The sequence below is a fragment of the Aquabacterium sp. A3 genome, from assembly GCF_038069945.1.
Classification (GTDB): domain Bacteria; phylum Pseudomonadota; class Gammaproteobacteria; order Burkholderiales; family Burkholderiaceae_C; genus Aquabacterium.
The window spans coordinates 114,987-172,202 of record NZ_JBBPEV010000001.1 but is presented as its reverse complement, the minus strand read 5'-3'; the positions used below and the strand labels follow the sequence as shown (position 1 = coordinate 172,202).

The window sequence follows — 57,216 nt, the reverse complement described above, 5'->3', positions numbered from 1 at the left end:
CTGATGGGCCGCAGCGATGTGCTGCGCACCCTCAAGCCCGAGGCCTTCGCCGACGAGCGTTTTGGGGCCATCACGGTCAAGGACATCCTGGCCGAGCTGGAAAAACCCGGCCGCGACCCGCGCCCTGACTTCAAGGTGGCCCGCTTCAACGATGGCGTGGAAGACATCAAGGACCTGAAGGAAGGCATGGTGCTGGAGGGCACGGTGAGCAACGTGGCCCAGTTTGGCGCCTTCGTGGACCTGGGCGTGCACCAGGATGGCCTGGTGCACGTGAGCCAGTTGGCCAACAAGTTCGTCAGCGACGCCCGCGAGGTGGTCAAGACCGGCGACATCGTCAAGGTGAAGGTGCTGGAGGTGGACCTGGCCCGCAAGCGCATCTCGCTGACCATGAAGATGGACGCGCCCACCGGCGCCAAGGCACCCGGGGCAGGGCGGGACAACAGCTTCAAGCCTGCGGCGCGCAACGAACGCATGGGTGGTGGTGGGCGTGGCGCTGCTGCGCAACCTGCGCAAGGGCAGTCTGCGATGGCAGCGGCGTTTGCCAAGCTGCAGACCAAGCGCTGAGTGGTTCAACCCGGTGCGTCACGCGCGGGCTGGCGTCGACCCTCGCGCAACAAGCGCATGCCATTGGCCACCACCAGCAGGCTGGCCCCCACATCCGCAAACACCGCCATCCACAGCGTGGCCAGCCCCGCCAGCGACAGGGCCAGAAACACTGCCTTGATGCCCAGGGCCAATGCGATGTTTTGCACCAGCACGCGGTGGGTGGCCTGGCTGAGTCGGATGAAGCGGGCGATCCTGCGTGGGTCGTCATCCATGATGGCCACGTCGGCGGTCTCAATGGCGGTGGCCGTGCCCGCAGCACCCATGGCCAGGCCGATGTCCGCACGCGCCAAGGCCGGGCCGTCGTTCACGCCATCGCCCACCATGGCCACCGGGCCGTGGGTGGATTGAAGTGATTCCACCGCGCGCAGCTTGTCTTCGGGCATCAGGGGGCCACGTGCGTCCTTGATGCCCAGTTGCGCCGCGATGTGGCGCGCCGTCTGGGCGTTGTCGCCCGTGAGCATGACCGGTGTCACACCCATGGCTTGGAGCTGCGTCACCGCCTCGCGGCTGTCGGGCCGAAGCGCATCCGACACGGCCAGCACCCCCAGCACCGCGTGATCGTCCATCAGCGCGAACACCGTTTTGCCTTGGTCCGCCAGCTCGGTCATCTGTGCCTGGGTGGTGTCGTCCGCCAGGCCTCGGGCGCTCAGCAAGCCCAGGTTGCCCAAGGCCACCAGGCGGGGGCCAGCGTCGGTGTGCACCACGGCGGTCACGCCCTGGCCGGGTAAGTTTTTGAAGGCCTCCACGCGCCACAAGGCCTGCTGGGCGGCTTGGGGCTGACTGCGCCAGGCTGCCACCACGGCGCGGGCCACGGGGTGGGTGCTTTGCGCATCCAGCGACGCCGCCAGGCGCAAGACCTCGTCAACCGGGGTGCCGGGTCGGCCCTCCACATCGCTGAGCATGGGGCGACCTTGGGTGAGCGTGCCCGTCTTGTCGAGCGCCACGGCGCGAATCAGGCGCCCACCTTCCAGAAACACCCCGCCCTTGATGAGGATGCCCTGACGCGCCGCAGCCGCCAGGCCCGACACCACGGTCACCGGCGTGGACACCACCAGGGCACAGGGGCAGGCAATCACCAGCATCACCAGGGCCTGGTACAGCCAGCTTTGCCACGGGTCACCCGTCACCACGGGCCCCAGCAGCACCACCATCAACGCCAGCAACACCACCGCAGGGGTGTACACCCGGGCAAAACGGTCCACGAAGCGTTGGGTGGGGGCCCGTTGTGATTGAGCCTGCTGGATGGCGTCGGCCATGCGCGCCATGGTGCTGCGTGCCGCCGTGGCCGTCACCTGGGCCTCCATCAGACCATCTGACACCACGGTGCCGGCGTACAGCACGTCGCCAGCGCGCTTGTCCACCGGCAGGCTTTCGCCCGTGATGGGCGATTGGTCTACCGCCGCCTGGCCAGACACCACCCGGGCGTCCAGCGGCACCCGTTCGCCCGCACGGATGCGGATGGTCTGTCCCGCCTGCACGTCAGCGGCGGGCGTGAGCGTCCAGTCGTCCGCCACCGCGTGGCCATGGCTGTGGTCATGATCATGTCCGTGGCCCGCAACCGCCGATGACGGCTTCACCCACGCGGTGTCGGGCGCGTAGGCGGCCAGCGACTGCACCGCCTTGCGTGCGCGCTCCAGCGAGAGGGCTTCAATGGCCTCGGCCAAGGCGAAGAGAAAGACCACCATGGCGGCCTCGCCCCATTGACCAAGCACCATGGCGCCAGCCACCGCCAAGGTCATCAGGAAGTAGATGTTCAACGTGAAATGGCGCAACGCAATCCAGCCCTTGCGCAGGGTGGGCAGCCCGGCCAAGGCCAGCGACAGCAGTGCCAACGCCACCACGGGCGCACCACCTTCGTGGCCGGTGGCCCACGCCATGCCCTCTGCCCCTGCCGCGCACAGGCCCGCCGCACCCAAGGCCATCTTGGTGCGCAGCGGCAAGGCGGGCGGGGGAGGGGTGGGGCGGGCCCCCGCCTCCAGCAGACGTGGCGCCATGCCCAATTCGGTCAGGGCCAACTCCAGCGCGCCGGTGTCATGCAGCCGGTGGTGGATGGTGAGTTCGCGGTCCAGCAGGTTGAAGTCCAGTTGCACCACCCCGGCCATGGGCTCGATCTTCTGGCGGATCAGGCGCTCCTCGGTGGGGCAATCCATCTGATCGATGCGGTAGCGTACCGACGCGCAATCGAGTGGGGTGCCGCGTGATGCCGGCTGGGGCTGGCTCAAGCCCTCCGGGACGCAGCAGTCGTCATGGTGCCCATGCGCGTGGCTGTGTGGCGCTTCCGCGTTGGCCGTGGGCGCCGGCGATGGGGTCTGTCCCATCGGGCCCACGGCCCGAATGGGAATGATCTTGCGGGTGGGGCGGGGTTCGGTCGTCACAGCACTGATTTGACACCATCGCGTCGGCTCTTGGCGAGAGCAGGCTGCGCTATCCTCACCGCATGAAGGCTTTGCACATCCACGCGGGCGAACGCGCGCGCCAGCACATCGAGCAGCACGGGCTTCAGCCTGACGACATCCGTCTGGTGCCTGCGGCCGCAGGTGGCCCCAAGGGATTGATGCTGACGCATCTGGATCAGCACCTGTTTGGGCACTGGCTGCCACAGTCTCGACACGACGTGCATCTGGTGGGCGCGTCGATTGGCGCGTGGCGCATGGCCACAGCGGCCATGCCCGACGCGGCGGCCGCTTTTGAAGCGCTGGCGCATGGCTACATCCACCAGCACATCGAGCCCGAAGCTGGCCGGCGCTTTCCCTCGGCAGCACGCATCACGGCCGGTTTCACCGAAACGTTGCAGGCTTTTTTTGGCGTGTCGGTGCCTGGTCTGCTCGGCCATCCACGCTTCAGGCTGCATGTGCTCACCGCCAGGGGGCGGCAGGTTCTGCACCGCGGCACACCCGCCCGCACGGCCTTGGGTTTCGCCGGCCTGGCACTCAGCAATGCACTGAGCCGCAAGGCAGTGGGTGCCTTTCTGGAGCGCACGGTGTTTTCATCTCAGGGGGTGCGGCCGCCCGTGCCCCTGAACGATTTGCCCACCCGGCATGTGCCGCTCACCGCCAGCAATTTCATGCCCGCCATGCTGGCATCTTGCAGCATTCCCTTCATGCTGGAGGCGGTGCACGACATCCCCGGTGCCCCGGCTGGTGCCCACTGGGATGGTGGCCTGGTGGATTACCACTTCCATTGGCCCTTTGCCCACATGAAAGACGGCCTGGTGCTGTATCCACACTTTCAGCGACAGGTGGTGCCCGGATGGCTGGACAAGGGCTTGCGCTGGCGACACCGGGCCACCCCTTGGCTGAGCAACCTGATCGTGCTGGCGCCCAATCCGGAATGGGTGCGCACCTTGCCCGGGGGCAAACTGCCCGATCGCACTGATTTCAAGGCCCTGCCGCCCACTCAGCGCATGAAAGTCTGGGCCGAGGCGGTGGGCCGCTCACGCCAACTGGCCGAGGAATGGCAGCAATGGCTGGCACAAGGTTGTCCGCCTTCAGCCCTGAGTGCCCTCTGAGCTGTCTGCCCTGCGCGCCTTGGCTACACTGTGATCATGGATCCTGCCAGCAGCCTGCTCTTGATCGCCGCCTTGATCGCGGCCAGTGCTTTTTTCTCGCTCACCGAGTTGTCGATCGCGGCCGCGCGACGCATCCGGCTCAAGCAGATGGCCGATCAGGGCGACACCAGGGCGGTTCACGTCATGGCCGTTCAGGATGAACCCGGAGACTTTTTCACGGGCATTCAGATCGGCATGAACGTTGTGGCCATCCTGGGTGGTGTGGTGGGTGAGGGCGCATTCGCACCGCTCATTGAGCCGGTGTTGCGAGGTTGGTTGGGCGCTGAACAGGTGTCCACGGTCAGCAGCGTGGTGTCGTTTGTGCTGGTCACCAGCCTCTTCGTGCTCCTGGCCGACCTGTTTCCCAAACGCCTGGGCATGACCGCCCCCGAGCAGATCGCCGTGCGTGTGGTGGGCCCCATGCACGGCTTGCTGGCGCTGGCCAAGCCCGTGGTCTGGCTCTTCAAGCGCATGACCGATGGCCTGTTCAAGCTCCTGGGCTTGCCTGATCGGCGTGACGACGCCATCACGCCCGACGACATCCTGGCCATGGCGCAGGCCGGGGCCGAGGCGGGCGTGATCAGGGCGCCGGAGCACCTGGTGATTGAAAACGTGATGGAGTTGGACAGCCGCCACGTGCCCATGGCCATGACGCCGCGCGATCGCGTGGTGCACTTGCTGCTGGACGACAGCGAGGCATTGATCAGGGCCAAGATCATCGAGCACCCGCACTCCACCTACCTGGTGTGCGATGGCGACATCGACCACGTGGTGGGCTACCTCGATTCGAAAGACCTGCTCAACAGCATCCTCAAGCAGCAACCGATCAACCTTCACGCTGAAGGTCTGATCAAGAAGGTGCTGATCGTGCCCGACCGGCTCAACCTGTCGGAAATGTTGGGCCAGTTCAGGCAGGCCTTTGAAGACTTTGCAGTCGTGGTCAACGAATACGCGCTGGTGGTGGGCATCATCACCCTCAACGACGTGATGAACACGGTGATGGGCAGCCTGATGGCCCCGGTGGACGAAGACCTGATCGTGCAGCGCGACGCGGACTCATGGCTGATCGATGGCGTGACGCCCATTCCGGACGTGCTCAAGGCCCTGCACATCGACAGCCTGCCTCAGCAAGAAGAGTATGAGACGCTGGCGGGGTTCTTGATGGTGATGCTGCGCCGCATCCCTCGACGCACCGACAGCGTCAGCCATGGCGGCTACCGCTTCGAGGTGATGGATGTGGACAGCCACAAGATCGACCAGGTGATGGTGACGCGCCAGGCCGCCACCATCCCCGCCACGGGCGATCAGCCCATCGATCACATCGACGCAGACAGCAGCGCTCGATAATCCTCCGGGGTGGCGATGCGTGGATTTGTCTTGTGGCAGTGGTCTGCCATCGCACCGGCGATGACCTTGTCAAACCAAGCCTCCTGAACACCCATGTCGGCCAGCCCGCGGGGCAGCCCCAGGCGAGCGTTCAGGTCGCGCAATGCTTCAGGAATGTCGGCGCCAGAGCCCAGCCCCATGACACGGGCCATGCGGTCCAGGCGTCGCTCAGCCTGGATGGACGCTGCCTGGGCATTGAAGCTCACCACCGCTGGCAAGAACATGGCGTTGAGCGTGCCATGGTGCAGCTTGGGGTTGACCCCGCCCAGGCTGTGGCTCAGGCTGTGCACGGCGCCCAGCCCTTTCTGAAACGCCATGGCCCCTTGCATCGACGCGCTCATCATGTTCAGCCGCGCTTCGCGATCACTGCCGTCTCGCGTGGCGCGTTCGATGTGGTGCCAGGCACGCTCCAGACCGTCCAGGGCGATGCCGTCAGCAGGCGGATTGAACGCCGGCGCCATGAACGTTTCCATGCAATGGGCGATGGCGTCCATGCCGGTCGCAGCGGTCAGGGCTGGAGGCAGGCCAAGGGTCAATTCCGGGTCGCAAATGGCGGCCTTGGGCATCAGATTCCACGAGTGGAAGCCCAGCTTGCGTCCGTCATCCACGATCACGATCGCACCGCGCGCCACCTCACTGCCCGTGCCGGAGGTGGTTGGCACGGCGATGAGCGGCGCCACACTGGCACTGATCTTGGGCGATCCACCCTCGATCGTGGCGTAGGTCTTGAGCGGCCCTTCATGGGTGGCCATGATCGCCAGGCCCTTGGCCAGGTCGATGCTGGAGCCCCCGCCCACGGCGATCAAACCGTCACAGTGTCCGGATTCCCAAGCCGCCAAGGCGGCGCGCACCGATGCCTCGGTGGGGTTGGGAGGGGTCTGGTCGAACACCGTCACTGGCAAATCGCCCAGGGCATCCAGCGCTTTTTGCAGCACCCCGGCCGCCTTGACCCCCGCATCCGTGACAACCAGTGGGCGAGAAATGCCCACGCGCGCGCACTCGGCGGCCAATTGCTGGATGGCGCCGAAATCGAACTGGATCTGGGTGAGGTACAGGATGGTGGCCATGAGGGTGCTCTGTGAGAACTTTTGACGTTGAAAACACTGTACCAATCCTTGCTGTGCACAGGCGCCCCCCCTTGATTGAGGGATTACCCAGGTTTGAAGAAGGTCTGTCGCGCCAAAGGGCGTTCTCTGACATACCATACGCACCCAATACATGAAACGAGCGTTTGAAACGTTCGTACCGAGGAGAACAGACCCCCATGGCCAGCGCCGGCGCACGCCTGTCACCTGCAGACACCAAGACCCGCATCCTGGATGCGGCGGAGGCGCTGTTTGTGCAGGGCGGGTTCGAATCCATGTCCATGCGGCAGATCACCAGCGCTGCGGGGGTCAATCTGGCTGCGGCCAACTACCACTTTGGCAGCAAGGACGCCCTGATCCAGGCCGTGCTGGCCCGTCAACTGGACCCGCTCAACGATCACCGCCTGGCCATGCTGGACACGATGGAGCAGCACCTGGGTGATCGCATGCGGTGCGAGCACGTGCTGGTGGCCATGTTCTTGCCAGCCGTGCGGATGGGTCGGGGTCGCTCCGACGCTGCTCGCCGCTACTTGCACTTTCTGGGCCGTGCTTACACCGACCCTTCTCCGGTGGTGCGTGAGTTCATCGACACCCACTATGTGCAGTCACTGGCCAGGTTCTTTTTTGCCTTCCAGCGCACCTTGCCCGACCTCACGCGAGAAGACCTGGGCTTTCGCCTGAACTTTGCCATGGGCGCCCTGGCAGGCGTGCTGGCAGGTGGCAACACCCAGCGTCTCATCCGCGAGTTCACGCAAGGGCAGGGCGACCACGAGGCCATGATCCTGTCGCGCCTGGTGGCGCTGATGGTGGCCGCCTTGCGCGCGCCCTTGCCGGGACCTCAAGAAACCAACCTGATTGATGAGATCGTGCGTCTGCCCGGTCTTGCCACGCTGGGCATGAGGCCCGAAGACCTCCAGCCTTCGGCGCAGGAGCCCGCCGCAACCACCTGATTCCCCCCGTGTGACCCTGGTCAGGGTCACGTTCATCCCAACCGGCCGATCGACACTGTTCACGTTCACGGCCTTGCACCTTTGAGAGACACGCATGAAAGACGGTTACCTGGACTTTGCCAACTCGCCGATGGGCGCCAAGCTCGTCAATGCGCTGGGTTTGCCCAAGCCCATGACCCTGGAGCGTTACAAGGCCGGGCAACCCGCGATCAAGGGCGCCGTGCTGGTTGGGGGTGGTGGAGAGCCTCAGTTGCTGCCCACGCTGGCCGGCATCTTCCAGCGCATGGGTGCACAAACCCTCACCCATGAGCGGCTGCCTCAGTGGGTGGCGGTGGCCAACCAGGCCGGTCTGACCACCGGTCGCTGGGGCGGCAATGGCCAGCCTGGCGAGAAAGTCAAGGCGCTGGTGTTCGACGCCACCGGCCTGGAAGACAGCACCCAGTCCGATGCCTTGTACTGGTTCTTCCACGACGCGGCTCGCTCGCTGCTGCCTTGCGCCCGCGTGGTGGTGATCGGTCGTCCGCCCGAAGGCTGCGCCTCGCATCGCAAGGCCACCGTGCAACGTTCGCTGGAAGGCTTGACCCGCTCGCTGGGCAAAGAGCTCAAAAAAGGCAGCAACGCGCAACTGGTGTACGTGGCTGAAGGCGCCGAAGGCAACCTGGAGTCCACCCTGCGCTTCCTGTTGAGCCCGAAGTCGGCTTATGTCTCGGCCCAGGTGATTCGCGTGGGTCAGCCCGTGGGCGATGTGGTGGTGCCCGCCGACTGGAACCAGCCCCTGGCAGGCAAGAAAGTGCTGGTGACGGGCGCCTCGCGCGGCATCGGTGAAGCCATTGCCGAAGTCATGGCCCGTGACGGCGCTCAGGTGATCTGCCTGGACGTGCCTCAGGCTCAGGCCCCGCTGGAAGCCGTGGCCAAGAAGCTCAACGGCAAGGCCATCGCGCTGGACATCGGTGCCGCTGATGCACCCGCCAAGCTGGTCGAGGCCGCCAAGGCCGATGGCGGCTGGGATGTCATCGTGCACAACGCCGGCATCACCCGCGACAAGACCATCGCCAACATGAAAGAGCACCTGTGGCAGTTGACGGTCAATGTGAACCTGTCCACCCAGGAGCGCATCAATGAAGCGATGGTTGAAAGCGGCGCGCTGAAGCCCGGTGGCCGCATCGTCTGCGTGTCGTCGATTTCTGGTATCGCTGGCAACATGGGTCAGACCAACTACGCCGTCTCCAAGGCAGGCGTGATTGGCATGGTGCAATCCACCGCGCCGATCTTTGCCGCCAAGGGCATCACCATCAATGGCGTGGCACCTGGCTTCATCGAAACTCAGATGACGGCCGCGATCCCCTTCGCCATCCGCGAAGCTGGTCGCCGCATGAACTCCATGAGCCAGGGTGGCCAGCCCGTGGACGTGGCAGAGGCCATCGCCTGGTTTGCCAGCCCGGCATCCAGCGGCCTGACGTCCAACGTCATCCGCGTGTGTGGTCAGAGCCTGATTGGCGCCTGAGCGAGGCATCGCCCCCATGAAGACGATCACCGTCAACAAGTTGCCCAGCTCGATCTCGCTGAGCCTGGGCGCCTTGCGCTCAAGCAGCAAGAAGAATGTGGCCGTGGATGCCATGCCGGCCGTCACGTATGTGCGTCCGCGTGTGGTGGTCAATGGCCGCCATGTCGCGGCGTATGCCAAGGTGTGCGGGTTCACGCAAGCGCACGGCGTGCCCATCACCTACCTGTTCACACAGGCATTTCCGCTGGCAATGATGCTGTTTGGCAGCAAGGCATGCCCTTGGCCCGCCATGGGCATCGTTCACTTGTCCAACCGCATCGAGCAGATGGCACGCATCAATGCCGGCGATCAGCTGCGCATTGAGCTGAGCACCGGCGCCTTGTATGCGCATGACAAGGGTCAGGTGTTCATGCTGCATTTCCGTGCTTACCGGGGTGATGCGCTGGTCTGGCAAAACGACATGACCGCCTTGCGCATGGGGGTCAAAAACCCGCGCGGCCCCAAGTACGAAAGCCAGTTGTCCGACACAGTCGTGCTGTCTCATCAGGCCGATTTCTTTGCTGCAGCAGGGATTGGCCGACGTTATGGCCGCGTCTCAGGCGACATCAACCCCATCCACCTGACCGCCCTGACCGCCAAGCTCCTGGGTTTTCGCAAAGCGATCGCCCATGGCATGTGGACCAAGGCCCGCGCCCTGGCCACCCTCATGCCGCGTGAGGAGGTGACCAAGGCCGAAGTGCTGGTGGACTTCAAGACCCCTCTGTTCCTGCCTGCCAAGGCCTCTCTCTGGAGCAGCCGCCATGAGCGTGGCGCCACCTTCGAGGTGCGCAACGCCAAGGGCGACAAACCCCATTTGCGCGGTCGCATCACGTGCTGAGCACACCCGACCACCCCCGATTTCACTGAATACCGTAAGGACTCACCATGAACACCGTTCGTCGCGTCGCCATCATCGGCGGCAACCGCATCCCGTTTGCCCGCTCCAACACCGTCTACTCCCATGTGTCGAACCAGGAGATGCTGACGGCCACCCTGCAAGGCCTGGTGGACCGTTTCAACCTGCACGGCAAGCGCCTGGGCGATGTCGCCGCCGGCGCCGTCATGAAGCACTCGCGTGACTTCAACCTGGTGCGTGAATCCGTGCTGTCCACCACCTTGTCGCCGCAAACGCCGGCCTACGACCTGCAACAAGCCTGCGGCACCGGTCTGGAAGCCATCATGCTGGTGGCCAACAAGATCGCCCTGGGCCACATCGAGTGCGGCATTGGCGGCGGCGTGGACACCACCTCGGACGCCCCCATCGGCGTGAACGAGAAAATGCGCAAGATCCTGCTGGAAGCCAACCGTGGCAAGTCCACCGGTGAGCAGCTCAAGACCCTGTCGAAGATCCGTCCTTCGATGCTGGTCAAGCCGGCCATCCCGAAGAACGGCGAGCCCCGCACCGGCTTCTCGATGGGTGAGCACGCCGAGTTGATGGCGCGCGAATGGGGCATCCCCCGTGAAGAGCAGGACCAACTGGCGTTCTTGTCGCACCAGAACTTGGCGCGCGCCTACAAGGACGGTTTCTTCGCCGACCTGATGACCCCCTTCAAGGGCGTGAGCAAGGACAACAACCTGCGCGAAGGCCTGACCGTCGAGAAGCTTCGCTCGCTCAAGCCCTGCTTCGACAAGAAAATCGCCCCGGGTCAAGGCACGCTGACCCCGGGCAACTCGACCCCGCTGACCGACGGCGCCTCGGCCGTGTTGCTGGGCTCGGAAGAGTGGGCCAAGGCCAACAACCTGCCGGTGCTGGCCTACATCACCTTCAGCGAAGTGGCTGCCGTGGACTTCTTCGGCCCCGAGAAGGAAGGCCTGCTGATGGCCCCTGCCTATGCCGTGCCGCGCATGCTGGCCCGCGCCGGCATCAGCCTGCAAGACTTCGATTTCTATGAAATCCACGAAGCTTTTGCCGCGCAGGTGCTGTGCACCCTGAAAGCCTGGGAAGACGCCAAGTACTGCAAGGACAAGCTGGGCCTGGACAAGCCGCTGGGCTCGATCGATCGCAGCAAGCTCAACATCAACGGCTCGTCGCTGGCTGCGGGTCACCCGTTTGCCGCCACCGGTGGCCGCATCGTGGCCTCGCTGGCCAAGATGCTGTCGCAAAAGGGCTCGGGTCGTGGCCTGATCTCCATCTGCGCGGCCGGCGGTCAGGGCGTGGTGGCCATCCTCGAACGCTGATGACCTGACAGGGCTGTCAGATTAATTTCTCTGTCAGCCTTGTTAAAATAAACATTTTGTAGCACCGGGCAGGCGCAACTGCGTGAGCCCGGTATCAGGAATTGGGCCGCCAGCCGCCCCCGCGCCACCAGGCATTGCCGGTGGCGCCGGTACATGAGGAGATCAGATGAGCCAATCCGCCGCCGCCCAAGTTCAGTCGGGTGTGTCGATCGTCAACCCTGACGGCACGACCAACCGCATCTGGCTGTCCTCCTATGTCAAGGGCGTGCCTCACGACATTGACGTCAACAAATACCAGTCCCTGGGACAGTATTTTGACGAATGCATCAACAAGTTCCGGCAGCGCCCGGGCTTCGTGAGCATCGGCACCGAGATGAGCAACGATCGCCTGGATCGGCTGGTCAGCGCCTTTGCCGGTTGGCTGCAGAGCCAGGGCGTGAAAAAGGGCGACCGGGTGGCGATCATGCTGCCCAACACCTTCCAGTATCCGGTGTGCCTGTTTGCGGTGCTGAAGCTGGGGGCGGTGGTGGTCAACATCAACCCGCTGTACACGGCTCGTGAATTGGCCCACGCCCTGAACGACAGTGGCGCCGAAACCATCATCGTGATGGAAACCTTTGCCAAGACGCTGCAAGACGCGATGACGGGCACCAAGCTCAAGCGCATCGTGCTGACGCAGATCGGTGACCTGTTGTCGGATGGGTTCATCAACGCCAAAGGCCGCTTGTTGAACTTCGTGCTGCGCAAGGTGCAGAAGATGGTGCCCGCGTACAGCCTGCCGGGGGCTCGCTGGATTCGCGATGTGCTCAAGGAAGGCGCTCAGCTCAAGTTCAAGCCTGCCGAGGTCAAGGCGGATGACCTGGCGTTTTTGCAATACACCGGCGGTACCACCGGCGTGTCCAAGGGCGCGATGCTCACGCACCGCAACGTGCTGGCCAACTGCCAGCAGGCGCTGGCATTTGCCGAAGGCCAGTTGACGGATGAAACCGAGACCGTGGTCACGCTCATCCCGATGTACCACATCTTCTCGCTGACGGTGAATGGCCTGATCTTCATGGCCCTGGGCGGTCGCAACATCCTGGTGGCCAACCCGCGCGACACCAAACGCGTGATGATGATCCTGAAGAACGAACGGTTCTCGGGCATCACAGGCGTGAACACGCTGTTCGCCTCGTTTCTGGAAGATCCCGCCTTTGCCAAGCTCGACTTCTCCAAACTGAAGTTGCCCATTGCCGGCGGCATGGCCCTGATGCGCAGCACCGCCGAGCGCTGGAATCAGGTCACCGGTTGCCCCATCGTGGAAGGCTATGGCCTGACCGAGTGCTCGCCCATCGTGACGCAAGCCCCGGTGGACCTGAGCAAGCCCCGCGAAGTCTTCACGGGTTCGATTGGCGTGCCCGTGCCCTCCACCGAAGTGCGCTGCCGCCGTGACGACGGCAGCTGGGCCAACATCGGCGAGCCTGGCGAGCTGTGCGTGCGAGGCCCTCAGGTCATGAAGGGTTACTGGAACCGCCCCGAAGAAACGGCCAAGGTCATCGACAGCGAAGGCTGGCTGGCCACCGGCGACATCGCTGTGATGGACGAGCGGGGATTCCTGAAGATCGTGGACCGCAAGAAGGACATGATCCTGGTGTCCGGCTTCAACGTGTACCCCAACGAAATCGAAGACGTGGTGGCGATGCACCCCGACGTCAAGGAAGTCGCCGCGGTGGGCGTGCCCGATGAAACCGCTGGCGAGCGCGTCAAGGTGATCATCGTGCCCCGCAATCCTGGGCTGACCAAGGAAGCGATCATCGACCATTGCCGCAAGAACCTCACGGGCTACAAAATTCCCCGCGTGGTCGAGTTCCGCAATGAAGAGCTGCCCAAGACCCCGGTGGGCAAGATCCTGCGGCGCGAGCTGCGCTGATTGCGACCTTCCGGGGCCAGGCCGGGTCAGGCATGAGCACGTTTCGCTTTCAACATCGCCTGCGCGTGCGCTGGGTGGAGGTTGATGCGCAACAGGTGGTCTTCAACGGCCACTACCTGACCTACCTGGATGTGGCGGTGTCTGAATACTGGCGCCAGGTGGGCTTGCCATACCCTGGCGCCTGGCAGGCCATGGGTGCCGACATCTATGTTCGCCGCAATGCGCTGGACTACCACGCCCCCGCGCGTCTGGACGACTGGCTCACGGTCGGTGTCAGGGCCCATCGTGTGGGCGGCAGCTCACTGACCCTGGCCTGGGAAGCTCGTCGTGGCGGGCAACTGCTGGTGGATGGTGAGGTGGTTTATGTCTGTGTTGGCCTGCACGACGGTCGCCCCATGCGCCTGCCAGAAGAGGCGCGTCTCCAGTTGGAGGCCTTTGAAGCAGGCGGCGCTGCCTGGATTCAGCATTGGGGTGCCTGGGCTGAGGTGCAAGAGGCCGCAGCCGCCGTGCGACGGGCAGTTTTCATCGAAGAGCAGGGCATCTCGGACGCCGACGAGTGGGATGAAGACGACGCGCGTGCCACCCACCTGGTGGTGAGCAACCTCTCTGGTTGGCCCGCCGCCACGGGCCGGCTGATACCGGGGCCGCAGGCCCTTGAAGCGCGAATCGGTCGGTTGGCGGTGCAGCGCAGCGCGCGTGGCGCTGGCCTTGGACGAGAGGTCTTGTTGGCCCTGGTGGACGACGCGCGTGCCAGAGGGTTCGAACGGGTGACCTTGCATGCGCAATGCACAGCGCAAGCCCTCTATGCCTCTGCGGGCTTCCAGCCTGTCGGCGAGGTGTTTGACGAGGTTGGCATACCCCATCAAAAAATGCAGCTCACGCTTTGAGCAGCTTGAGCACGGGCGCCTTGATCAGGTTGCGGGCACGGGTGCGTTTCATGGGCGGCAGGACATGGTTGTCCAGCTCCGACACTTCCGAAGTCTCGAAAACGTCCTCTGTCTTGTCTGCACGCGGCTTGGCGACCTGTGGCAGCGTGGCCTGCAATCTGGCGACATCAGCGTCCGCTGCGGTGTGGCGGGGGGGCCAGTTCTTGAGCGTCACCTGACGCAAAAGCGCCACCCCTCGGGGGGTGAATGTGCGCTCGAACACGTGGGTGACCAGGCGTTTGTGCTGCCGCTCGGTGATGACGATCGTTGAGCAGCGGGTGCCATAACTGCCATCGGCAGAGCGGATGAAGCACGACGACAGCAGCCGCTCCCAGGGCAGGGGCACGCCGGTGTGGGGGAGGTGGGCGTCAGCGGCCTGTTCCGGGTTGGCCAAGGCATCCATGAGGCGATGGGCCAGCGCGTCAACTTCTGGCTCTGCGGCCAGCGCCAGTTTGAGTTGTGCCTTGAGTTGCTGCACTTTGGGCCACGGCGTGTTGAGCTGCGCGTTGGACAAGCCGAAGATGCCTTTTTGAAGCCGCTCCGGATACAAACGCCGGTTGTTCAGCCAAAAGCACTCGGCCTGCGCAAAATCCAGCGCGATCATGTTGAAGCCGTTGTAGCCCGACATGGCCAATCGCGGCCACAGCGTGGCCATGTCCACGTCACCCTTCAGCCATTGGGGCACGATGTCGCCACGCGACGGGGCCGACGGGTCGTTGTCCTCAGGGTTGCGGATGTTGGTGACCAGGCCCAATCGACCATACGCGGTGAGGCCCAGCCAGGTTCCGCCCGCCGACAGATCTCGTCCACCCAGGATGGCCGGCCCGTCGCCATCAGGCTGCCACCAGCCCAGCCGGGCGGCTTGCCGATCAAAAAACTCGTCCCGGTTGGCTGCCAGCACAAACGGAAAGCGAGAGTGCTGGTCGAGGGCAAAAGCAACAAGGCACATGAGGGCTCCAATCTTCAGGTGGAGATGTCGGTGGCCACGTCCGTGAAACGCTCCACATGCAATTCACCCGAGCGCCAGTCATCGAGTTCTTCCAGGGCGTCGATGACCGACTGTTGCAGTTCAGCATGCAGGCCCGCCGGGTGCTCGAACACCTCCATCCAGGTGCTGCTGCCATCAGCACGAGACTCATCACGACGCTGCATCAGCCGGCAATGCAATCCCTGCCATTGGCCGCACAGGCGGCGGTGTACGGCCGCCACCCGCACGGGCCAGTCGGGCACGCTGGACGGGGGCAGACGGTAATACACGAACAGGGCGGACAGGTCATTGCACTCCGGCATGACCTGAAGCCTAGCTGAATTTGTGCCCTGCAGCACTGCGCAGCACGGCACCAGGGCAGGGTGGCGGTCTAATTCCCGTTAAGGAATGAACGCCTGGCCGCAATGGATCAATCCGCAGCGCCTGTGCTGGCCGTGGCGGTGGGCACGTCGTAGGGCAGGGGGAGGACACTCAGCGATGGCCCCGAAGCATGCCCCAGGCACAGCGGCGCGGCCTGAGCCGACAATTTGAGTTCTGCCAATGCATGCCAGCGCTGGGGCAGCACCGGACAGGCCGCCGCATTGACCACCATGCCCACTGGCTGTTCAGGCTCTTGCGGCGTGAAGATCTCCTGCCCGGCTTGCATGGGCTGCACACCCTCCAGCAAAAACAGGCGCCGTTTGGTGGTGCCGCGGTACTGGCTTCTGGCCACAACCTCCTGCCCTGGGTAACACCCTTTCTGGAAGTTGACGCCCCCGATCAACTCCATGTTCACCATCTGGGGCACGAACTGATCGATGGTGTTGGCGGTGATCCGAGGCACGCCGGTCAGCACGGACAACCACGCCCAGTGCGCGCCAGACACCCACATGACAGCCGGGTCGGCGGTGTCTGGCGATGAGGTCAGCGCGTCAGCGTCTGCCTCGGGCACGATGGCCCAGCCCAGTCGGCTGCCCGTGCCTGTCAGGCTCTGGCCCGGTGTGTCGGCCCACGGTGCAGCGAACGTGTGGTGCACAGGGACCACGGTGCCCAGCACGCGCCAGTCCGCGCTGGCGTCTCGCAGCTTGCACTGAGCCCTGAGCACGAACATGCTCAGGCGCTTGAGCGTGGCGGGCAAGATGGCCTGGTCCATGACCAGCGCGAAACGCTCGGCGTCCAGGCGCTGCACCCACAAACTGGCCAGCATGCGCCCTTTGGCTGAGCAATAGGCGGCCAAAGCAGAATGCCCCACGGCCAGCGACAGCATGTCCTGACTGAGTTGGCCGTGAAGGAACGCGGCGGCGTCCCGCCCTGTCGCCTCCACCACCCCCACATCGGGCAGCGTGCACGCACCCGTCCAATTCGAGGTATCCACGAGATCTGAGAAGTTCATCTGCTGATTATGATCACGCCTGTGATCCAAGACCCCCACCCCTCATTCAAATCCTCAGAAACTGCTCGACAAACCGGCGGTGTGCTCCTGGTGCTGGGGCTGCTGATGGCCGCCGGCCTGCTGACCATCGTGGCGGCAGGGTGGTTGTGGCTCAATCAGCCGCTGCCCTTGCGCGATGGCCAGCCCGTTGACTACGCCGTGGAGCAGGGCAGTTCCCCCCGGGCCATTGCCCGTGGCTGGGTGGACGCTGGCGTCGAAACCGACGACTGGCTGCTGTACCAGTGGTTCAGATGGTCTGGACAGTCCCGCCAGATGCGCGCCGGCAGCTACGAGCTCAGCCCGGGCTCATCGGCCAGAGACCTGCTGCGCATGATGGTGCGGGGTGACGAGCGCCTGGCCACCGTGCGCCTGATCGAGGGTTGGACGTTCTCGCAATGGCGCATGGAGCTGGCCCGCGCAGAAGGGCTCAAACCCACCACCGCGGGCCTGTCATCGGCAGACATCATGTCCTTGCTGGGGCGTCCGGGGCTGGCCGCAGAGGGCCGCTTTTTTCCAGACACGTATGCCTACGCCAAGGGCTCGACCGATCTGGCCGTGATGCGCCGTGCCTTGCAAGCGATGGATCAGCGGCTGACCGACGCCTGGTCGCAACGCACACCGGGCGTGCCACTGCGCTCGATGGACGAAGCCCTGATCCTGGCGTCCATCGTCGAAAAGGAAACGGGCACGGATGCCGACCGCGCGATGGTGGCCGGTGTGTTCAGCAACCGATTGCGCATCGGCATGAGGTTACAGACCGACCCCACCGTCATTTACGGCCTGGGCGACCGGTTTGATGGTAATTTGCGCAAAGTTCATTTGCTCACCGACACGCCCTACAACACCTACACGCGCGCTGGCCTGCCGCCCACACCCATTGCCATGCCGGGCAAGGCCTCCCTGCTGGCGGCCGTCCGGCCGGCCCCGACCCGGGCCATGTACTTTGTGGCACGAGGCGATGGCACCAGCGTTTTCAGTCAGACATTGGCCGAGCACAACCAGGCGGTGAACCGCTATCAACGCCAACAGGCCCGGCGGACCCCATGAATCAGACACCTCCACAGCGCGCTGGCCGGTTCATCACCGTCGAAGGCATTGATGGCGCAGGCAAGACCACCCATGTCCAGGCTGTGGAAGACGCCTGGCGATCGGCAGGGCGCGACGTGGTGCGCACGCGTGAGCCAGGGGGCACCCCACTGGCCGAGCGCCTCAGAGACATGGTGCTGCATGAGCCCATGGATGCGCTGACCGAGTCGCTGCTGGTGTTTGCTGCGCGTCGTGACCACCTCCATACCGTGATCGAGCCGGCACTGGCAAGAGGCGCCTGGGTGCTGTGTGACCGGTTCACTGATGCAACCTTCGCCTACCAGGGCGGAGGACGTGGTTTTGACATGACCGTGCTGTCCCAGTTGGAAGCGTGGGTGCAGCAGGGCCGTCAGCCCGACCTGACCTTGTTGTTCGATCTGCCACCGGTGGTGGCGGCCGAGCGTTTGAGACAGGCTCGACAGCCAGATCGTTTTGAGGCCCAGGACGGTCATTTTTTTGAGCGAGTGCGTCAGGCTTATCTGCAGCGCATGGCTGAGCAGCCCCACCGCTTTGCGCTGATCGATGCGCAGCAATCGCCTGATCAGGTACGCGAAGCCGTGCTGCAAACGTTGACGGCGCGGGGGTTGCTGTGACGACGCCCACCACATCGCTGCCAGCATGGCTGCAACCCGCGCTGGCGCAAGCCCTGACACAGGCCAGAGGCCACGCCTTGCTGGTGCATGGCGCCCCAGGCAGTGGCCAGTTCGAGCTGGCGCTGGCACTGGCGCGCTCATGGTTGTGCGAATCCACACCAGCCGATGCGCCCCCCCATCAGCCGGCCTGTGGCCGCTGTGTGTCATGTCATTTGGTGGACGCCCGCGCCCACCCGGACCTGATGGTGCTGTTGCCTGAAGCGCTGGAGTTGTCTCTGGGCTGGCGGCATGCCCCCGACGACGACGGAGACAAGGCCTCAAAGTCTCGCAAACCCAGTCAGGAGCTCAAGGTTGAAGCCATCCGGCAAGCGGTGAACTTCGCACAGCACACCTCGTCCAGAGGCCGCTGCAAGGTGGTCCTGGTGCATCCCGCAGAGCGCATGAACACGGTGTCGGCCAACACACTGCTCAAAACGCTGGAAGAGCCTCCAGGCGTGGTGCGTTTTGTCTTGTCGGCGCAAGGATCGGTCGACAGCCTGCTGCCCACCATCCGCAGCCGGTGCCAGCTTTGGCATCTTGGCATGCCACCAAGCCAGGACGCTCTGCGGTGGTTGCAGTCTCAGCAGGAAGGCTTGTCGGACGACGAGGCCACCACCCTGCTGGCAGCCGCTGGAGGGCAGCCCTGGACGGCGCTGGACCTGGCGCAGCAAGGCTTGCGCGCCTCCGCCTGGCGACAGCTGCCTTCACAACTCTCCAAGGGCGACAGCAGCGGGCTGGCGGGCTGGCCTGTGTCGTGGGTGGTTGAGACGCTGCTGAAGCTGTGTCAGGACATGAGCGCTCACGCCGTGGGAGGCACTCCACGGTTTTTTGCTGCCGCAGAGCTGCCGGCGCCACCTGATTTGGCGGTGCTGGGGCAGTGGCACAAGCAGCTCATGCTCGTGGCCCGCCACGCCGATCATCCCTGGCATGCCAACTTGCGGCTGGAGAGTCTGGTGGAACAGGCTGCGGCTGTGCTGCGGCGCGGCAAACCATCCCGCCAGGGTTGACCCGCGTCGGCTCACGCCTGGTGACGGGCATGGCGCGTGTGAGCGAATGTAAAGCCCCCCTGGAATGAGGGCTAGTTCACACTCACTCACCCCCGTATGGGGGTTAAGCGAGCTACACTGATTTCACGATGAGTGAGTTCCAGACGACCGCGATGCCCTCTGCCTTTGTCGGCATAGCCCCAGGCAAGCTGTCTCCCGGCCTGAGCGGGAGCGGTGGTGCTGGCGCGTCCTCATCCAGTGCCTCTCGGCCCAGCGTCATCCAGCTGGTGTTCCGCGAGAAGGGGGCGCTGTACGCAGCCTACATTCCGGCCTTCACCGACGGTGGTTTGTTCGTGCCCACCACGCGTGAATACCGTCTGGGCGATGACATTTACCTGCTCTTGTCCTTGCCCGAGGATGCACAACGTCATCCGGTGGCCGGCAAGATTGCGTGGATCACCCCGGCCAACGCCTCGTCGGGTCGCACGCAGGGGGTTGGCGTTCGCTTTCCCGCCGACGAAAAAACCCGGCTGCTGCGGATCAAGATCGAGCAGATTCTGGGCACCAACATCTCCTCCAGCAAGCCAACCCAGACGCTTTGAGGCAAGATGGCGCCTCGCCATTTTTTGCACTGAAGCGTCGTCCGGTTCTTGCCATGTTTGTTGATTCCCATTGCCACCTCAACTTTCCCGAGTACACCGCCTGTTTGCCGCAGGTGCGGGCCGACATGGCCGCCGCCGGGGTGAGCAGCGCCTTGTGCATCAGCACGCAACTGGAAACCTTCGAGGCCGTGCATGCACTGGCCTTGGCCCATGACAACTTCTGGGCCACGGTGGGCGTGCATCCAGACAATGAAGACGTGCTGGAGCCCACGCTGGACGACCTGATTCAGCGCGCCGCGCTTCCCAAGGTGGTGGGCATTGGCGAAACCGGGCTGGATTACTACCGGCTTGAGGGCCGCACCGTGGCCGACATGGCATGGCAGCGTGAGCGCTTTCGGGTGCACATTCGCGCTGCGCGGCAGACGAATCTGCCCCTGGTGATTCACACCCGCTCATCGGCTGCTGACACGCTGGCGGTGTTGAAGGACGAAGGACAGGGGCACGTCAGGGGCGTGTTTCATTGCTTCACCGAGTCGGAGGCCGTGGCCCGCGAGGCGCTGGACATGGGCTTCTACATCTCGTTTTCCGGCATCCTGACCTTCAAGAACGCGCAGGACTTGCGCGATGTGGCGGCGTTCGTCCCACTGGATCGGTGCCTGATCGAAACCGACAGCCCGTACCTGGCGCCCGTCCCGCATCGGGGCAAGACCAACTCTCCGGCCTACGTCTCGCATGTTGGCGCGCAACTGGCGGCCATCAAGGGCGTGGCGGTGGAAGAGGTAGGGCGCATCACGACGCGCAACTTCGAGGATTTGTTCTCGTTGGTCCGCGCAAACTGAGGGTTTGCACACCCCATGCAAGAAGCCTCTGTCAGAAAATTTCTGACAGGCGGTTTGGTTGTTCGGTGACTATCACCGGCCAGCGATGAAGCCTAGAGTCAGGTCCATCGATTGGATGCAACGCACACCGGAGGTCTTCATGCAAAAGCAAAGTCTGTACGCCAACCCGTTTGCCCTGATGATGGATCCGCAAGCGGTTCTGCAGGCCATGGAGCGCTCCGAGCGCCTGAACCGCTTGCAAAGCCGCGTGTGCCGCCCGCTGGACAAGCCACTGATCCCGCTGGTCAATGGCGAGCGTGAGGCCTTTGACGAGGCGGTGGACGCCGCCGATGAAGAGGTAGAGAGCGCTGAAGAATGACAGCCAGCGCTCGGCTGTAGAGATTCAACGTCTTTTGCTTGCGGCAAGAGCGTGTTGTTCAAGCCCGCCTCAGGCGGGCTTTTTTTCGTCCAGCCAACGCCGCTCCAGCCGGCGCCCCCCCAGGGACAAGCCCAGGCAGAGCAGTGCATAGATCAGGCCCACGAACAGGTAAGCCTCGAAATGATGCGGGCGCCAGACCGGATCGCCTGACATCACCAGAGACAGCCCCCCCGTGAGTTCGTGCACGCCCACCACCACGACCAGCGACGTGTCCTTGAGCAGGCCAATGGCATGGCCCGTCAAGCCAGGCAGCACACTGCGCAAGGCCTGCGGCAGCACGATGCGCCGCTGGATGCCCCAGTAGCCCAAACCCAGCACCTTGCCTGCTTCGGCCTGCTCGGGTGGCACGGTCTGCAGACCACCCCGAACCACCTCGGCCAGATAAACGGCCGAAAACAGCACCAAGGCCAGGGCGGCGCGCAGGACCAGGGGAGGGGTGTGATCGGTGGGCAAAAGCAAGGGCAGGGCAAAGACCGAGGCAAACAACAGCGTGATGAGCGGAACACCCCGGATCAACTCGATGGCACCGGTGGCCAGCCAGCCGGCAAGCCCGCCCTGGTGACGGGCCACGGCCAACATGATGCCCAGCGGAACGGACAGCCACCAACTGCCCAGGAACAGCATCAAGGTCAGGGGCAGGCCGCCCCAGTCTGTGGGGGGCACCAGGCTCAAGGGCCCCCAGCCCCCCCTCAACAGCAGGATCGCCACGGGCAGCCAGACCGCGCCGCACAGCAGCCACCATCCGAGCCGACGATCTGCGCGCGCCCTTGCAAAAGCCGACAGGCACGCCATGGACGCGAGCATGAACAGCAGCGGTCGCCAGCGCTGATCTTCGGGATAGTGCCCCAGGAGAATGGGCAAGGCCTTGGCAGGCACCACGCCCCAGCAAGCCCCGTGAGGGCTGTTCTGACACGCGGTGGCATCGGGTTGCCAGACGGCGTGCACCACCGCCCACTGAAGCAAGTGCCAGCACAGCACCGCCACCAGGCCCCAGCCCAGCAAGGCCATCACGGGTGCCCAGGCGCGCCTCATGAGGCCACCCCCTTCAGCGCCTGGCGCCGGTTGAAGAGGTTCATGCCCGCAGCCGTCAACAGCGACAAGGTCAGGTAGACCCCCATCATGATCAACAGACAAGACAGCACCTGGCCCGTCTGGTTGATCGTGGTGTTGCTGATGGAGACCAGGTCGGGGTAACCAATGGCCACAGCCAGGGTGGAGTTTTTGACCAGATTGAGGTACTGGTTGGTGGCGCCCGGCACGATGGTGCGCAAGGCCTGAGGCAACAAGACCTGCGCGACCTGTTGCCATCGCGTGGCGCCCAGGGTGTCTGCGGCCTCCAGCAGGGACACGGGCACGGCATCAAAACCTGCCCGGATGATCTCGGCCAGAAAAGCGCTGGTGTAGACGGACAGCGCCATCAACAAGGCCAGGTATTCAGGGCTGAGAGACGCCCCGCCAGTGACGTTGAACGGGCCTTGTTCTGGCACCGACCAGTGCCAGCCGACCGCCTGAACCATGTCTGCCGCGGCGGCCCCGTCCATGGAAGACGACGGCACTGGCCACGGAAATGCCAGGCCCCCTTTGCTGAGCCACCACCCGGGCAAAAGCTCCAGCGCGTCGGTCGTGTCGGGCAGGGCTTCGACCACCAGAAAGTACCAGATGAGCAACTGCAGCAACAACGGCACGTTGCGCACCAGCTCCACATAGGCGCGCGCGATGCCGCGCCACACCCCGACGCCGTGTCGTTGCAGCAGCGCCACCACCAGCGCCAGCGCGGTGCACAAGATCAAGCCTGGCAGCGCCACCCGCAAGGTGTTGCCCAAGCCCACCAAGAAGGCCCACCACAGCGGATGGTCTGGTGAATAAGTCAGCAGGCCGGTTTCGCCAATGTCAAAACCAGCCGGTTGAAATAAAAAATCCCACATCAGCGGAAAGGCGGAGCAAACATCAGGCCACCGTCACGCCACAGGCGATTGAGCCCTCGCTGCAGGCCCAGCGCAGAACGGGGGCCCACATGGCGATCAAAGACCTCGCCGTAGTGCCCGACGGCCTGGATGGACCGTTGGGCCCAGGCGGCATCCAGCCCCAGGTGGCGCCCGAGGTCTTCGCCACGGCCCAGCAAACGCAGCACGGCCGGGTCGTCACTGCGCATGTTGGCCGCCTTGGCCTGGGTGATGCCCAGTTCTTCGGCCTCCAGCAGCGCAAAGACCGTCCACTTCACGATGGACAACCACTGATCATCGCCCCGACGCACCATGGGGCCCAGAGGCTCTTTGGAGATCAGCTCGGGCAAGATGACGTAGTCATCCGGCTTGGGGGCCTCACGGTTGCGCACGCTGGCCAGGCCGGAGGCGTCACCGGTGTAGGCTTGGCATCGCCCCGAAAACAGCGCCTTGAACGCGGCCTCGTAACTTTCAAACACCACGGGTTTGATGTTGAGTTTGTGCTGGCGTGAGAAGTCGCTCAGGTTGCGCTCGGTGGTGGTGCCGGACTGTACGCACACCTGGGCGCCCTTGAGGTCGGTGGCACGCTGCACCTTGAAGCGCTTGGCCACCAAAAATCCCTGGCCATCGTGGTACGTGACGGCGGCAAAGTGAAAACCCAGTGATGCGTCGCGGCTCAAGGTCCATGAGGTGTTTCGCGACAACACATCGATCTGGCCGTTTTGCAAGGCCACGAAGCGCTGTTGGGCATTGAGCGGCACAAAGCGCACCTTGTCGGGGTCTTTGAGCACGGCGGCGGCCACCGCACGGCAAATGTCCACATCCAGGCCGTGCCAGACGCCTTTGGTGTCCGGCGCAGAAAAACCAGCCACGCCAGTGCTGACGCCACATTTCAGGTGGCCACGCTGGCGCACGGTGTCGAGGGTGGACGCGGCCGCAGCCTGGTGACACAGCGCCATGGCCAGGGCCGCCAGACAGAATGAGGGATTGCGAAACTTCATCATGAGGAACATTGTGCCTGCTGCTGGGGTGATGCACCAGCATACAAAGTTTCTACGATGTATATTGCGCGCCCTGCTTTTGATGATGAGCTAAGTGCGCGCCAGCATTGGCTTTTTCAGGCGTTGCCATCGTTCCCAGAATCAGAACCGCGCCGGCGGCCACCCCTGCCGCTTTTAGCTTTCCCAGAGCACTTCGCCACACAGCGGCATACCTTTCGTCTAGCTGCGCTTCTATTTCTGCGACCGTCTCCAATACGGGCAGTCCGGCCAGCTCCGCCATGAACGCGACCTCATGAGCGTCTGGCTTTTGCTTCCCTTTTTTCCACTCACTCAGCCTTGTTTGGTGCCTATCGAGCAGCTTTGCCAGCTCTCCGTGTGACCCTGCGCGGGCTGCCGCCTGCTCGATGAGTTCTGTCAACGTCATGGTGTGCCCTTAGCGAAAAAGCGTGAAACAGGTGTACATTCGCGAAAAACCGTGAATAGCGATTTTCCGCAACGTCAGCACTGTACACGCCATGACGACACTCAGGGTCCAGACCACTTGCCGGCAATTTGCCTTTGAAGCGCCTTCGGTGGAAGAGCGTGCGTTAGGGATCGTTACCCGCATGGGCCAAGACCCGCAGGGGCTTGGTGCCGAAGGCATAGAGCCCGGTCCCGAAGGGAAACGCCAAAGTAAGCGTGACAGTCACGCAAAAGACCTGCACAAGCGAGCAGATCTGATGTTTGCAGCTGGCTACCAGGCATCAGCCTGGGCGCTGCGCCAACGCGCCTGGCGGCTGGAGGCCTGACCATGGATCGCCTGGCCCCGAACGTTCACCGACTCGAACCACACCTGAAGGGTGCTCGGCCGCCGGACGGCGCGCTTGCGCGCCGGCCGGCGGACGAGGGCCCTTCAGGGCGGGACGATCTAGTAACACGTCCCGTTTGTCTCACCGGTGATACTTTTTTTGGAATTTCGGACAAAACCGAGGCCAAGCAAGAACCCTTTTTTGTGGACTGGTTGACCATCAGCCAAGAGCACACCGGCGGTGGTTTGCCCGTCGTTGATGCTGGCTGTGTCATCGGTTGTGACGACACCGGGGCCATCGAGTGGAAGACCACCAAAGCCGTCAAGCATGCAGGCAGCTTTGAGACATCCATCAACGTCAAGTGCGATGGTTTCCGCGTCACTGTCTCAGGGAACGTCAGCCGCTTCGGCCGTCGTGAAAACCTGTTTGGTTTTGGCTTTTTCCGGTGCATTGATCGAGTTAACACGATCCTGGGTCATTACGGCTTGCCGCCTATGACCGCTGGCGTCAAGCGTGAGCAGATCGCGAAGGGTGCCATCCGCTACGTCTGGACAGGCGCCAGAGTCAGCCGCATCGACGTCACGGCTAACTACGAAACCGGCTCGGCCGACAACGCCCACGCCTTCATGCAGTACATCGGCAGCCAACATGCCGGCCGCCATGAGGGCAGGGTGCTTGGTGCCGGTGAAACGGTCGCCTGGGGTGTTGGCAGTCGTCGCCAGTACTGGAAGGCCTACATCAAGCACCTGGAGCTCAAGCGTCGCGGGTGTGCTGATCCACGAGTTACAGAGCACTGCGAGCAGCGCGGCGTGGTGCGTTTTGAGGGCACGCTCCGGTCGAACGCCCTGACCGATATGGGCTGCGCATTCCTGGGCGACTACGAAAGCGGCTGGGCGATGAAACAGCTAACCCTTTGCTTTGAGCAGCACACCGAAGTGCTGAGCCGTGCAGAAAAGACCACCGATGACCTGGACGAGTTGCCCAAGCACCTCCGGTCCACAGCCCGCGACTACCTGGCCGGCATGGACATGTCCCGGCAGCTTTCACGGGCGAGTTACTACCGGCACCGGCGCGAGCTGCTGCCCTACGGCATCGACATTGCCGTGCGAAACGTCACCCCTTTCCGGCCCCGCGTGCGTGTGATTGAGCTGAAGCCCGCGTCGGTCCCTTCCTGGTATCAGCTCGCAGCATGAGGTAATTCAAATGGCACGGTTTTATGTGGTTGGCATCAAGCGTTTTCAAGGCACCGTCGATGGCAAGCAGATCAACAGCGGCAAGCTGTTCGTCAACTGCCGGCTCGATGAGTCGCGCAACAGTCCCGAACAGTACGCCTCGGGCCACTTCACCGAAACGATCGAGCGAGTTGACCCCGAGCTGATCAAGCGCATCGAGCATGTTCCCTTGCCTGCCTGGTTTGACATTGAAACCGAACGGGTGGGCAACGGCAAAGAGAGCCGGGAAATGGTGCTTGATATCCGCCCGGCCGAGCATCAGAACCTCAAGGCTGCAGCACAGCCCGTCAAGGCTGCCTGATGCCCGCTGGCTACCTGTCCAACGGCCAGTGCGTCACGAGCCTCCAGCTCGCCGCTCAGCACTTCTGTGCGCAGTTCCCCCGCACGGTCAGCACTGGCGCCGAGCCCGTGACGTATTCGTGCGCGGTCATGGGCAACGCAGGCCAGGTACTGGTGGCAGCCCAAGTTGGCACTCAGACGGGCGGCTATTCGCAGTTCACACCGTATTACGGCACCTGCGACACATCGACCTTCAGAGCCCGGACAGGCCCATGGGACCTGTCAATCCAAGATGCATCCCTGATCGCGGCCGCCATCCTCGGCGTTTGGGGAATTGCAGTCGTCTGGCGCGAGCTGGCGGCATTCGTTCGAGGTGGCACACATGGAGAGGATCCAAGATGATCAAGACCTTCAAGCACTACGCCGGCCGCGCTGCCGGTGCCGTGGCCGTCCTGGCCGCAACCACCAGCCTGGCCCATGCCGAAGTCGACACGACCTCGGTGACTGGCGCCATCACTGAAGCCGGCACGGCGCTCGCCGTCGTCGGTGCCGCGTACGTGGCCATGCGCTACGGCGCGGCCGTGTGGAAGTGGCTGACCAAGTTCTCGAGCTGATCGAGCACGACACCCGGGGGGCTTCGGCCCCCCTTTTGATTTGGGGGCACAAATGGACGATCTTGGAATCTGGTTGCTGATCGCTGTATTGGGGGGCGCATGGCTCATATTCCGCGCTTAATTGCGCTGTTACTCTGCGCGTCTGTCTTGCCGTCATGGGCCTCTCCGTATGAGGTCAAGTACACGCACCACGGCAATCACGTCATTCGTGGAACCGGCAGCACGCCGCAAGCTGCTTGTGATAACTACCGTGGGGGTTTTGCGGCTGGGCAACCTGTGGCGTGCTACGACGTGAACACTGGCGGTGTTTATACCCGTTGGTCAGTTGGGCCCACTGCTACCGCTAGCGGTGGTTCCTGTTCTATGCAGATCACACGAGGTGGTCATCCTAATTGCCCAAACTATCCGGCCACTACCATGACCTGGACGGTGCCAATTGTGAATCTCGGCCCTTCCGAGTGCCTTGCTGGTGAGCAGCTGGCGACCATTACCGACGGTAAGGCTCAGTACGTATGCACGCTCGGTTGTAAATATGAAGCCGGGTTTGATACAAGGGGCGGAGGTTCGTATTTCCTGGTAAATACCGGACAGGCGTGCGATGGTAGTGAAACCGAGTCGCGGGAAAATCCAGAGGATCAGCCAAACCCTGAAGCTGATCAACAGTGCCAAAAAGGCACTTGTCGGGCCAGAGGCGAAATTAATGGCACACCGGTCGATAAATGTGTACCTTGCAACACTGTCACCACCGGCACCGATAAGACCGGAACCACCGAGACTACGAATGAAAACGGCGAGACCACCACAACGTCGACCGCTGGCACTCAGTCGACAAGTCAGACAACATGCACCGGTGGCACCTGCACCACGACCACGACCACCACGACGACAAATGACGATGGCGACGAGGTAACAACCACGGAAACCACCGAGCAGGACAAGGGCTCGTTCTGTGAAGAAAACCCAAACAGCCAGCTGTGCAAAACCACGGCTTGGGGCGGTGCTTGTGGCAATTACTCGTGTGACGGTGATGCTGTTCAATGCGCGCAGGCCAGGGCTGCGGCCGAGCTGCTATGTAAGTTCGACACACCGGCGGACAGTGCCCAGGTGGCCACTGCGCAGCAGGCCATCGCAGGCACGCTCAGCGGCTCAACGCCCGATGTGATCAGCGGCGCTGTCGGGGACTTCAACACCACCAACCCATACACCGCCAGTTGCCCCGGTGACATCGAGGTCAACGTTGGCGGCGTGGCCACGTTCACGATCCCCATTAGCACAGCGTGCCCATACATCGAGCTGATCGGCTGGATGCTGGTTGCTGGCGCCACCCTGGCCGGTGCGCGCATTGCGTTCACTTGAGGAAGTTCAAATGCCTTTATTCATTGCTGCACTGATCGGCGGGCTTGTCCAGGCTGCTTCTACGATGGCCGGTCGCGTCCTGGTCGGCCTCGGCATAGGCGTTGCTGTTTTCAGTGGCGTGTCGACGCTCATCAACACGGCCAGGACAACAGCGTTTAGCTACCTGGACAGCGCCGCCACCTTTGCCCAAATTGCGCAATATATGGGCCTCCTGCAAATTGGCACCTGCGTCAATATATTGTTTAGCGCTCTGATAATCCGCCTGACACTTCGAGGCCTCCAGGGCGACACCATCAAACGGTGGGTGACACGATGAGCGCACCAGTCACACTCATGACGGGTTTGCCTCGTAACGGCAAAACCTTGCACGCTATCTGCATGCTCAAAGAGCGTTCAGAAAAAGAAAAGCGCCAAGTCTATTACCACGGAATAGAAATACTCGATAAAGTTGCTTTGCCGTGGCAAGAACTTGTTGATGCTACAAAGTGGTATGAATTGCCAATTGGCTCCCTTATCGTCATCGATGAGGCCCATAAGGTTTTTCCTGTTCGGCCTGTCGGATCTAAAGTCCCCCCCCACGTTGAGGCTATAGCAGAACTTGGTCACTACGGCCATGACATTGTCATCATCACTCAACACCCGATGGAACTCGACAGCGCGATCAGGCGCCGCGTCGGCCGTCACATTCACCACGTGCGTCGCTTCGGCCTCGAGGCCTGCGCCATGTTCGAGTGGTCCCGTTGTGTTGAAAACTGCGACAAGACCCGCAAGGACGCGATCCAGCATGAATGGCGCTACAACAAGGCCGCTTATGCCTGGTACAAGTCCAGCGAGCTGCACACCATCAAGCGCAACATCCCCAAGAAGCTCCTCATCTTGCCCCTGGCCCTGCTGCTCATCATTGCGGCCATCTGGTACGTTGTGCACGTCTTCACCAAGCAGCGCGACGGCGGCGGCGAACAACCCCAGCCACAGCAGGCCCCTATCACGTCAACTGGTGACATTGGTGCGCGTCCTGCAGGCCCTGCAAACCCCGTCGAGTGGTTCGAGGCTCATCAGCCCCGCATTCGTGGCTTGGCCTACACCGCGCCGGTGTATGACCAGGTCACACAGCCGGTGAGGGCGCCATATCCGGCCGCGTGCATCCAGTCCGCCACAAAGTGCCAGTGCTACACACAGCAAGGCACGCGCCTCGATGTGCCCAAGCCGCTGTGCCAGGACATAGCGGCGGGCGGCTTCTTCGTGGCGTGGCAACTGGAGGGGCAGCCTGGCCAGGGTTCACGAACCGTGAACGCTCACACGCCGTGAACGTTCACGGTCTGTGAACAGCGCCTGGCCGTGCCCTGCCTGGCCTGGGCTTTTTCTCGTCTAGACCGGGCAGTCGGGGGAGAGGGGTCCCGCGCCGAAGGCAGCGGGGAGAAGGGGCAGGGCCCCGTCTCCGGGGGGGCGACCGCGCAGCCCGCAGGGCTGGACGGGGGGGCAGCGCCCCCGCGCGGTGGGCCTTTGAAGTCGCGAGTAGAGAGGGTTCACCGCTGACTGGTGATGGTCGCGCTCAGCGTGTAAGAGCCTGGCCGGCCTTGAGGTTCTGATGCTCGGCCGGGCGGATATCAAGCACCATTTCCCGGCTCTCTTTGCCGTTGCCCACCCGTTCGGTTTCAATGTCAAACCAGGCAGGCAAGGCCACATGCTCGATGCGCTTGATCAGCTCGGGGTCCACTCGCTCGATCGTTTCGGTGAAGTGGCTCAAGCGCATGGCCAACAACTGGCTTTCCAGTTCACGCACACGCCGTTGCAGTGCGTCAGCATGCCCGGCGTGCACCTGGTGCAGATTGAACAGCTCGGCATCGACCTGGGATAAACCCCAGCGAGTGAGCCAAAAAAGCGACAGGCACGCCATGCGGGGTGCCTGATCGTTTTGCAGCCACCTGTAGGCCGTTGACAGGCCCACGTCGAGCGATCGCGCAATGTCCCTGGGGGTGGCGCCTAGATCCTCGGTGATCGCTCTGAAGCCCGGGATCTGGCGCGGCATTTTGTGTAGCGCCATGCGGCCAATTTCAGCAAGGCACGCACGACCAGGAACGCCGGAAAAGACCGGTCATTGCCGCCAGCATTCGACGTGCTGCACGATAAAGTTTCCACGATGTATATTATGTCAACTCAAGAACACGTCAGCAAAAGCAGAAAAGCGCCAAGTCCTCGCTCAAGCCGGACATGCCCGCTCTGCGCCAACAGCGTCTTCGAGGTGTGGCCCCAGGATGGGCGCCATCGAACGCAGGATCTGCACCGGCAAGCCGGAGGTGAATCGGTGACGTGAGGCCTGCGGGCCCACCACGTACGCGGTGATGGTGCCAAAGTGTCGGTCGCCCAGGTAGAACACAAAGGTGGCGGTGCGGTTCAATGAGGCCACCGGTTTGCCTTTCACCACAATGCGGTTGTCGCCGGTACCGGTTTTGCCGCCCATGGCCAGTACACGCTCATTGGCCAGCACGAAGGCCCCCGACAAACGGCGTGCCGTGCCTCGCTCGACCACCTCGGACAGTGCCTTCTTCAGCGCGTGAGCCACGGCAGGCTGAAGCACCTGCTCGGCGTCTGAAGCCTGTTGCTCGAAGGCCGTTTCATAAGGCGTGCCTTGCGCAAAGCGCACGGTCTGGATGCGTCGTGTGCCTTTGCGCACGCCATCGTTGACGATGATGCCCATCAGTTCGGCCAGTGCGGCGGGCCGGTCGCCCGAACTGCCCAGGGCCGTGGCCAGGGATGGCACCAGGCTGCCGAACGGATAGCCCAGGCGCGCCCAGCGCCGGTGGATTTCCAGAAACGCCTCGACCTCCAGCATGGTGTAGATGCGCGTGTCACGTGCTTCTTTGGCACGGGTCTGAAACAACCAGCCGTACACCTCCTGGCGTTGCTGCGCACTGTCACGCAAGGCCTCGGACAAGGTGGCCTGTGGCCGAGCCAGCCGGTAGCTCACCACCCACAACTCCAGCGGGTGCACCCGGGCCATGTAGCCACGGTCAGGCAGGCTGTAGGCATCGGGGGCATAACGCGCATACAAGGCAGCCGCTTGTGATGCGTTGACGGCGCGGTTCAGCCGCTTGTCAAGAAAGCGCCGCAGGTCGTCCACCGAGGCGTTCGGTTCGATGAAGCGAAACACCGCCGCCAGGCGATCCGCGTCCGGCCGCAAGCCATCCAGCAGCACGTCACGAAGAGCTTCGGTATGGCGCCCCTCGGTTTTGCGCCAGAACTTGCGCACAAAGGCCTGCCCTTCCCTATCGGCAAAACGGGTCAGATATTCGCGACGACGCGGGTCGTTGTCATCACCGAGCAAGGTGGCGGTGCTGCCAGGGGTCTGGTGGATGACGTGTCTGACGACCTCGCGCATCAAGCGCACGAACGGCAGGTTGATGGACGCCTGCAGCGATTCACGCAGCGTGGGGTGGCGCGAGTCGTCGTCTCGGTTGAAATTGCCAAAAACGTGCAATCCCCCCCCGGTGAAAAACGATTCGTCCGGACTGGCTGAAAACTGCCGTTCAAGGGCTGCGTCCAGCATGGTCGGCAGACTGCGATCGTCTGACTGCCGCAAATGTTGCACGGCCCAACGGCTCAGCTCATCACGCGCATCGATGGGTTGTTTTTGAAGTGCGGCATCGTCCAGGGCGGACAAGCGCTGGTGCAGTTCGGCCACCAGCTCCAGGTAGGTGGTCAGCACCCGCAGTTTGGCGGTAGAGCCCAGCTCCAGCTTGCTGCCATCGTTGATGTCCAGTGCTTGCCCGGAGGTGTCGGTCTGCACCCTCACCTTGTTGCCTTGTGGCGTGCGCTCGATGAGGGTGAAGCTGTAACGAACCTCACCCAAGGTGTTGCCCGACAGCATGCGCTCCCCCACCAGGCCTTGCGCTCGGGCAAAAGCCGGTTGGGTGAGTTTTGCCATGTAAGCGCTGACCGACTCCTGCATTCGGGCATCGAGCGTGGATTGCAGCTTGACGTCCAGGCGATCGAGCTCGTAGAGGGACGTTTGCAGAACGTGGGCCAACCGGGCACGCACCAGCATGCTGCCTTTGTCGGATTGGGTCTGCTGGACTGGCGGCTGCAGGCGCATGTCCCTGAACCTCAGGGCCTGACCCAGTGCCGCGTCTCGCCATGCCGGGCTGATCACGCCTTGCTGCGCCATCAGGCGCAGGTACGCCGAGGTGCTGTCCTCCAGGTCCTGGCGCCCTTTGCCCAGGTACCACGATGGGCGCCGATGCGCGATCATCAGCGCCACGACGCGGCGCAAGGATTGCCCTTGAGCCTGCTGTTGAGCCCCTGCGCCCAAAGGCTGGCTGAGGTGCTGGTTGACCTGTGCAAAGTCGGCGTTGAACCACACCCACAGGCCATCGCCCAGGCCATTGACTTCGCCATGTCGCGGTGCCGCCGACAGCGGAACGGTGTTGAGGTACTCCAGCACCAGTTGACGACGTGCCGGCAGGGTGCGTTCACCTGGTTGATAAGCGCGCACGGCCGCAGAAGCCATCTGCCTGACCTTTTCCAGCCCACCCTGGGTGATGCCGCCTGGCGAATGACGGTATTTCTCGATCTGCGTGGCCAGGGTGCTGCCCCCCGGGGTGTCGAAATCATCACTGACCACCTGCGCGGCTTGCCCGGCGGCTGCGCGCGCAAAACGTATCCAGTCGACCGCTGGATTCATGTAGGGACGGTCTGGGTCCAGCAGGTCGCGGTTTTCGATGTACAGCAAGGTGCTCCAGACCACCTTCGGGATGTCGTCGAATCGGGCGTAAGCCCGGTGGGGGTACCTGAAGCGATAGAACGATTCGCCCCGGCAATCCTCCACGGTCAGGCCCGCCTGGGTCTTTTCGTCATAGGGCGCAAACCAGCCACGGTCCACATGAGCCAGCAGCGCATCATTGAACCGGGTCTGTTCGGTCAATGCAAACCGTTGCTGTTGCAAGCGTTCGCTGAACTGAGGCAGCCCGACATACCCCAGGCGCACGTCGAAGGGGCCATGGGCAGGAAATCGGATGCGATCGGACAGCCCCGGCTGGAGCTGATACGCCAGTTTGGCGGCATGGGCATGGATGTACCGGGCCTGCCAGCGAGAGGTCTGCAACTCCCGCTGCCCCCACCAGGCAACGGCCATCAGCAACAGCCCCACCAGCCCCATGAGCAGCCATCGCATGCGCAGATGGGCCCTGGCAGGCGGCCCTACTGGGGGCTCATCATGCTGCGCTGCGAACTCGGCCGAGGGCGGGATCTCTGACAGCATGGAAAAGGTGTTTCACAATCGACGATGTGGGTTATCAGCTTGCCACATTTCAGGCCTGGGCTCAGGGTAAGCGACAAGTGTTGCGAAGACCCCAACAGGTGGCAATCCGCTACGATCCCGGCAGCATGATTTCCGGACTGACGCGCCCTCCCGAGGCGCTGACCAACGTGGGTGTCAGCACCATTGACAGCCTCCTGAACAAGCGCCTGGGCTTGTTGCGGCTACCTGCGCCCCTTGAGTCGCGCTTCATGCGCGACCACACCACACGGCGTCTGAACGTCACCATGGCCAGCGGCGTCGTGGTGGCCTTTCTGTACAACTGGATACTTGTGGCGGATGCGGTCATGATCCCGGATCAGTTTGATCTGGCAGTGATGTTGCGCATGTTCGTGTTCACACCGGTCACCCTGCTGTTGCTGCTGATGGTCAGCCGCCTGCCCTTGGTTTGGCTACGTGAAGGCATGATCATGTTCTCCGGGCTCTTGGCCGCAGGCATCAGCACCTACCTGTGCGTGATCAGCCAACACCCCAATGCCGGCCCTTACCTGGTATCCCTGGCCGTTGTCGTGGTCTTCAGCAACACGGTGGCCCGAATCCGGTTCGGTCTGGCCCTGCTTCTCGACATCATCGTGTTTGGAGTGTTCGTCTGGGGGGCATTGCAAATCACCTCGGCGCCACGCGAGGTGATGCTGCCTGCTGGGGTCATGATGCTGTCTCTGAGTGTGTTTACCTTGTATGGATGTTTGACGCTCGAACTCGACGAGCGTCGAACCTGGCTGATCCGGCTGCGCGAGCGCAGGCTGCGCGAAGAGTTGATGCAGGCCAACGCACAATTGAATGCGGCCTCTCGCCATGACCCACTGACCGACCTGCCCAACCGGCACCATTTCGAAGACACGCTGGCAACGGCGTGGCAGCGCGCACAAACCGCAGGTCAGCCTTTGTCCATGATCCTGCTGGATCTGGATCAATTTCGTGCTTACAACACGTCGGTGGGGCAAGAAGAAGGTGACGGCTGCCTTCAACGGATTGCAGCCATGCTTAGAAACCATGTCCTGCAGCCCGAAGATTTTCTGGCGCGCTATGGTGGCGAAGAATTCGCTTTGCTGCAGGCAGGACAAAACATCACCCATGCCGCCGCCACGGCTCAGCGCATCCGCACCGGCGTGGAAGCCTTGCAGGTGCCTCACCCGCTGTCGCCCACCACCTGCTTGACCGTGAGCGTGGGGGTGGCCAGCATGCGCCCGGATGCGCCGCACGCCACCTCGGCCCAACTGATTGCGGCGGCCGACGAGGCCTTGAGGCAGGCCAAACAACAGGGCGGCAACACGGTGTTTGCCTTCGGGACGGATGGGTGAGCCGACATGAGTGAGTCGCGTGCCCCTTTGTACGACACCCAGCGCATCGATCGCCTGCTGGAGCAAGGCTTTCCGTGGCTGCGCTTTCCGGTGGACCTGGAGCGCACCTTCCTGCGCGACACCGTTCACGAGCGCAAGCGACAGTTTTTACTCAGTGGGCTGGTATCGCTGCTGGTGTACAACGGCTTCCTGGTGGCCGACTACCTCATGGCGCCGGAAGCTTTCATGCTGGCGCTGGTGATGCGAATTCTGCTGTTCACACCGCTGTCCATCATCTTCCTGTGGCATGTCTGGCGTGGCAGTTTTGACCGCATCGAGCGGGTGATGCCTTCGATTTATGACCTGTTGGCCATCACCGGTGGGCTTCTGGCCGCTGGCAGCCTCTCATTCATCCTGTTTTCAACGGAGATGCGCTACACGGCGTACTACCACTCGGGATTCATGGTCGTTTTGGTGTACGGCAACACCGTGCAACGACTGCGCTTTTGGTGGGCGGTGCTGTTCAGCGCATGCGTGCTGAGCATGCATGTGCTGACCGCCTGGCTGGCCGGAGGTTTTGACCTCAACATGCTGCCGGCCATTGCATCGCTCATCCTGAGCATGGCCCTGTTCACGCTGGTGGCGAACTACGTGATGGAGCGCGACGAACGCCGCCGACATCTGCTGCTGTTGCGCGAACGCGCCGTGGTGCATGAGTTGACAACCACCCATCAACGCCTGCGAGATCTGGCCCGCACCGACCCGATCACCGGGCTGTTCAATCGCCGCCATATTCAAGAGCGTCTTCCGCTGGCGTGGCAACATCAAGTGCTGCACCGTGGCGATCTTGGGCTGTTGATGATCAACATCGACCACTTCAAACGCTATCACGATCGCTACGGACTGATGGCCAGTGAAAGTTGCTTGCGGCAGGTCGGGCAGTCCATTCAGGATTGCATCAAGCGTGCCGACGACCGGGTGGCACGGTATGGCGATGACACGTTCGTGGTGCTCTTGCCTGACGATGCCAAGTCCCGCATTGGTGCTCTGGCAGAGCGCATCAGGCAGGCGGTGTCATCCATGGGCGTTCGGCATGCCGCGTCGGCGGCCTCGCGCTACGTGACGGTGAGCATTGGTGCGGTGGTTGATCAGGCCAGCACCGAGCGGACTGCAGAATCGCTGATACATGCCGCCGAGCAGGCCTTGTCCGAGGCCAAGTCGGCTGGCCGCAACCGGGTCGTGCTTCACGACACCATGGGCATCGCGGCCTGAGCAGTCCTCAAGCCGGATCCAGGTGAGTCATCACATCCAGCACGGGCGCGCCACACGCCAAAATGCGCTGGTGGACCGCCACGGCAATGTCATGCGCCTGCGCCACAGACTGTTCGCCCTGCACTTCGATGTGCACATCAACCAGAATCAGGTCGCCCATCTTGCGTGTACGCAAGTCATGGAACCCCAGAACACCTGGGGTGTCGCGCACCGCCTGCTCGATTTGCTGAACATGCTCTGTGTCGGCAGCCCTGTCCATCAGGTCGTCCAGCGCCCGCCAGGCGAATTGACCGCCCATGCGCAAGATGAGCAGGCCCACGACCAGGGCAGCCACGGCGTCCAGCACCGGGTAGCCCGCCAGGTTGCCAGCGATGCCCAGCGCCACCACCAGGGACGAGGCCGCATCAGAGCGCGAGTGCCAGGCATTGGCCACCAGCATGCTGGAGCGCACTTTCTCGGCCTGATGCAGCAGGTAGCGAAAGAGCCCTTCCTTGCACAGCAGCGTGAACACCGACACATACAGGGCCAAGGGGTCAACGACCACATTCGACGGCCCCTCAGGTGAAAGATAAGGCACCACACGCCACACCATGCCCGCACCGACACCGAGCAGCAACAGACCCAGAACCAGCGATGAAGCCGTCTCGAAACGCTGATGTCCGTATTGATGATCAGCGTCCGCCGCCTTGTGGCTTTGGCGATTGGCCAGCAGCACGATGACATCCGACATCAGGTCAGACAAGGAATGGATGGCATCGGCCACCAGGGCCTGTGATCGCGACACCATGCCCACCCACAGTTGCGCCAGGGTGAGCACGGTGTTGACCACCATGCTCACCCAGGTGCTGCGGCGAGCCACCTGCTCGCGCAGACTCATGTCGATGCGTGATGGCGTGGTGGCCATGGCAAAAACTCAGCCCAGCCAGTCGATGTGGTGTCCGAGCTTTCGGGCCTTGGTGCCCAGGTACCGCTCGTTTTCAGACTGAACGTCGCTTCGCACAGGCACACGCTCATCGATCTTGACCCCATGCTGGCGCAGCGTGTCGACCTTGCGCGGGTTGTTCGTCATGAGGTGCACGGACGACACGCCCAGATAGTCCAGAATCTGAGCCGCCACATCGAAGTTGCGCAGGTCGGCCGCAAAACCAAGGTGCAGGTTGGCCTCGACCGTGTCCATGCCCTGATCTTGCAACTGGTAGGCCTTGAGCTTGTTGGCCAGACCGATGCCGCGGCCCTCTTGCCGCAGGTACACCACCACGCCCTGCCCCTTTTTGCCGATTTCGCTCATGGCGAACTGCAACTGGGGGCCGCAATCGCAGCGCAAAGAGCCAAACACATCACCGGTCATGCACTCGGAGTGCACCCGCACCAGCGCACTGCCCTGGACATCGCCCATGACCATGGCCACATGCTCCAGCCCCGTGGACTTCTCCTTGAACAACTTCATGGTGAAGGTGCCGTGCTCGGTGGGAACACGGGCTTCGGCCAGCAAATCGACCAGCGCGGCCGTGACGGGTGTGACAGGCTGGGCTGGGGTCTGCTTGGCGGGTTCTGGACTGGACATTGGTTTTCCTCAGGGGCATCTATTTTGCCAAAAGCCGACAGGCTTGGCTGGCACGGTCAGGATCGAATGGAAATTCACACAAAAGTACTGTATGCATGTACAGTATTCAAATGTCTTCGAGTCCGTCCTTCCAGGGGCCATTGATCCGCCCTGTGAGCCGCCCTGTTGTTCGCTCTGTCGCCCTGCCCGATCACCTTCGGCAAGCGGTCTGGCCTGGTCATGGCCAGGCGTCGGCCCCCGTGCGGGTGCTCCCCAGTGGCCACGCCTCCCTGGACACCGCCCTGCCAGGAGGCGGCTGGCCCATCGGCTGCCTCACTGAAATCCTGCAAACACAAGCCGGCCAGGGCGAATGGCGCTTGCTGGGCCCCGCCTTGTCGCCCCTGGCCAGCGCACAGTCACCCGTGCTGCTGGTCAACCCGCCCCATGAGCCTGGCTTGCTGGGACTGCAGTCCTGGCGCATTCCTGCTGACAGCATTCAATGGGCTGAAGCCCATGCACACAGCGATCGCCTGTGGGTGATTGACCAGGCCCTGAAAGCCGACTGCTTCAGCGCCATCCTGGCCTGGCTGCCACACACACCCACCCAGGTTGTGCGCCGCTTGCAGGCCGTGGCCGCACACCATGGCGGTCTGTTCTTCGGTTTTCGGGGTTTGCAGGCAGCCGAACTGCCCTCTGCAGCGCCATTGCGCCTGAGCCTGCACCTGGGGCCATGCCCTCACCCGCTGCAGGTTCGCCTGCTCAAACGACGCGGCAGTCCCTGGCCGCACCCCATCGTGCTGCCCGTCTGGCCCGTGTCCTTGGCCCGACTGCTGCCCATGACCCCTCCAGGGTCTGCGCCCCTGCACACGCCGCTGCAAGGTGCATCCCATGCTGCACTGGATCGCACTCGCTCACCGCACGCCGCCATCGCTCAAGGCTGATGGCCCAGCAGACACCTGCGTGGCCTGGGCGCTTCAGTTCACGCCCAAGGTGGCCTGGCTGGAAGACTGCCTGGTGCTGGAAGTGCAGGCCAGTGCAAGGCTGTTTGGTGGCCTGGAGCGTCTGCATGCCCTGGTCGCTGATGGCGCCCGTCACCATGGCATGACTGGCTGGGCGTGGGCGCGAACGGCCTTGGCCGCCTGCGCGCAAGCACGCCAGTTGCACCCCATCGAGGGCTGGGGGCCTGCCCCGCGGGCACGCTTGTCGGCATTGCCCCTGCGCAGTCTGCATGCGGTGGGGCGCCATGCACATGCCCTGTCGCGGCTGGGGTGTCACACGGTGGGCGATGTGCTCAAGCTGCCCCGTGAAGGCCTCGCGCGCCGATTTGGTGATGGCATCCTCCGCACCCTGGATCAGGCCACCGGACGGTGTCCGCAGCCTTTGCAGTGGCTGCAAGCCCCACCAGGCTTCGAGGCCCAGTGCGAATTGCCGCATGCACAAGATGCGGCCCCAGCGCTGATCACCCACTGGCGGCCTTTGCTGCAAGCCTTGGCCCGCTGGCTGCAAGCTCGACATCTGGGGGTGTGCAGCCTGCAACTGGGATGGCGACACGCCTGGCGCAATCACGACGGCGCGCGCGATGGGCAACACACGGTGCGCTTGTCCAGCGCCACCCAGGAAGTCGGTCGTCTGGAGCACCTGGTGGCCGAGCATCTGGCTCGACTCACCCTGAGCGCGCCGGTCAGCGACCTGACCTTGTGCAGCAGCGACTTTCAGCCCGTACCGCGCGCCAACAACACCCTGTTTCAAGAATGCACCACCGCAGCGCTTGGGCACAACACACGTTCGGCAGCAGACGTGCAGGCCCGGCGCGAGCGCTGGCTGGACTGGATGGACAGGGTCAGCGTGCGCCTGGGAACCACAGGCCTGCGACGCGGGGGGCTGAGACCCGACCACCGCATCGAATGCACGCAAGCGTGGCAGGCCTGGCCAGCCCTTGACACGGTCAAGTCAGTGCCTCCATCGGGCCCTCAGCACGGCACACACCCTTCGTGGTTGCTACCCACCCCCATCAGGCTCACACTGATCGATGCAGGCCACGCGCGGGGTGAACAGCCGCATTACCAGGGACCACTCACCTTGTTGGCCGGACCGCACCGTGTGGAGGCGGGTTGGTGGGATGAGGCTCCGGGCGCGCTGGTCGTGCGTGACTACTACCTGGCCAGCAGTCCACAGGCTGGTTTGCTGTGGGTGTTCAAGCAACGGACAGGTCCGAACGATGCGGGGTCGCCGTGGTTTCTGCATGGCTTTTTTGCCTGAGGAGGCCCAGGCATGCAACTCAAGCCCGAACGCCCGGGGCTGCCGCCTTATGCGGAGCTGGTCACGCGCTCGAACTTCAGCTTTCTGCATGGGGCCTCTCACCCTGAAGAACTGATCCAGCGGGCCTTGGCTTTGGGCTACACCGGCCTGGCCTTGACCGACCATGGCAGCCTGGCCGGGGTCGTGCGCGCTCATTTGGCGCTGCGCGAAGCTCGACGCGCTCAAGTGCCTGGCGCAGATTCATTCCAGTTGCTCATCGGCAGCCAGTTCGAGGTGCAAGACCTGGTGCCATTCACCCTGGTGGTGCTGGCCTGTCACCGTCTGGGCTATGGCCTGCTGTGTGAGTTCATCACCCGACTGCGCCGCGCGGTTGAAGGCAAGGGCTTGGCCACGCTGTCGCGCCATGACCTCCAGCCTGCCCAACTGGGCGACTGTGTGGTGCTGATGTTGCCCTCGCGCGAAGCACCCATGGACGTGCTGCATGCGCAGGCCCGTTGGCTGCGACAACAATTTGCAGGTCGTTGCTGGCTGGGCGTGTCGTTGCACCACAGCCTGGACGACACCTGGTGGTTGAAAACCATGGAGGCGGTTTCAAGCGCCAACCGTGTCCCCCTGGTGGCTTGCGGTGATGTGCTGATGCATGTTCGATCACGCAAACCACTGCTGGACGTGCTCGCCGCCATCCGCACCGGACAGCCGGTGGCGCAGTGCGGCTTGACGCTGGAGCGACACGCCGAACGTCACCTGCGCAGCCGCTTGCGCCTGGCACAGCGCTATCCAGTGCCGCTGCTGCAGGCCACCCAGGATGTGATGGCCCGATGCGCCTTCAGCCTTGATGAGTTGACGTATGAATACCCCGACGAAATCGTTCCGGCTGGGCAGACGGCTGATCACTGGCTGAAACTGCTCACCGAGGCAGGGTTGAAAGAACGCTATGCCCACGGCGCCCCTGACGCGGTGCGTATCCAGGTGGACAAAGAACTGGCCCTGATCACAGAGATGGGCTTTGCCAAGTACTTTCTCACGGTGTACGACACGGTGCGATTTGCCCGCAGCCAGGGCATCTTGTGCCAGGGGCGCGGCAGCGCGGCCAACTCGGCGGTGTGCTACGCCCTGGGCATCACCGAGGTGAACCCGGCTGAAAGCTGCCTGCTGTTCGAGCGTTTCATCTCCAAAGAACGCAACGAGCCGCCTGACATCGATGTCGACTTCGAGCACGAGCGTCGTGAAGAAGTCATCCAGTACCTGTACCGCAAGTACGGCCGAGACCGGGCGGCGTTGACCGCCACCGTGATCAGTTATCGCAAGCGCAGCGCCCTGCGTGATGTGGGCAAGGCACTGGGCCTGCCCCAGGACGATGTGGACAGGGCGGCCAAGAACCTGCACTGGTCAGAGGGCGCCGAGGTGCTGGCGCAGCGCCTGGCCGAGGTGGGCTTTGACCCGCAAGCCCGCGTGGTGCGCCAATGGCTGGAGCTGAGCCAGACCCTGGAGGGCTTTCCCCGCCACCTGAGCCAGCACACCGGTGGCTTCGTGCTGGCGCGGGGTGCCTTGTGCCGCATGGTGCCCATTGAAAACGCCAGCATGCCCGAGCGCAGCATCATCCAGTGGGACAAGGACGATCTGGATGCCTTGGGCCTCATGAAGGTGGACGTGCTGGCCCTGGGCATGCTGACCGCCTTGCGCAAGTCGCTGACGTTGGTCGGCCAGCGACGTGGCCACCCCTTCAAAATGCAAGACATTCCGCTGGAAGACGAGGCCACTTACCGGATGATGTGGGAGGCCGACACCATTGGTGTGTTCCAGATCGAAAGCCGCGCGCAGATGAGCATGCTGCCGCGCCTGAAGCCAGCCTGCTTTTACGACCTGGTGGTGGAGGTGGCCCTGGTGCGTCCCGGGCCCATCCAAGGGGGCATGGTGCACCCCTATCTGCAGCGCCGCGAAGACCCCTCGCTGGTGCTCTACCCGCCTGGCTTGAAGCCCGCACTGCAGCGCACCCTGGGCGTGCCCATCTTTCAGGAGCAGGTGATGCAGATCGTGGTGCTGGCCGCGGGCTTCACCCCGGGCGAGGCCGATGAGCTGCGCCGCTCCATGGCCGCCTGGCGCCGCAAAGGGGGTGTACATCGTTTTCGTGACAAGGTGCTGCAGGGCATGGTGGCCAACGGCTATGAAGCGGCCTTTGCCGAGCAGATCTTTCAGCAGATCCAGGGCTTTGGCGAGTACGGCTTCCCCGAGTCGCACGCGGCCAGCTTTGCCAAGCTGGTTTATGCCAGCGCCTGGGTGAAACGACACGAGCCGGCGGCCTTCCTGGCGGGCCTGCTCAACTCACAGCCCTTGGGCTTCTACACCCCCAGCCAGTTGATTCAGGACGCACGACGACATGGGGTGGAGGTGCGGCCACCCGATGTGTTGCACAGCCGGTGGGATTGCCACCTGGAGCCGATCCAATCGGTCGACTCCCCCCACCAAGACCAACAACTGGCCGTGCGCCTGGGCCTGCGCCTGCTGAGTGGCTTGTCGCGAGAAGGCGCAGCGCGCATCGAGCGACTCAAGCTGACATCACCGGAAGGGGCCGCGATCGACTCGGTGGAGGCCCTGGTTCGGGCCGCGCAACTGAGCCCGCAAGATGTGCGCGCTCTGGCCTCGGCCGATGCCCTGAGCAGCCTGGCCGGGCACCGCCGGCAGCAGATGTGGGCGGCCCTGGCCGCCAGCCGCACGGACGCCCTGCTGTTGCGCGATGCTCCCATCCATGAGGCGGCGTTGGCCTTGCCCCAGGCCTCGGAGGGAGAAGAGGTCAGCCATGACTATGCGGCGCTGGGGCTGACCCTGCGCAGCCATCCGCTGGCCCTGCTCAGACCCTTGCTGGTGCCCTACCGGGTGATGTCTGCCGAAGCGCTGCGCCAACGTCGTGACGGGCAACTGGCCCGCGCCTGCGGCATCGTCACGGTGCGCCAACAACCTGGCACGGCCTCAGGCGTGGTCTTCGTGACGCTGGAAGACGAAACCGGCACGGTCAACGTGATCGTATGGCCCGCCTTGAAGGTCAGACAGCGCCACACCCTGATCCATGCCCGGCTGATGGCGGTGTATGGCACCTGGCAACGCCAGGGCGAGGTGTGCCACTTGGTCGCCGGCCACCTGCACGATCTCAGCCCGCTGTTGGGGCAGCTGCCCACGCAGAGTCGGGACTTTCACTGAGGCCTGCTGACGTTCAGCGACCATGTCAGGCATGGACTTGGCGAACCGGCAACACCTGACGGCGTTTCAAGACAAGTCAAATTCGACAATAATCGTTGTCACAAACTAGAATGTGTCCGCCTGGCCCACTTCAGAGGCCACACCACAGGAGACTTTCATGAGCATTGCCAACACCTGCGTGCTGATCGCAGCCATCTTGCCCGTCGTCACCATGGGCCTGGCCAAAGCCGCCACTGCCGGCAAGCGCCGCAGCGAAGGCGGGTACGACAACAACAACCCGCGCGACTGGGCCGCCAAGCAAACCGGCTGGAAGGCCCGCGCCGCCGCCGCCCAAAACAACGGCTTCGAGGCCCTGCCCTTGTTCGTGTTTGCCGTGCTGGCCGCGCAGTTCGCCGGCCTGGATCAGGCCCGCACCGACATGCTGGCCATGGCTTTCATTGGCGCACGCCTGGTCTACATCGCGATGTACCTGGCCAACATTGGCGCCGCGCGCACCATCGTCTGGGCGGTGGGTCTGGGTTGCACCATCGCCATCTTCGCCCCGACGTTGAAGCTGCCGTTCTGATCGCCTGAGGCCGACGCCTCAGCGCTTGCGCACCGGCATCAGGTCGGTGCAGGTGCCATGCGCCGCCTCCGCAGCCAGCCCCACGCTCTCACCCAGCGTGGGGTGCGGGTGGATGGTCTTGCCGATGTCCACCTCGTCGGCGCCCATCTCGATGGCCAGCGCAATTTCGCCGATCAGGTCGCCCGCGTGCGTGCCCACGATGCCACCACCCACGATGCGGTGCGTTTCGGCATCAAACAGCAGCTTGGTGAAGCCCTCCGAGCGGCCGTTGGCCAGCGCGCGTCCAGAAGCCGCCCAGGGAAAGAGCCCCTTCTTGACCGCCCTGCCCTGCACCTTGGCCTGGTCTTCGGTCAGGCCCACCCAGGCAATCTCAGGGTCGGTGTAGGCCACGCTGGGGATCACGCTGGCGTCAAACGCCACGCGGGCCAGTTTCTCGTCGCCCAACAGCTCACCCGCAATGACCTCGGCCGCCACGTGGCCTTCGTGCACGGCCTTGTGCGCCAGCATGGGCTGGCCTACCAGGTCACCGATGGCGAACAGGCTGGGCACGTTGCTGCGCATCTGCTTGTCCACGGGCACGAAGCCGCGCTCGTTGACCACCAGCCCCGCCTGGTCGGCGCCGATCTTGCGGCCATTGGGCGAACGGCCCACGGCCTGCAACACCAGATCGTACACGGCGGGTTCCGGCGCCGGCTCGCCTTCCTTGGCGGCAGCAAAGCTCACTTTGATGCCTTCGGGTGTGGCCTCGGCCGCCACCGTCTTGGTGCCCAGCATGACGCGGTCAAAGCGGTGCGCGTTGACCTTGTCCCACACCTTGACGAGGTCGCGGTCGGCGCCCGGCATGAGGCCATCGCCCATCTCGACCACGTCGATGCGGGCGCCCAGCGTCGAGTACACCGTGCCCATCTCCAGACCGATGATGCCGCCGCCGATGACCAGCATCTTCTTGGGCACGCTGGCCAGCGCCAGGGCGCCGGTAGAGTCGACCACGCGTGGGTCCTTGTCCAGTCCTGATTCCTGCATGAATGGCAGCCGCACAGCCTGCGAGCCTGCGGCCAGGATGGCGCGCTTGAAGCGCAGGCTGCGCTTCTCGCCGGTCTTGTCTTGCGCACTGCCCGTGGTCAACTCGACCTCCAGCGTGTGCGCGTCGACCAGGCTGCCGTAGCCGCGCACCACCTCGACCTTGCGGGCCTTGGCCATGGCCGCCAGGCCTTGCGTGAGCTTGCCCGTCACGCCCGACTTGTGCGCGCGCAGCTTGGCCAGGTCCAGCGTGGGCTCGCCAAAGCTCACACCCAGGGCGTCGAAGTGCTTGACCTCGTCCATCACGGCGGCCACGTGCAGCAGCGCCTTCGAGGGGATGCAGCCCACGTTCAGGCACACGCCCCCCAGCTCGGCGTAACGCTCGACCAGGATGACCTTGAGGCCCAGGTCGGCGGCACGGAAGGCTGCGCTGTAGCCACCGGGTCCGCCACCGAGCACGAGGACGTCGCAATCGGTGTCGGACGGGATGGAGGCCGTTGACACCGCGTGCTGGGCAACAGGTTGCGGTGAAGACTGGGGTGACGGTGATGCCGCCGGTGCCGCAACAGGTGCAGCAGGAGCGGGCGCCGCAGCGGCCACTCCCCCTGCGCTCGCCACGTCCAGCGTCAGGATCACATGCCCCTGCCCCACCCGGTCGCCCAGCTTGACCTTGATCTCGCCCACCACCCCGGCCTGGGGCGACGGCACCTCCATGGAGGCCTTGTCGGACTCCAGGGTGATCAGGCTTTGCTCGGCGGCCACGGTCTGGCCAGGTTTGACAAGGATCTCGATGATCGCCGCGTCGGCGATGTCGCCCAGGTCGGGCACGGGGATGTCGATGAATGCCATGTCGTTGCCCCTTACACCAGAGCGCGGCGGAAGTCCGCCAGCAGCGCCGCCAGGTAGGCGTTGAACTTGGCCGCAGACGCCCCGTCGATGACGCGGTGGTCGTAGCTCAGGCTCAGCGGCAGCATCAGGCGCGGCACGAACTCGCTGCCGTTCCAGATCGGCTTCATGGCCGAGCGGCACACGCCCAGGATGGCCACCTCGGGCGCGTTGATGATGGGCGTGAAGGTCGTGCCCCCGAAGCCGCCCAGCGACGAGATCGAGAAGCAACCGCCGCTCATGTCGGCCGGCGTCAGCTTGCCTTCGCGGGCTTTGGCGGCCAAGGCGGCGGTCTCCAGTGCCAACTGGCTCAACGATTTCTGATCCACGTCGCGGATCACCGGCACCACCAGACCATTGGGCGTGTCGGCCGCGAAGCCGATGTGCACGTACTGCTTGAGCACCAGGTCATCGCCATCGAGCGAAGCATTGAATTGCGGGAACTTGCGCAGCGACACCGCGCAGGCCTTGAGCAGGAAAGCCAGCATCGTGAACTTGGTGCCCGCCTTGGCATGCTCACCATTGAGCTGCACACGGAAGGCCTCCAGCTCGGTGATGTCGGCCTCTTCGTTGTTGGTGACGTGCGGGATGCGCACCCAGTTACGGTGCAGGTTCGCGCCCGAGATTTTCTTGATGCGCGACAGTGGCTGGCGCTCTACTGCGCCGAACTTCGTGAAGTCGATCGAGGGCCAGGGCAGCAAGGTCATGCCGCCCAGGTCGGCGCTGCCAGCACCGCCAGACGCAGCGGGCGAGGCACCGGAAGTCACCTGCGCGATCACGCCCTTGACGAAGTTCTGCACATCGGTGTGGGTGATGCGTCCCTTGGGGCCGGTACCCGGCACCTTGGCCACGTCGACACCCAATTCGCGTGCAAAACGCCGCACCGAGGGCGAAGCGTGGGCCACCTGCCCGTTGGCTGGGGGCTCGGCAGGCGGCAGGGCCGCGGTGGGGCTGGTGCGCGGCGTCGTGTCGACCAGGGGTGCGGGTGCCGCCACAGATGCAGCGACGGGCGCAGGTGCAGGCGCTGCTGTGTGCGCAGGTGCTGGTGCTGGTGCTGACGCAGTCGCAGGTACAGCGGCAGATGTGCCGCCTTCAGACACCTCCAGCACCCCGATCACCGAGCCCTGGCTGACCTTGTCACCCAGCTTCAGGCGCAACTCCTTGAGCACGCCGGACTGGGAAGAAGGCACCTCCATCGAGGCCTTGTCCGACTCGATGGTGATGAGGCTTTGTTCGGCGCGCACGGTGTCGCCGGGCTTGACCAGCAGTTCGATGACCGCTGCATCACTCACGTCCCCGATGTCCGGGACGGTCAGTTCAATCGTAGGCATGTTGAAGCTCCGTTCCAGATCGATCTCAGGCGTACAGCGGGTTCACCTTGTCGGTGTCGATGCCATAGCGGCTGATGGCCTCGGCCACCTTCGACACCGGCAACCGGCCCTCATCGGCCAGGCTCTTGAGCGCCGCCACCACGATGTAGTGGCGGTTGATCTCGAAGTGCTCGCGCAATCGGTAACGGAAGTCGGAACGACCAAAGCCATCGGTGCCCAGCACCTTGAACGAACGCACCCTGCCTTCTTCATCCTTCGGGATGTAGGCGCGGATCTGCTCAGGCAAGGCCTTGACGTAGTCGGTCGAGGCCACCACCGGACCCTCGGTGCGATCAAGCTGCTTCGTGACGAAGGGCACGCGAGGCACATCGGTGGGGTGCAGCAGGTTCCAGCGCTCCACATCCTGACCATCGCGGGCCAGCAGGTTGAAGCTCGGGCAGCTCCACACGTGGGCACCCACCCCCCACTCGGCCTCCAGCAAGGCCTTGGCCGCCATCGACTCGCGCAAGATGGAGCCCGAGCCCAGCAGGTTGACCTGCAAGGGTTTGCTGGCATCCGCATCCTGCAGGCAATACATGCCCGCGATGATCTCCGCCTCGGTGCCGGTCTTCAGACCGGGCTGCGCGTAGTTCTCGTTCAGCAAGGTCAGGTAGTAGAAAACGTTTTCCTGCTTCTCGACCATGCGCTTCAAGCCATCCTGGATGATGACGGCGACTTCATGCGCAAAGCTCGGGTCGTAGCTCAGGCAGTTCGGGATCGTGCCGGCCACCAGCTGGCTGTGACCATCTTCGTGCTGCAGGCCTTCGCCGTTCAGCGTGGTGCGGCCCGACGTGCCGCCCAGCAGGAAACCGCGTGCCTGCATGTCGCCGGCAGCCCAGGCCAGGTCGCCAATGCGTTGCAGCCCGAACATCGAGTAGTAGATGTAGAACGGGATCATCACGCGGTTGTTCGTCGAGTACGACGTGGCCGCAGCGATCCACGAGCTCATGCCGCCCGCTTCGTTGATGCCCTCTTGCAGGATCTGGCCGGCCTTGTCTTCGCGGTAGTACATGACCTGGTCTTTGTCGACCGGGGTGTACTTCTGGCCTTCCGGCGCGTAGATGCCGATCTGACGGAACAGGCCTTCCATACCGAAAGTGCGGGCCTCGTCCACCAGGATGGGCACCACGCGCGGCCCCAGGTTGCTGTCACGCAGCAGCGGCGTCAGGCAGCGCACGAAGGCCTGGGTGGTCGATATCTCGCGGCCTTCGGCCGTGGGCTCCAGCACACTTTGAAAGGCATCCAACCCCGGCACGACCAAGGTTTCATCGGCTTTGGGGCGGCGCTTGGGCAGTGAGCCACCCAAGGCGGCGCGGCGTTCCAGCAGATAGCTCATCTCGGGCGTGTTGGGCGCCGGCTTGATGAACGGCAGCTTCTCGATGTCTTCGTCGGCCACCGGAATGTTGAAGCGATCACGGAAGGCCTTGATGTCTTCGTCCGTCAGCTTCTTGGTCTGGTGAGCGGTGTTCTTGCCTTCGCCGCTCTTGCCCATGCCAAAGCCCTTGACCGTCTTGATCAACAGCACGGTGGGCTGACCGGCGTGGTTCACCGCCGCGTGGTAGGCCGCGTACACCTTCTGCGGGTCATGGCCGCCACGGTTCAGGCGCCAGATGTCGTCATCGGACATGCGGGCCACCATCTCGGCGGTCTTGGGGTGGCGCCCAAAGAAGCACTCGCGGACAAAGGCACCATCATTGGCCTTGCAGGCCTGGTAGTCGCCGTCGACCATCTCCATCATGATCTTGCGCAGGATGCCGTCCTTGTCACGCGCCAGCAGCGGGTCCCAGTACGAGCCCCACAGCAGCTTGATCACGTTCCAGCCGGCACCACGGAACTCGCCTTCCAGCTCCTGCACGATCTTGCCGTTGCCGCGCACCGGGCCGTCCAGGCGCTGCAGGTTGCAGTTGATGACGAAGATCAGGTTGTCGAGCTTTTCGCGGGCGGCCAAGCCGATGGCGCCCAGCGATTCGGGTTCGTCCATCTCGCCATCGCCGCAGAACACCCAGACCTTGCGCTTGGAGGTGTCGGCCAGGCCCCGGGCATGCAGGTACTTCAGGAACCGCGCCTGGTAGATGGCCATGATGGGCCCCAGGCCCATCGACACGGTGGGAAACTGCCAGAACTCGGGCATCAATTTGGGATGCGGATAACTCGACAAGCCCTTGCCCCCCACTTCCTGGCGGAAGTTGGCCAGTTGCTCCTCGCTGAGGCGCCCCTCCATGAAGGCACGGGCGTAAATGCCCGGGGCCGAGTGCCCCTGGATGTAGAGCAGGTCGCCGCCATGGTCCGGCGTGTCACCGTGCCAGAAGTGATTGAAACCCACGCCCAGCATGGTCGCCAAGGACGCGAAGGAGGAAATGTGACCGCCGAGATCGCCCCCATCGGGCGGATTATGTCGGTTGGCCCTCACCACCATGGCCATGGCGTTCCAGCGCATGTAGCTGCGCAGGCGCTCTTCAATCTCCAGGTTGCCAGGGTGATGGGCCTCGTCTTCCACCGGAATGGTGTTGACGTAGGCCGTCGTGGCAGAAAAAGGAAGGTCAATGCCCGCCTGCCGGGCATGGTCCAGCAAGGTCTCAAGCAGGTCATGGGCGCGAGATCGCCCCTCCGTCTCGATCACGCCCGTCAAGGCGTCAAGCCATTCTCGGGTCTCTTCGGGATCCAGGTCCAGGGCCGATGACGGCAGCGGATCGTGGGCAGACATGGGGTCAGTCTCCTGTGCGTTGGGCGTGTGCACCAGTATGGACACACGTCCAGGTTCCAGATCGTGGATAAACGGGGGAACCAGGGGGTTGCGAAGTGTTTCTGCAACAGGGGTGGTATTGCAAAACACGAAAAGCATACGCCGAGTTCTTCCTCTGCCAAGTGCGGGAACCCACACGGATAATGTCGCCATGGTGTTTCCTGCAACATTGCCCCCCTCCCCTGGTCAACGCCGCGCGCAAGCCGGCGGACAAACCAGCCGCCTGTTCTGGCGCTGGTGGCGTCGCCAGAGCCCCAGTCAACAAGACCGGTACGCCACATTGGGCCCCTTGGTGTCGGTGTTGCTGTTCCTGGCGGCCATCATTGCGGCCTTCTGGTACCTGCGCAACGAAGAACTCGAGCGCGAGCAAGAGGCCGTCAAACGTGACACCGAGGTGGTGCAGCAGCAAGTCCGCTTGCGTTTGCTAGAAAACCAGGAGCAACTCACCCGGATCGCTCGCGAAACCACCTTGCGCCCTGCTCAGCTTGCGCCATTCCTGCAACAAGCGGGCGACTTCATCCGATCCCGTCCCGAGCTGGTGGGTGTGGCCTGGGTCACGGCCGACCGGCAGATTCGTGCGGCCCGCAGCACCTTGAGCCTGCCGCTGGACGCCAGCACACTCAGCATCAATCCTGCAGGCAGCCCCGGTGCCACGCCTTTGGTGCCCAGCGACATTTACGACCCCTTCAAAGACGCCCAGGAGCCCGTTGAAGCCTTCCGGCTGGCCAAAGACCGCTTGCAGCCGTCTTATTCATACCCATTTCGCAACGCCACCGGCGCGCGCGTCATCCAGGTGCACATCCCGGTGCTGGAGCGCTCTGGCGTGAACGGCACCATCGTGGCCGAGTACGCGCTGGACCCGCTCATGCGTTACCTGGTGCCCCAGGAAATCGCCAGCCGGCACGCCATGAGCCTGGTCACCCTGGACGGCACCGCCCTCACTGGCTATGTCGGCATCGACAAAGACAGCGCCGCGCGCCCCACCTTCGTGCACGAGGTGGTCGTCACCCCGGTGGGCAATGGCCTGATCCTGCGTGGCATGGGGTTTCGCACCTCGTCCAACCTGATCGGCAACACCTTGTTCTGGATGGTGGTGGCCCTGTCGGTGCTCACCGTGTGGACCCTCATGGGCACCTTGCGCCACATGCGACGCCGCACCGAAATTCAGAAAACCCTGGTGCAGGAAACCAACTTCCGCCGGGCCATGGAGAACTCCATGCTCACCGGGATGCGCACCATCGACCTCGAAGGCCGCATCACCTACGTGAACCCGGCCTTTTGCGCCATGACCGGCTTTTCTGAAGAAGAGCTGATCGGCTGCGTGCCGCCTTATCCCTACTGGCCCAAAGACCGCCTGGACGAGTTCAACCGCATGTTCCAGCAAGAATTGCTGGGCCGCAGCCCGATGGGCGGCATCGAGGTGGTGATGCAACGGCGCGACGGCAGCCAGTTTGACGCCCGCCTGTATGTGTCGCCCCTCATTGATGCCCAGGGGGATCAAACGGGCTGGATGACCTCGGTTACCAACATCACCGAGGCCAAGCGCGTGCGCGACCAGCTCACCGCGGCCCATGAGCGCTTCACCACCGTGCTGGAGGGACTCGATGCGGCCGTGTCGGTGGTGTCCGTGCAGCGCGGAGAGCTGCTCTTCGCCAACCGGTCTTATCGGCTGTGGTTTGGCGCCAACCCGGATGCCCACGCCCAGCTCACCGGCGGCGAGGTGATGCCCGACGAAATCATCGATGGAGACGAATCCGTGGATGACTTTGGTGGCCTGCCCACCCAGGCGCTGACCACCGCCGGCAGCGACACCCGAGAGGTGTTCCTGGACGGCGCGCAAAAATGGTTTGACGTGCGTGCGCGCTACATCCAGTGGACCGACGGCAACCTTGCCCAGATGCTCATCGCCACCGACATCACCGACCGCAAGATGGCCGAAGACGCCGCCGCGCGCCAGGCCGAAAAAGCCCAGTTCACCAGCCGGCTCATCACCATGGGCGAAATGGCGTCGACCGTGGCGCACGAGCTCAACCAGCCGCTGGCGGCCATCTCCAACTACTGCAGTGGTTTGATCAGCCGGGTTCAAAACGGCAACATCGACAACGAGCAGTTGGTGGGGGCTCTGGAAAAAACCGCACGCCAGGCCCAGCGCGCGGGCCAGATCATCCACCGCATCCGTCAGTTCGTGAAGCGATCAGAGCCTCAGCGGCAGCCCTGTCGCGTGCGCGACATCACCGATGCTGTGACGGACCTGGCCATGTTCGAGATGAAACGCCGCCGCGTCACCCTCAACACCGTCGTGGCCAACCGCCTGCCCCAGCTCTCGGCCGACCCCATCCTGATCGAGCAGGTCTTGCTCAACCTGCTGAAAAACGCCGCTGAAGCCATCGACACGGCCAACATGCCTCAATCGCGGCGCACCATCGACCTGCGGGTGCAGCAGCGCCGCACCGAAGAGCAAGGCGATGTGGTGGAATTCACCGTCACCGACAGTGGCCCGGGCATGAAAGAAGACATGCTGGCGCGCCTGTTCGAAGCCTTCCACTCCACCAAAGCCGAGGGCTTAGGGATAGGCCTGAGTCTGTGCCGGTCTATCATCGAGTCCCATCACGGTCGCATCAAGGCAGAGAACCTCTACAATGATTCCGTGACGGTCGGATGTCGATTCAGCTTCACGCTGCCCATCGATCCACAGGTGACCGCAGACGCGGCCCCGCCCCATTCAAACAACTTGCAGGCTGACAACCCATGAGCTTGATTCCGAAAAAAGGCACGGTCTATGTGGTGGACGACGACGAGGCCGTCCGCGATTCACTGCAGTGGCTGCTGGAAGGCAAGGACTACCGCGTTCGTTGCTTTGACTCCGCCGAGTCGTTCCTCGCCCGTTTTGATCCCCGTGAAGTGGCCTGTCTGATCGCCGACATCCGCATGGATGGCATGAGCGGTCTTGAACTGCAAGACAAGCTGCTGGAGCGCAAGTCGCCTCTGCCCATCGTGTTCATCACGGGGCATGGTGACGTGCCCATGGCGGTGAACACCATGAAAAAGGGCGCGATGGACTTCATCGAAAAACCCTTCAAGGAAGACGCCCTGGTGGCCCTGGTTGAGCGCATGCTGGACCAGGCCCGTGCCGCGTTCTCGCAATCCCAGGAGGCCGCCAGCCGCGAGGCCCTGCTGTCTCGCCTGACCACCCGCGAAGCCCAGGTGCTGGAGCGCATCGTGGCCGGTCGGCTGAACAAGCAGATCGCGGATGATCTCGGCATTTCGATCAAGACCGTCGAGGCTCACCGGGCCAACGTCATGGAAAAGCTCAACGCCAACACCGTGGCCGACCTGCTGAAGATCGCCCTGGGCGCCAACCAGCAGCCCCCTGCCGCGGCCACCAAGTAAGGCCCGCGCCCCAGCCCTCGAAGGCCGCCCGACAGCGGCCTTTTTCCATTCCTGAGCCCCCCGCTCTCACTGTTTCCCGCCTCGGAGCCCCCCATGACCGCCCAACTCATTGATGGCAATGCCCTGTCCAAGCAACTGCGCGCCGAAGTCGCCCAGCGCGCTTCCGCGCTCACGGCCAAGGGCCTCAAGCCTGGGCTGGCCGTGATCCTGGTGGGCGACAACCCCGCCAGCCAGGTCTACGTGCGCAACAAGGTCAAGGCCTGTGAAGACGTGGGCTTTCACTCCGTGCTGGAAAAGTACGAGGCCACGATGACCGAGGCCGAATTGCTGGCCCGTGTCGAGGCCCTCAACAACGACCCGTCCATCCACGGCATCCTGGTGCAGTTGCCCCTGCCCAAGCACATCGACGACCACAAGGTGATCGAAGCCATCTCGCCACTGAAGGATGTGGACGGCTTCCATGTGGCCAGCGCCGGCGCCCTGATGGTGGGTGAGGTCGGCTTCAAGGCCTGCACGCCCTACGGCTGCATGAAGATGCTCGAATCCATCGGCATGAAAGACCTGCGCGGCAAGCATGCCGTGGTGATCGGCCGCTCCAACATCGTGGGCAAGCCCATGGCCATGATGCTGCTGGCCGCCAACGCCACCGTCACCATCACCCACAGCGGCACGGCCGACCTGGCCGCCATGACCCGCCAGGCCGACATCGTGGTGGCGGCCGTGGGCAAGCGTAACGTGCTGACGGCCGACATGGTCAAGCCCGGTGCCGTGGTGATCGACGTGGGCATGAACCGCGACGACGACGGCAAGCTCTGCGGCGACGTGGACTTTGCGGGCGTGAAAGAGGTGGCCAGCCACATCACCCCTGTGCCCGGTGGGGTGGGCCCCATGACCATTACCATGTTGTTGGTCAACACCATGGAAGCGGCAGAACGCACTGCCGCGCAAGCTTGAGTTCCGCACTGGCGCCCGCACCTGCAAGACACCGCTTCCGTTTATCCGGCACACCCAACGCACACCACCATGAGCACCAATCCACTGCTTGACACTTCCGGCCTGCCCCTGTTCGACCAGATCAAGCCCGAGCACGTGACACCCGCGCTCGACGTGCTGCTGGCCGATGCCGAGGCCTCGCTGACCAAGGTGACGGGCCCGGACGTGCCGCCGGATTACGACGCCCTGTCGCTGCTGCTGGACGTGAGCACCGAGCGCCTGGGCCGTGCCTGGGGCGCCGTGGGCCACCTCAACAGCGTGGCCGACACGCCCGAGCTGCGTGCAGCCTTCAACGACAACCTGCCCCGCATGACGGAGTTCTACACCCGTCTGGGCGCCGACGAGCGCCTGTACGCCAAGTACAAGGCCCTGAACCAGGCCCAGCAAGCCTTGCCCGCCGAAGAGCGTCTGAGCGCGCCCCGCCAGCGTGCGCTGGACAACGCCCTGCGCGGCTTCGTGCTGGGCGGCGCCGAATTGCAAGGCGAGGCCAAAACCCGCTTTGCCGCCATCCAGGAAGAACAGGCGGCCAAATCGCAGGCTTTCTCTGAACACGTGATGGATGCCACGGACGCCTTCGCGCACTACGCCAGCGCCGACGAGCTGGTCGGGGTGCCCCAGGACGTGCAAGACGCCACCCGGGCTGCCGCCGAGGCGGAAGGCAAAGACGGCCACAAGCTGACGCTGCACATGCCCTGCTACCTGCCGGTGATGCAGTACGCCACCCACCGCGGCCTGCGCGAAACCATGTACCGCGCCTACAGCACCCGCGCCAGCGAGTTCGGCCCGGCCGAGCGCGACAACTCCCAGCTCATGCAAGACATCCTGCGCTTGCGCCAGGAAGAAGCCACGCTGCTGGGCTACGGCAGCTTTGCCGATGTGTCGCTGGTGCCCAAGATGGCCGACAGCCCGGCTCAGGTGATGAGCTTCTTGCGTGACCTGGCCCAACGCGCCCGTCCCTACGCAGAAAAAGACATGGCCGAGCTGCGCGACTTCGCCCGCAGCGAACTGGGCCTGGACGACCTGCAGGCCTGGGACGTGGCCTTCGTGAGCGAAAAGCTCAAAGAGGCCCGCTACGCCTTCAGCGATCAAGAGGTCAAACAGTACTTCACCGAGCCCACGGTGCTCAAAGGTCTGTTCAGCCTGATCGAGCGACTGTTCGAGGTGCAGATCAAGCCCGACACCGCCCCCGTGTGGCATGAATCCGTGCGCTTTTTCCGCATCGAACGCCAGGGTGCCCAGGGCACCGAGCTGGTCGGCCAGTTCTACCTCGACCCTTACGCCCGTCCGGGCAAGCGACCCGGCGCCTGGATGGACGATGTGCGCGGCCGCTGGTCACGCCCTGACAACCACGCCACGCAAACCCCGGTGGCGCACCTGGTGTGCAACTTCGCCAAGGGCGTGGGCGACAAGCCCGCCTTGCTCACCCACGACGACGTCATCACCCTCTTCCATGAGTTCGGGCACGGCCTGCACCACATGCTGACCAAGGTGAACGACATCGGCGTGGCCGGCATCAGCGGGGTGGAATGGGATGCGGTGGAATTGCCCAGCCAGTTCATGGAGAACTTCTGCTGGGAATGGGATGTGCTGCAGCAACTCACCTCGCATGTGGACACGGGCGCTCCCCTGCCCCGCGCGCTCTACGACAAGATGATCGCTGCCAAGAACTTCCAGAGCGGCCTGATGACCTTGCGCCAGATCGAGTTCTCGCTGTTCGACATGCGTCTGCACGCGGAAGCCGGCAGCGCTGACCGCATCCAGCAGGTGGTCGATGAGGTGCGCCGCGAGGTGGCGGTCAACATTCCGCCGGCCTTCAACCGCTTCCAGCACACCTTCTCACACATCTTTGCGGGCGGCTACGCGGCGGGGTATTACAGTTACAAGTGGGCCGAGGTGCTCTCGGCAGACGCCTATGCGGCGTTTGAAGAGGCTGCCTCAGGCGCCGGCGTGGTGAACCCCGAGGTGGGCCGCCGCTACCGCGAGGCCATCCTGGAGGCCGGTGGCAGCCGCCCGGCGATGGAGAGCTTCAAGGCCTTCCGTGGGCGCGAGCCTCAGATCGACGCCCTGTTGCGTCATCAGGGCATGGCCTGAACCCCGCCCAGTTTGCTGGAGTTTGCTGATGAGAATGGCACGCTGCACCACCAACCGCTTGCTGCACCTGAGTGTGTTGGCCCTGCTGCTGGGCGCGGCGCCTGCCTGGGCGCTCTACAAGGTGGTCGGGCCTGATGGCAAGGTCACTTACACCGACCGGCCACCTGCGGCAGGAGCGCCCCAGCCCGTCTCCACCATCGGAGCATCAACCAGCGGTACGGGCGCCAACTTGGCGGGTCTGCCATACGAAGTCCGCCAGGCCGCCCAGCGCTTTCCGGTGCAGTTCTACACCACATCACCCTGCGAGCCGTGCGAGTCTGCACGCCAGTTCTTGAGCGAACAAGGCGTGCCCTATGTCGAGTTCACGGTCACCGAAGACGCCGATTTGCAGGCGTTCAGGCAGCAGTTCAAAGCCGATGGCCTGCCCGTGCTTCGGGTGGGCAGCAAAACCATGACCGGCTTCAATTCCCAGGAGTGGCTCAGCTACCTGAAAGCCGCTGGCTACCCTGCCAACACGGCGCTGCCGTCCACGTACCGGCAGGCCGCACCCCGCCCCTGGCGTGGCACATCGGCCGGCAACGCGGGCCGCGACACCAATACACCACGCGAGCAGGCGCCAGACAGCGCGCCGTCTGTGGCGCCGCCACCAGGCATCCGTTTCTGATGCCTGGCACCAGCGGGTTCAGAACGTCAATGTTTTGACGCCCTGAGCGGTGCCCAACAGGCACAACGAGGCCTTGTTGCGGGCAAACACACCCACGGTCACCACACCGGGCCACTGGTTCACCTGGGCCTCGAACTCGGCGGGGGCGCTGATCTTCAGCCCCTTCACATCGACGATGATGTTGCCGTTGTCGGTGGTCACGCCAGCGCGCACCTGCGCCTGACCGCCCATGGCCGCAAAGGCACGGATCACCTGGGCCGCCGCCATCGGAATCACTTCCACCGGCAGCGGGAAGGCGCCCAGCGTCTGCACCAGCTTGGATTCGTC

General features: G+C 63.8%; 50 protein-coding genes (2 of these 50 running past the window's edge). 33 read left to right on the top strand and 17 right to left on the bottom strand.

Annotated features, from left to right (window positions below; all coding sequences use genetic code 11):
* Positions 1–564, top strand: the 3' portion of a protein-coding gene (locus WNB94_RS00730; RefSeq protein WP_341387710.1) for a Tex family protein. 1,785 nt of this gene lie to the left of the window's left edge; the window shows 564 of its 2,349 coding nt (coding positions 1,786–2,349); the start codon falls outside the window, past its left edge; it ends in the stop codon at positions 562–564.
* A 5-nt stretch (positions 565–569) separates the two neighbouring features.
* Here the strand turns inward: WNB94_RS00730 and WNB94_RS00725 are convergent, their stop codons facing one another.
* Positions 570–2,981, bottom strand: a complete 2,412-nt coding sequence (locus tag WNB94_RS00725; RefSeq protein WP_341387707.1) for a heavy metal translocating P-type ATPase — start codon at positions 2,979–2,981, stop codon at positions 570–572.
* A 62-nt stretch (positions 2,982–3,043) separates the two neighbouring features.
* Between WNB94_RS00725 and WNB94_RS00720 the strand changes: the two genes are divergently transcribed.
* Positions 3,044–4,114 (top strand): patatin-like phospholipase family protein, encoded by a 1,071-nt coding sequence (locus WNB94_RS00720; RefSeq protein ID WP_341387706.1) that lies wholly within the window; start codon positions 3,044–3,046, stop codon positions 4,112–4,114.
* Positions 4,115–4,150: 36 nt separating this feature from the next.
* The gene (gene paeA / locus WNB94_RS00715) at positions 4,151–5,500 is read left to right on the top strand and encodes a polyamine export protein PaeA (protein ID WP_341387704.1); all 1,350 of its coding nucleotides are present in this window, start codon (positions 4,151–4,153) and stop codon (positions 5,498–5,500) included.
* On the opposite strand, the gene gbd is transcribed toward paeA, so the two are convergent.
* The gene (gbd, locus tag WNB94_RS00710; RefSeq protein WP_341387701.1) at positions 5,470–6,606 is read right to left on the bottom strand and encodes a 4-hydroxybutyrate dehydrogenase; all 1,137 of its coding nucleotides are present in this window, start codon (positions 6,604–6,606) and stop codon (positions 5,470–5,472) included. The genes paeA and gbd overlap by 31 nt on opposite strands.
* A gap of 197 nt (positions 6,607–6,803) precedes the next feature.
* Here gbd and WNB94_RS00705 point away from each other — a divergent pair, with 197 nt between their 5' ends.
* The 6 genes from WNB94_RS00705 to WNB94_RS00680 all read left to right on the top strand — a co-directional run bounded on the left by WNB94_RS00705 (position 6,804) and on the right by WNB94_RS00680 (position 14,091).
* On the top strand, positions 6,804–7,574 hold the full coding sequence (locus WNB94_RS00705; protein WP_341387699.1) for a TetR/AcrR family transcriptional regulator: 771 nt from the start codon (positions 6,804–6,806) through the stop codon (positions 7,572–7,574).
* A gap of 94 nt (positions 7,575–7,668) precedes the next feature.
* Positions 7,669–9,078 carry a 3-oxoacyl-ACP reductase gene (locus WNB94_RS00700; protein ID WP_341387697.1) on the top strand — a complete coding sequence of 470 codons (1,410 nt, stop codon included), beginning with the start codon at positions 7,669–7,671 and terminating at the stop codon, positions 9,076–9,078.
* Positions 9,079–9,094: 16 nt separating this feature from the next.
* A complete protein-coding gene (locus WNB94_RS00695; protein ID WP_341387695.1) occupies positions 9,095–9,955 on the top strand; it encodes a MaoC/PaaZ C-terminal domain-containing protein in 861 nt (286 codons plus the stop codon).
* Positions 9,956–10,002: 47 nt separating this feature from the next.
* Complete coding sequence (locus WNB94_RS00690; RefSeq protein WP_341387694.1) at positions 10,003–11,295, top strand: acetyl-CoA C-acetyltransferase; 1,293 nt, start codon at positions 10,003–10,005, stop codon at positions 11,293–11,295.
* Positions 11,296–11,461: 166 nt separating this feature from the next.
* Positions 11,462–13,204 carry an AMP-binding protein gene (locus tag WNB94_RS00685; protein WP_341387692.1) on the top strand — a complete coding sequence of 581 codons (1,743 nt, stop codon included), beginning with the start codon at positions 11,462–11,464 and terminating at the stop codon, positions 13,202–13,204.
* A gap of 32 nt (positions 13,205–13,236) precedes the next feature.
* Entirely contained in the window at positions 13,237–14,091 is an 855-nt protein-coding gene (locus WNB94_RS00680) for a YbgC/FadM family acyl-CoA thioesterase (RefSeq protein WP_341387690.1), read from the top strand.
* Here the strand turns inward: WNB94_RS00680 and WNB94_RS00675 are convergent.
* From WNB94_RS00675 to ygfZ, 3 genes are all read right to left on the bottom strand, one after another.
* Positions 14,081–15,079 carry an NRDE family protein gene (locus tag WNB94_RS00675; RefSeq protein WP_341387688.1) on the bottom strand — a complete coding sequence of 333 codons (999 nt, stop codon included), beginning with the start codon at positions 15,077–15,079 and terminating at the stop codon, positions 14,081–14,083. The two genes, WNB94_RS00680 and WNB94_RS00675, sit on opposite strands and share 11 nt — an antisense overlap.
* 14 nt (positions 15,080–15,093) lie before the next feature.
* Complete coding sequence (locus WNB94_RS00670; protein ID WP_341387687.1) at positions 15,094–15,420, bottom strand: DUF4936 family protein; 327 nt, start codon at positions 15,418–15,420, stop codon at positions 15,094–15,096.
* Positions 15,421–15,527: 107 nt separating this feature from the next.
* Positions 15,528–16,490, bottom strand: coding sequence for a CAF17-like 4Fe-4S cluster assembly/insertion protein YgfZ (ygfZ, locus tag WNB94_RS00665; protein WP_341387686.1), 963 nt, complete (start codon positions 16,488–16,490; stop codon positions 15,528–15,530).
* Positions 16,491–16,595: 105 nt separating this feature from the next.
* Between ygfZ and mltG the strand changes: the two genes are divergently transcribed.
* The 6 genes from mltG (at position 16,596) to WNB94_RS00635 (ending at position 21,032) form a co-directional block, all read left to right on the top strand.
* Positions 16,596–17,576, top strand: a complete 981-nt coding sequence (mltG, locus tag WNB94_RS00660) for an endolytic transglycosylase MltG (RefSeq protein ID WP_341389896.1) — start codon at positions 16,596–16,598, stop codon at positions 17,574–17,576.
* Positions 17,573–18,208: a dTMP kinase gene (gene tmk, locus WNB94_RS00655; RefSeq protein ID WP_341387684.1), complete on the top strand. Its 636-nt coding sequence runs from the start codon at positions 17,573–17,575 to the stop codon at positions 18,206–18,208. The genes mltG and tmk overlap by 4 nt, the downstream gene beginning before the upstream one ends.
* Positions 18,205–19,254, top strand: coding sequence for a DNA polymerase III delta subunit-related protein (locus tag WNB94_RS00650; protein WP_341387682.1), 1,050 nt, complete (start codon positions 18,205–18,207; stop codon positions 19,252–19,254). The genes tmk and WNB94_RS00650 overlap by 4 nt, the downstream gene beginning before the upstream one ends.
* Positions 19,255–19,454: 200 nt before the next feature.
* On the top strand, positions 19,455–19,835 hold the full coding sequence (locus WNB94_RS00645) for a PilZ domain-containing protein (RefSeq protein ID WP_341389894.1): 381 nt from the start codon (positions 19,455–19,457) through the stop codon (positions 19,833–19,835).
* A 53-nt stretch (positions 19,836–19,888) separates the two neighbouring features.
* Positions 19,889–20,674 (top strand): TatD family hydrolase, encoded by a 786-nt coding sequence (locus tag WNB94_RS00640; protein WP_341387681.1) that lies wholly within the window; start codon positions 19,889–19,891, stop codon positions 20,672–20,674.
* Between the two features lie 139 nt (positions 20,675–20,813).
* The gene (locus WNB94_RS00635) at positions 20,814–21,032 is read left to right on the top strand and encodes a hypothetical protein (RefSeq protein WP_341387679.1); all 219 of its coding nucleotides are present in this window, start codon (positions 20,814–20,816) and stop codon (positions 21,030–21,032) included.
* A gap of 69 nt (positions 21,033–21,101) precedes the next feature.
* Here WNB94_RS00635 and WNB94_RS00630 read toward each other — a convergent pair whose 3' ends face one another.
* From WNB94_RS00630 to WNB94_RS00615, 4 genes are read right to left on the bottom strand one after another with little or no spacing between them, the layout of a single operon-like run.
* Positions 21,102–22,124, bottom strand: a complete 1,023-nt coding sequence (locus WNB94_RS00630; RefSeq protein ID WP_341387677.1) for an amino acid ABC transporter permease — start codon at positions 22,122–22,124, stop codon at positions 21,102–21,104.
* On the bottom strand, positions 22,121–23,017 hold the full coding sequence (locus WNB94_RS00625) for an ABC transporter permease subunit (RefSeq protein WP_341387676.1): 897 nt from the start codon (positions 23,015–23,017) through the stop codon (positions 22,121–22,123). The genes WNB94_RS00630 and WNB94_RS00625 overlap by 4 nt, the downstream gene beginning before the upstream one ends.
* Positions 23,017–24,036, bottom strand: a complete 1,020-nt coding sequence (locus WNB94_RS00620; RefSeq protein ID WP_341389893.1) for an amino acid ABC transporter substrate-binding protein — start codon at positions 24,034–24,036, stop codon at positions 23,017–23,019. The genes WNB94_RS00625 and WNB94_RS00620 overlap by 1 nt, the downstream gene beginning before the upstream one ends.
* Before the next feature lie 52 nt (positions 24,037–24,088).
* Entirely contained in the window at positions 24,089–24,460 is a 372-nt protein-coding gene (locus tag WNB94_RS00615) for a transcriptional regulator (protein ID WP_341387675.1), read from the bottom strand.
* A 91-nt stretch (positions 24,461–24,551) separates the two neighbouring features.
* Here WNB94_RS00615 and WNB94_RS00610 point away from each other — a divergent pair, with 91 nt between their 5' ends.
* From WNB94_RS00610 to WNB94_RS00580, 7 genes are all read left to right on the top strand, one after another.
* Positions 24,552–24,824 carry a hypothetical protein gene (locus WNB94_RS00610; RefSeq protein ID WP_341387672.1) on the top strand — a complete coding sequence of 91 codons (273 nt, stop codon included), beginning with the start codon at positions 24,552–24,554 and terminating at the stop codon, positions 24,822–24,824.
* 2 nt (positions 24,825–24,826) lie between these two features.
* Complete coding sequence (locus WNB94_RS00605; protein ID WP_341387671.1) at positions 24,827–26,017, top strand: phage/plasmid replication protein, II/X family; 1,191 nt, start codon at positions 24,827–24,829, stop codon at positions 26,015–26,017.
* Between the two features lie 10 nt (positions 26,018–26,027).
* A complete protein-coding gene (locus WNB94_RS00600; protein ID WP_341387669.1) occupies positions 26,028–26,357 on the top strand; it encodes a hypothetical protein in 330 nt (109 codons plus the stop codon).
* A gap of 376 nt (positions 26,358–26,733) precedes the next feature.
* Positions 26,734–26,949 (top strand): major capsid protein, encoded by a 216-nt coding sequence (locus tag WNB94_RS00595; protein ID WP_341387668.1) that lies wholly within the window; start codon positions 26,734–26,736, stop codon positions 26,947–26,949.
* A gap of 417 nt (positions 26,950–27,366) precedes the next feature.
* Positions 27,367–28,305, top strand: coding sequence for a hypothetical protein (locus tag WNB94_RS00590; protein ID WP_341387666.1), 939 nt, complete (start codon positions 27,367–27,369; stop codon positions 28,303–28,305).
* 10 nt (positions 28,306–28,315) lie between these two features.
* Complete coding sequence (locus tag WNB94_RS00585; RefSeq protein ID WP_341387664.1) at positions 28,316–28,621, top strand: DUF2523 family protein; 306 nt, start codon at positions 28,316–28,318, stop codon at positions 28,619–28,621.
* Positions 28,618–29,613: a zonular occludens toxin domain-containing protein gene (locus WNB94_RS00580; RefSeq protein ID WP_341387663.1), complete on the top strand. Its 996-nt coding sequence runs from the start codon at positions 28,618–28,620 to the stop codon at positions 29,611–29,613. The genes WNB94_RS00585 and WNB94_RS00580 overlap by 4 nt, the downstream gene beginning before the upstream one ends.
* Before the next feature lie 244 nt (positions 29,614–29,857).
* On the opposite strand, the gene WNB94_RS00575 is transcribed toward WNB94_RS00580, so the two are convergent.
* Together WNB94_RS00575 and WNB94_RS00570 are read right to left on the bottom strand one after the other, a co-directional pair.
* On the bottom strand, positions 29,858–30,334 hold the full coding sequence (locus WNB94_RS00575) for a hypothetical protein (RefSeq protein WP_341387661.1): 477 nt from the start codon (positions 30,332–30,334) through the stop codon (positions 29,858–29,860).
* A 171-nt stretch (positions 30,335–30,505) separates the two neighbouring features.
* Positions 30,506–33,562 carry a transglycosylase domain-containing protein gene (locus WNB94_RS00570; protein ID WP_341387659.1) on the bottom strand — a complete coding sequence of 1,019 codons (3,057 nt, stop codon included), beginning with the start codon at positions 33,560–33,562 and terminating at the stop codon, positions 30,506–30,508.
* Between the two features lie 125 nt (positions 33,563–33,687).
* On the opposite strand from WNB94_RS00570, the gene WNB94_RS00565 reads away from it, so the two are divergent.
* Both WNB94_RS00565 and WNB94_RS00560 read left to right on the top strand, forming a co-directional pair.
* A complete protein-coding gene (locus WNB94_RS00565) occupies positions 33,688–34,920 on the top strand; it encodes a GGDEF domain-containing protein (protein WP_341387657.1) in 1,233 nt (410 codons plus the stop codon).
* Between the two features lie 6 nt (positions 34,921–34,926).
* The gene (locus WNB94_RS00560; protein ID WP_341387656.1) at positions 34,927–36,171 is read left to right on the top strand and encodes a GGDEF domain-containing protein; all 1,245 of its coding nucleotides are present in this window, start codon (positions 34,927–34,929) and stop codon (positions 36,169–36,171) included.
* Between the two features lie 7 nt (positions 36,172–36,178).
* Here the strand turns inward: WNB94_RS00560 and WNB94_RS00555 are convergent, their stop codons facing one another.
* Together WNB94_RS00555 and ribA are read right to left on the bottom strand one after the other, a co-directional pair.
* Positions 36,179–37,075, bottom strand: coding sequence for a cation diffusion facilitator family transporter (locus WNB94_RS00555; protein WP_341387655.1), 897 nt, complete (start codon positions 37,073–37,075; stop codon positions 36,179–36,181).
* A gap of 9 nt (positions 37,076–37,084) precedes the next feature.
* On the bottom strand, positions 37,085–37,735 hold the full coding sequence (gene ribA, locus WNB94_RS00550) for a GTP cyclohydrolase II (RefSeq protein ID WP_341387654.1): 651 nt from the start codon (positions 37,733–37,735) through the stop codon (positions 37,085–37,087).
* A 152-nt stretch (positions 37,736–37,887) separates the two neighbouring features.
* On the opposite strand from ribA, the gene imuA reads away from it, so the two are divergent.
* From imuA to WNB94_RS00530, 4 genes are all read left to right on the top strand, one after another.
* Positions 37,888–38,655 (top strand): translesion DNA synthesis-associated protein ImuA, encoded by a 768-nt coding sequence (imuA, locus tag WNB94_RS00545; protein ID WP_341387652.1) that lies wholly within the window; start codon positions 37,888–37,890, stop codon positions 38,653–38,655.
* On the top strand, positions 38,603–39,973 hold the full coding sequence (locus tag WNB94_RS00540; protein ID WP_341387651.1) for a Y-family DNA polymerase: 1,371 nt from the start codon (positions 38,603–38,605) through the stop codon (positions 39,971–39,973). Before imuA ends, WNB94_RS00540 begins: the two co-directional genes overlap by 53 nt.
* Positions 39,974–39,985: 12 nt before the next feature.
* Positions 39,986–43,168 (top strand): error-prone DNA polymerase, encoded by a 3,183-nt coding sequence (locus WNB94_RS00535; RefSeq protein ID WP_341387650.1) that lies wholly within the window; start codon positions 39,986–39,988, stop codon positions 43,166–43,168.
* A 157-nt stretch (positions 43,169–43,325) separates the two neighbouring features.
* Positions 43,326–43,733: an MAPEG family protein gene (locus WNB94_RS00530; RefSeq protein ID WP_341387648.1), complete on the top strand. Its 408-nt coding sequence runs from the start codon at positions 43,326–43,328 to the stop codon at positions 43,731–43,733.
* An 18-nt stretch (positions 43,734–43,751) separates the two neighbouring features.
* On the opposite strand, the gene lpdA is transcribed toward WNB94_RS00530, so the two are convergent.
* Genes lpdA through aceE form a run of 3 tightly spaced genes read right to left on the bottom strand, consistent with a single transcriptional unit; the run spans position 43,752 to position 49,712 of the window.
* Entirely contained in the window at positions 43,752–45,602 is a 1,851-nt protein-coding gene (lpdA, locus tag WNB94_RS00525; RefSeq protein WP_341387647.1) for a dihydrolipoyl dehydrogenase, read from the bottom strand.
* 11 nt (positions 45,603–45,613) lie between these two features.
* The gene (aceF, locus tag WNB94_RS00520; RefSeq protein ID WP_341387646.1) at positions 45,614–46,969 is read right to left on the bottom strand and encodes a dihydrolipoyllysine-residue acetyltransferase; all 1,356 of its coding nucleotides are present in this window, start codon (positions 46,967–46,969) and stop codon (positions 45,614–45,616) included.
* Between the two features lie 25 nt (positions 46,970–46,994).
* A complete protein-coding gene (gene aceE, locus WNB94_RS00515) occupies positions 46,995–49,712 on the bottom strand; it encodes a pyruvate dehydrogenase (acetyl-transferring), homodimeric type (protein ID WP_341387645.1) in 2,718 nt (905 codons plus the stop codon).
* 190 nt (positions 49,713–49,902) lie between these two features.
* On the opposite strand from aceE, the gene WNB94_RS00510 reads away from it, so the two are divergent.
* From WNB94_RS00510 to WNB94_RS00490, 5 genes are all read left to right on the top strand, one after another.
* A complete protein-coding gene (locus WNB94_RS00510; protein WP_341387643.1) occupies positions 49,903–52,503 on the top strand; it encodes a PAS domain-containing sensor histidine kinase in 2,601 nt (866 codons plus the stop codon).
* Positions 52,500–53,141 carry a response regulator transcription factor gene (locus WNB94_RS00505; protein ID WP_341387641.1) on the top strand — a complete coding sequence of 214 codons (642 nt, stop codon included), beginning with the start codon at positions 52,500–52,502 and terminating at the stop codon, positions 53,139–53,141. Before WNB94_RS00510 ends, WNB94_RS00505 begins: the two co-directional genes overlap by 4 nt.
* Before the next feature lie 93 nt (positions 53,142–53,234).
* On the top strand, positions 53,235–54,095 hold the full coding sequence (gene folD / locus WNB94_RS00500) for a bifunctional methylenetetrahydrofolate dehydrogenase/methenyltetrahydrofolate cyclohydrolase FolD (RefSeq protein ID WP_341387640.1): 861 nt from the start codon (positions 53,235–53,237) through the stop codon (positions 54,093–54,095).
* A gap of 69 nt (positions 54,096–54,164) precedes the next feature.
* A complete protein-coding gene (locus tag WNB94_RS00495) occupies positions 54,165–56,225 on the top strand; it encodes a M3 family metallopeptidase (protein ID WP_341387638.1) in 2,061 nt (686 codons plus the stop codon).
* A gap of 28 nt (positions 56,226–56,253) precedes the next feature.
* On the top strand, positions 56,254–56,889 hold the full coding sequence (locus WNB94_RS00490; protein WP_341387636.1) for a glutaredoxin family protein: 636 nt from the start codon (positions 56,254–56,256) through the stop codon (positions 56,887–56,889).
* Between the two features lie 18 nt (positions 56,890–56,907).
* Here WNB94_RS00490 and rpiA read toward each other — a convergent pair whose 3' ends face one another.
* Positions 56,908–57,216, bottom strand: the end of a protein-coding gene (gene rpiA, locus WNB94_RS00485; RefSeq protein WP_341387634.1) for a ribose-5-phosphate isomerase RpiA. 363 nt of this gene lie beyond the right edge of the window; only the last 309 of its 672 coding nucleotides appear in the window; its start codon lies beyond the right edge, outside the window — the gene reads right to left on this strand; the stop codon is at positions 56,908–56,910.

Excerpts from the sequence above, each read along its gene's own strand:
- WNB94_RS00720 (WP_341387706.1), top strand. The coding sequence starts at position 3,044 with ATGAAGGCTTTGCACATCCACGCGGGCGAACGCGCGCGCCAGCACATC.
- paeA (WP_341387704.1), top strand. The coding sequence starts at position 4,151 with ATGGATCCTGCCAGCAGCCTGCTCTTGATCGCCGCCTTGATCGCGGCC.
- gbd (WP_341387701.1), bottom strand. The coding sequence starts at position 6,606 with ATGGCCACCATCCTGTACCTCACCCAGATCCAGTTCGATTTCGGCGCC.
- WNB94_RS00705 (WP_341387699.1), top strand. The coding sequence starts at position 6,804 with ATGGCCAGCGCCGGCGCACGCCTGTCACCTGCAGACACCAAGACCCGC.
- WNB94_RS00700 (WP_341387697.1), top strand. The coding sequence starts at position 7,669 with ATGAAAGACGGTTACCTGGACTTTGCCAACTCGCCGATGGGCGCCAAG.
- WNB94_RS00695 (WP_341387695.1), top strand. The coding sequence starts at position 9,095 with ATGAAGACGATCACCGTCAACAAGTTGCCCAGCTCGATCTCGCTGAGC.
- WNB94_RS00690 (WP_341387694.1), top strand. The coding sequence starts at position 10,003 with ATGAACACCGTTCGTCGCGTCGCCATCATCGGCGGCAACCGCATCCCG.
- WNB94_RS00685 (WP_341387692.1), top strand. The coding sequence starts at position 11,462 with ATGAGCCAATCCGCCGCCGCCCAAGTTCAGTCGGGTGTGTCGATCGTC.
- WNB94_RS00680 (WP_341387690.1), top strand. The coding sequence starts at position 13,237 with ATGAGCACGTTTCGCTTTCAACATCGCCTGCGCGTGCGCTGGGTGGAG.
- WNB94_RS00675 (WP_341387688.1), bottom strand. The coding sequence starts at position 15,079 with ATGTGCCTTGTTGCTTTTGCCCTCGACCAGCACTCTCGCTTTCCGTTT.
- WNB94_RS00670 (WP_341387687.1), bottom strand. The coding sequence starts at position 15,420 with ATGCCGGAGTGCAATGACCTGTCCGCCCTGTTCGTGTATTACCGTCTG.
- ygfZ (WP_341387686.1), bottom strand. The coding sequence starts at position 16,490 with ATGAACTTCTCAGATCTCGTGGATACCTCGAATTGGACGGGTGCGTGC.
- mltG (WP_341389896.1), top strand. The coding sequence starts at position 16,596 with ATGGCCGCCGGCCTGCTGACCATCGTGGCGGCAGGGTGGTTGTGGCTC.
- tmk (WP_341387684.1), top strand. The coding sequence starts at position 17,573 with ATGAATCAGACACCTCCACAGCGCGCTGGCCGGTTCATCACCGTCGAA.
- WNB94_RS00640 (WP_341387681.1), top strand. The coding sequence starts at position 19,889 with ATGTTTGTTGATTCCCATTGCCACCTCAACTTTCCCGAGTACACCGCC.
- WNB94_RS00635 (WP_341387679.1), top strand. The coding sequence starts at position 20,814 with ATGCAAAAGCAAAGTCTGTACGCCAACCCGTTTGCCCTGATGATGGAT.
- WNB94_RS00630 (WP_341387677.1), bottom strand. The coding sequence starts at position 22,124 with ATGAGGCGCGCCTGGGCACCCGTGATGGCCTTGCTGGGCTGGGGCCTG.
- WNB94_RS00625 (WP_341387676.1), bottom strand. The coding sequence starts at position 23,017 with ATGTGGGATTTTTTATTTCAACCGGCTGGTTTTGACATTGGCGAAACC.
- WNB94_RS00620 (WP_341389893.1), bottom strand. The coding sequence starts at position 24,036 with ATGAAGTTTCGCAATCCCTCATTCTGTCTGGCGGCCCTGGCCATGGCG.
- WNB94_RS00615 (WP_341387675.1), bottom strand. The coding sequence starts at position 24,460 with ATGACGTTGACAGAACTCATCGAGCAGGCGGCAGCCCGCGCAGGGTCA.
- WNB94_RS00610 (WP_341387672.1), top strand. The coding sequence starts at position 24,552 with ATGACGACACTCAGGGTCCAGACCACTTGCCGGCAATTTGCCTTTGAA.
- WNB94_RS00605 (WP_341387671.1), top strand. The coding sequence starts at position 24,827 with ATGGATCGCCTGGCCCCGAACGTTCACCGACTCGAACCACACCTGAAG.
- WNB94_RS00600 (WP_341387669.1), top strand. The coding sequence starts at position 26,028 with ATGGCACGGTTTTATGTGGTTGGCATCAAGCGTTTTCAAGGCACCGTC.
- WNB94_RS00595 (WP_341387668.1), top strand. The coding sequence starts at position 26,734 with ATGATCAAGACCTTCAAGCACTACGCCGGCCGCGCTGCCGGTGCCGTG.
- WNB94_RS00590 (WP_341387666.1), top strand. The coding sequence starts at position 27,367 with ATGACCTGGACGGTGCCAATTGTGAATCTCGGCCCTTCCGAGTGCCTT.
- WNB94_RS00585 (WP_341387664.1), top strand. The coding sequence starts at position 28,316 with ATGCCTTTATTCATTGCTGCACTGATCGGCGGGCTTGTCCAGGCTGCT.
- WNB94_RS00580 (WP_341387663.1), top strand. The coding sequence starts at position 28,618 with ATGAGCGCACCAGTCACACTCATGACGGGTTTGCCTCGTAACGGCAAA.
- WNB94_RS00575 (WP_341387661.1), bottom strand. The coding sequence starts at position 30,334 with ATGCCGCGCCAGATCCCGGGCTTCAGAGCGATCACCGAGGATCTAGGC.
- WNB94_RS00570 (WP_341387659.1), bottom strand. The coding sequence starts at position 33,562 with ATGCTGTCAGAGATCCCGCCCTCGGCCGAGTTCGCAGCGCAGCATGAT.
- WNB94_RS00565 (WP_341387657.1), top strand. The coding sequence starts at position 33,688 with ATGATTTCCGGACTGACGCGCCCTCCCGAGGCGCTGACCAACGTGGGT.
- WNB94_RS00560 (WP_341387656.1), top strand. The coding sequence starts at position 34,927 with ATGAGTGAGTCGCGTGCCCCTTTGTACGACACCCAGCGCATCGATCGC.
- WNB94_RS00555 (WP_341387655.1), bottom strand. The coding sequence starts at position 37,075 with ATGGCCACCACGCCATCACGCATCGACATGAGTCTGCGCGAGCAGGTG.
- ribA (WP_341387654.1), bottom strand. The coding sequence starts at position 37,735 with ATGTCCAGTCCAGAACCCGCCAAGCAGACCCCAGCCCAGCCTGTCACA.
- WNB94_RS00540 (WP_341387651.1), top strand. The coding sequence starts at position 38,603 with ATGCTGCACTGGATCGCACTCGCTCACCGCACGCCGCCATCGCTCAAG.
- WNB94_RS00535 (WP_341387650.1), top strand. The coding sequence starts at position 39,986 with ATGCAACTCAAGCCCGAACGCCCGGGGCTGCCGCCTTATGCGGAGCTG.
- WNB94_RS00530 (WP_341387648.1), top strand. The coding sequence starts at position 43,326 with ATGAGCATTGCCAACACCTGCGTGCTGATCGCAGCCATCTTGCCCGTC.
- lpdA (WP_341387647.1), bottom strand. The coding sequence starts at position 45,602 with ATGGCATTCATCGACATCCCCGTGCCCGACCTGGGCGACATCGCCGAC.
- aceF (WP_341387646.1), bottom strand. The coding sequence starts at position 46,969 with ATGCCTACGATTGAACTGACCGTCCCGGACATCGGGGACGTGAGTGAT.
- aceE (WP_341387645.1), bottom strand. The coding sequence starts at position 49,712 with ATGTCTGCCCACGATCCGCTGCCGTCATCGGCCCTGGACCTGGATCCC.
- WNB94_RS00510 (WP_341387643.1), top strand. The coding sequence starts at position 49,903 with ATGGTGTTTCCTGCAACATTGCCCCCCTCCCCTGGTCAACGCCGCGCG.
- WNB94_RS00505 (WP_341387641.1), top strand. The coding sequence starts at position 52,500 with ATGAGCTTGATTCCGAAAAAAGGCACGGTCTATGTGGTGGACGACGAC.
- folD (WP_341387640.1), top strand. The coding sequence starts at position 53,235 with ATGACCGCCCAACTCATTGATGGCAATGCCCTGTCCAAGCAACTGCGC.
- WNB94_RS00495 (WP_341387638.1), top strand. The coding sequence starts at position 54,165 with ATGAGCACCAATCCACTGCTTGACACTTCCGGCCTGCCCCTGTTCGAC.
- WNB94_RS00490 (WP_341387636.1), top strand. The coding sequence starts at position 56,254 with ATGAGAATGGCACGCTGCACCACCAACCGCTTGCTGCACCTGAGTGTG.